The organism is Streptomyces sp. NBC_00224 (assembly GCF_041435195.1).
Classification (GTDB): Bacteria; Actinomycetota; Actinomycetes; order Streptomycetales; family Streptomycetaceae; genus Streptomyces.
In genome coordinates, this window is the sequence record NZ_CP108106.1 from 7,801,766 (window position 1) to 7,858,022 (window position 56,257).

The following is a 56,257-nucleotide window of genomic DNA, read 5'->3' on the forward strand; positions in this document are numbered from 1 at the left end:
CCGCCTCGGGATGATCGACCGCAAGCGGATGGAGGCGGACGCCGCCGTGCTCCTGGAGCGGGTCGGCGTCGACGTCCCTCCCCACGCGCGCGTACGTGAACTGGGCATCGCCCGGCTCCAGATGGTCGAGATCGCCAAGGCGCTCAGCCTGGACGCGCGCGTCCTCATCATGGACGAGCCGACCGCCGTCCTCACGTCCGAGGAGGTCGACAAGCTCTTCACGATCGTCCGCTCGCTGCGGGCGGACGGCGTGGGCGTCGTCTTCATCACCCACCACCTCGAAGAGATCGCCGCCCTCGGCGACCGGGTCACCGTGCTGCGCGACGGCAGGAGCATCGACCAGGTGCCGGCCTCCACCCCCGAGGACGAACTCGTCCGTCTCATGGTCGGGCGCGGCATCGACCAGCAGTATCCGCGCGAACGCCCGGACGTCGGCGCCCCGTTGCTCTCGGTGCGCGGGCTCACCCGCGACGGCGTCTTCCACGACGTCGGCTTCGAGGTGCGCGCCGGTGAGGTCGTCGGCCTCGCCGGGCTGGTCGGCGCGGGCCGCACCGAGGTCGCCCGCGCCGTCTTCGGCGCCGACCGCTACGACAGCGGAACCGTCGAGGTGCTGGGCGCGCCCCTTCCCCGGCACGACGTGAACGCCGCCATGGGCGCCGGGATCGGCCTCGTCCCCGAGGACCGCAAGGGCCAGGGGCTCCTCCTGGACGCCTCCGTACAGGAGAACCTGGGCCTGGTCACACTGCGCTCGGCCACCCGCGCCGGGCTCGTGGACCGCAAGGGACAGCGGGCGGCCGCCGCCCGGATCGCCGAGCAGCTGGGCGTACGGATGGCCGGGCTCGGCCAGCAGGTGCGCACCCTGTCCGGCGGCAACCAGCAGAAGGTCGTCATCGGCAAGTGGCTCCTCGCCGAGACCAAGGTGCTCATCCTCGACGAGCCGACCCGCGGCATCGACGTCGGCGCCAAGGTCGAGATCTACCAGCTCATCAACGAACTGACCGCCTCCGGGCACGCGGTGCTCATGATCTCCAGCGATCTGCCCGAGGTGCTCGGCATGAGCGACCGGGTGCTGGTCATGGCCCAGGGGCGGATCGCCGGCGAACTCCCGGCCCAGCAAGCGACCCAGGAAGCGGTCATGGAACTCGCCGTCGGCGCGGCCCCCGCGTCCGCCCCGGCAACGCACGAAGAGGAGGGCTCCCGTGGCCACTGACACGCTCCGGAGCACCACGGGCGCGAGCGGCGCCCTCGCGGTCCGCCGACTGCTGCTCGACAACGGCGCCCTCAGCGCCCTGGTGGTCCTGGCGGTGGCGATGTCGCTGCTCTCCGGCGACTTCCTGACCACACAGAACCTGCTCAACGTCGGCGTCCAGGCCGCCGTCACCGCGATCCTCGCGTTCGGCGTCACCTTCGTCATCGTCTCGGCCGGCATCGACCTCTCCGTCGGCTCCGTGGCCGCGCTCAGCGCGACCGTGCTCGCCTGGACGGCGACGAAGCAGGGCCTGCCGGTCTGGTTCGCGGTCCTCCTCGCCATCGGTACCGGCCTGGCCTGCGGCGTCGTCAACGGCGCCCTCGTCTCGTACGGCAAACTCCCGCCGTTCATCGCCACCCTGGCCATGCTCTCGGTCGGCCGCGGCCTCTCCCTGGTCATCTCGCAGGGCAGCCCGATCGCCTTCCCCGAGTCCGTCTCCCGAGTGGGCGACACCCTTGGCGGGCACCTGCCGGTCCCGGTGATCGTGATGGTCGTGATGGGGCTGCTCACCGCCCTGATCCTGTCCCGTACGTACATCGGGCGCTCCATGTACGCGATCGGCGGCAACGAGGAGGCGGCCCGGCTCTCCGGGCTGCGGGTCAAGCGGCAGAAGATCGCGATCTACGCGCTCTCCGGCCTCTTCGCCGCCGTCGCGGGCATCGTGCTCGCCTCCCGCCTTGTCTCCGCGCAGCCGCAGGCCGCCCAGGGGTACGAGCTCGACGCGATCGCGGCCGTCGTCATCGGCGGCGCCAGCCTGTCCGGCGGCGTCGGAAAGGCGTCCGGCACCCTCATCGGCGCGCTGATCCTCGCCGTGCTGCGCAACGGCCTCAACCTGCTGTCGGTGTCGGCCTTCTGGCAGCAGGTCGTCATCGGTGTCGTCATCGCGCTCGCGGTGCTGCTCGACACGGCGCGCCGCCGCGCCGGGGCCGCACCCGGGGCGGCCGCGACCGGTGCGGGAGGCGGCTTCGGCGGCAAGCGCGGCGCGGCGAAACTCGCGGTCGCGGCCGTCGCCCTGGCGGCGGTCCTGGGCGCCCTGTCGTTCGTGAACACCGGCTCGTCCGGCTCGTCCACCAAGATGGGCATGTCGCTCTCCACCCTCAACAACCCCTTCTTCGTCCAGATGGCGGCCGGGGCCAAGGCGGAGGCGAAGGCGGCCGGAGTCGACCTCACCGTCACCGACGCCCAGAACGACGCCTCCCAACAGGCCAACCAGATACAGAACTTCACCGGCTCCGGAGTGAAGTCGATCATCGTCAACCCGGTCGACTCGGACGCGGTCGGGCCGTCCGTGCGCGGCGCCAACAAGGCGGACATCCCGGTGGTCGCCGCCGACCGGGGCGTCAACAAGGCCGAGACCGCCACCCTCGTCGCCTCCGACAACATCGCGGGCGGCAGGCTCGCCGCCAAGACCCTCGCCGACAAGCTCGGCGGAAAGGGCAGGATCGTCGTCCTGCAGGGCACCGCGGGCACCTCCGCCAGCCGCGAGCGCGGCCAGGGCTTCGCCGAGGGCATCAAGGCGTACCCCGGCATCACGGTCGTCGCCCGCCAGCCCGCCGACTTCGACCGCACCAAGGGACTCGACGTCATGACCAACCTGCTGCAGTCCCACGCCGACGTCACCGGAGTCTTCGCCGAGAACGACGAGATGGCACTCGGCGCGGTCAAGGCGCTGGGTGCCAGGGCGGGCGACTCCGTCGCCGTGGTCGGCTTCGACGGCACTCCCGATGGCCTGAAGTCGGTCGCGGCGGGCACGCTGTACGCGTCGGTCGCGCAGCAGCCCGCCGAGCTCGGCCGCATCGCCGTCCGCAACGCGGTGCGGGCGGCGAAGGGCGACGCGGTCCAGAGCACTGTGAAGGTTCCGGTCAAGGTCGTCACCCGGCAGAACGTCGCCGACTTCTCATGACGGACGTCCACCCGCCACTCAGCGAAAGCAGGACAGGGATGTACGACTACGACCTTCTGGTCGTCGGGTCCGCCAACGCCGACCTCGTCGTCGGCGTCGACCGGCGCCCCGGTCCCGGCGAGACGGTGCTCGGCTCGGACCTGGTGGTTCACCCGGGCGGCAAGGGCGCCAACCAGGCCGTGGCCGCCGCCCGTCTGGGGGCGCGCGCCGCGCTGCTCGCCCGCGTCGGTGACGACGGGCACGGGCGGCTGCTGCTCGACTCCCAGCGCGCGGCCGGCGTCGACACCGTCGGCATGCTGGTCGGCGGGGCGCCCACCGGGGTCGCGCTGATCACGGTGGACCCGTCGGGGGACAACAGCATCGTGGTCTCGCCCGGCGCCAACGCCCGCCTCACCCCCCAGGACGTACGCGCCGCCGCCAGCCTCTTCCAGGCCTCGCGCGTGGTCTCCGCACAGCTGGAGATCCCGCTGGAGACGGTGGTCGAGACGGTCCGCAGCCTCGCCTTCGACAGCCGGTTCGTCCTCAACCCGTCGCCGCCGGGACCGCTGCCCGCCGAGGTGCTCGCGGCCTGCGACCCGCTGATCGTCAACGAGCACGAGGCCCGCTTCCTGCTGGGCGCCTCGGCGGGCCCGGCCCCCGAGGACTGGGCGCGGGCGCTGCTCCTGCGCGGCCCGCGCTCGGTGGTGATCACCCTGGGCGCGGCGGGAGCCCTGGTCGCGGCCGGGAGCACCAACTCGTTCGTACGCGTGGAGAGTCCGCGGGTCGACGCGGTGGACACGACGGGCGCGGGCGACGCCTTCACCGCCGCCCTGGCGTGGCGGCTGAGCCGGGGCGAGAGCCTCGCGGAGGCCGCCGCCTTCGCCGCGAGGGTCGGCGCGGCCGCCGTCACCCGGCAGGGGGCGCAGGAGTCCTTCCCCACCGCCGAGGAGGTCTTCGCCCGGTGAAGAAGACCGGCATCCTCAACCGCCATCTGTCCGGCGCGCTGGCCGAGTTGGGCCACGGGGACCAGGTCCTCGTGTGCGACGCGGGCATGCCCATCCCGCCCGGCCCGCGCGTGGTCGACCTGGCCTTCCGGGCCGGGGTGCCGTCGTTCGCGGAAGTGCTCGACGGGCTGCTGGCCGAGCTGGTGGTGGAGGGCGCGACCGCCGCACGGGAGGTGCACGGGGCGAACCAGTCGGCCGCGTGCCTGCTGGCCGCGCACTTCCCACGGCTCGAACTGGTCGCGCACGACGAGCTGAAGGCGCGGTCGGCGGGGGCGCGGCTGGTCGTACGGACGGGGGAGGCGCGGCCGTACGCGAATGTGCTGCTGAGGTGCGGAGTGTTCTTCTAGGGGTTCCTCGGGGGAGTGCCGGTCGTCTCCCGCCGCCCCTCTCCGACATCAATTATCGGCCATACGAGTACATATCCGGGAAGGCGCCCCCTCGCGCCCCCTACCGTGATCCCGATGCGTCGGTCGACGCAGCACCACACGGCCCACGGGGGCCTCGGGCCAGGGAGTTACCGGAATGAACCGACGGTTGGGCACCTTTGTGGCGGTCGGCGCGCTGACCCTCGGCGTGACCGGCGCGGGCACGGCGGCGGCCTCGGCCCCGCCCTCGGCCGGGTCGGGCCACACCAGCGCGACGGCCGAGATCTTCGCCACGAACAACACGGCGACCATCACCGACCCCGCCGACCCCCGCCTCAGGACGCGCCTGAGCCGCTTCGACCGCGAGGTCCGGAACATCATCGGCACCCACGGCGCGAAGGCCGGTCGCTCGACACTCCTGGACGGCGTCTTCTGGTCGTCCGACCTCAAGCAGGCGACGTACGAACGCTCACGCGAGTTCGACGTCAACCACGTCAGCGCGGCCGGACTGCACCACATCGCGGACATCATCCGCAAGCAGTACAAGCAGGAGTCCGTCCTGACGTTCCGCCACCTTCCGCGTACCTCACCCGAGACCAACGCGGTCGACATCGAGGCGCCCGGCGTGACCTCGCGCAAACTGCACGACGCCCTCCTCGCGGACCCCGCCGCCCGCGACGAACTCGGCGGCGGCTCGGTCACCGCCCAGGACGGCCGCCTCATCCTGATCGCCCCCCTCGCCGACCTCCCCCTCGCCAAGAAGTTCGTGGGCGAGCTGGGCGTGGATTGGAACAAGGCGGAGGTGCGGTACGGGGCGGAGGAGTTCGTCGGGGGATAGCGCGCGGCCGGGGCCCTCGTCGACCGGCGTCGACGAGGGCCCCGGCCCCGGTGTGCGCCGGGCGCGCATCCGCCCTTACGACACGTACAGCTTCCCGGGGTGCGGGTAAGTGGACCGGAAGCCCGCCAGGTCGCGGGCGTCGGACGGCTTGAGCTTTATGCAGCCGTTCGACTTGTAGTCGCTGTTGCCGTCCCAGCGGTACGGCTCGCTGCGGCCCGGCTTGCCGTTGGGGAGCATCTCGCTGTGGACGAAGAGCGCGTCGCGGTTCGTGCCGTGGGGCTTGCACGTGTGCTCGCCGACGTACCAGGCGAGGCCGTGGATGCCGTGCGGCCCGCCGTCCTTGTGGGCCTCGAACGAGCGGATCTTGTAGTCGCCGCTCGGCAGCACGCCCCTGTTCTTGAGGCATGAGTTGGTGCTGCCCGTCCCCGACCCGGCGCGCCAGGTCTTCACCGTGTACGTGCGGACCTTGTCCGGGTTGATCACCTGGACGTACACCAGGCTCAGCCGGGAGTTGGAGGTGTCCTTGCGGTTGATCTTGAAGGAGAGGTACGTGTAGCTGCGGGACGCGGCGGCCTTGGTGGTGGCGTTGGTGGTCGGCACGGCCGACTGCTGCTGTGGGGCCTTGGCGGGCGTCGGCGCGGCGTGCGCCGGCAGGACGCCGATCCCGGTGACGGCCATCGCGACGACGGCGCCGTACGCGAACTTGGACTTCCCCCGTACCGTGGTCATGGAATCGTTCCTTTCCTGAGTGATCCCCGGAGGACTCATGTCCTCGGTGTGCGGAACACCCTAGGAATCGCGGCTACCGTCTGGCATTCACCGTGGGATTGAACCCATATGAACTTCGGTGGCAGTCCCGGAAGGCGGCTCATACCTGGGCGGTAGGTCGCTCGCGGTAGACGGCGCGTGCCCGGCGGGCGGCGCCGTGGGGTCGGCGCCGGACAGGAACGCCCTGGCCTGTGCCTCGATGTGGACGGCGCCCAGCGCCCCCGCCCAGCGCGCGACTTCGCGGGCCAGCGCCTCGGCGCCCGCCGCATCGCCGGTGGTACGGGCGAGGACCGCCAGCAGCATCTGCTGCGAGAGCGTGCCCGGGACCAGACCGGCCCGCGCCCCCAACTCGGTCGCCCGCTCCCAGCGTTCGCGCGCCCGCACGGGGTCACCGGCGTCGTGGTCGTGGTCGCCGAGGTGGCGCAGGGCCTCCCGGGCGAGGCGGTCGTCACCGTGTTCGGCGGCGTGCAGAGCTGCCGCGTAATGGGCGGGCGCGACGTCGCGCTCGGCGTACAGGTTGTCCGCGATCAGGCCGAGGTACATCTCCGCCCAGCCCGCCCGTACGGCGTCCGGAGCCCGCTCGCGCAGCGATACGGCTCGGCGCCGGACGCCGGCGAGCTCCTGGGCGTCCTTGCCCTCCGGGCCGAGCCGGAAGCTCCCGCCGACGAAGATCTGGCCCGCGTAGTCGTGCCGCAGCCGCAGGAACGCGAGGTCCCAGCGGCCGTCGGAATCGAGGTCGGCGGCGACCTCCTCGGCGGACGCCAGCCGTTTCCCCGTCAGGCCGCTCCCGCCGAACCAGTCGCTCTCCAGGGCGACTTCGACCGCCGCCAGGGCGATCCGCGCCCGGCTCTCCTCGTCCCCCGGCGCCGTCGCGTCGAGGAGACCCGCCGCCCGCCGCCACCGCCCGCCCCGGGCCAGCTCCAGCGCGGCCGCGATCACCTCGTCGACCAGGACCCGACTGCTCTTGCCCATCTCGGTGTGCGTCATGGCGAGGAAGGTAGTTATCCGAAAAACTATCCACAAGAAAACTACCTTGGGCGCAAAGCCGTAAAGCAATGAGACGTGACGAGGGGGGTGCCATGTCCGAGGACTCGGTCGATCGGCATGTGGCGCGCTGGGCGCGGGAGTTGGGACCGTTCGACCCGGTGAAGGAGGCGATCGTGATACGCCTGGCGATCCTGGGGCGGCACCTCGCCCGGACCCGCCGGGAGACCCTGGACTGCGACGGGCTCAGACACGGGGAGTTCAAGATGCTCCTGATGCTCCGCCGCCAGGGCCCGCCGTACACCACCAGCCCGTCCCGGCTCGCCGAGCTGGTCGGCCTCACCCGGGGCGCGCTGTCGTCCCGGCTCGGGCCGCTGGAGCAGGCCGGGCTGCTCACCCGGACGACCGACGCGACCGACCGCCGCCGGGTCCACGTACAGCTGACCGAGGCCGGGCACGAGGCGCTGCGGGGGCATCTCGACTCCGAGGGCCGGGGCGAGGACGCCCTGCTGTCGGTCCTCGACGACGACGAGAGGCACGCCCTCGCCGGTCTGCTGCGCAAGCTGGTCGTGGGCGTCGAGACCGGGCCCGGGGCGGCTTGACGCGCCCGGTCACTCTGACCGGATCGGGCAGTCACGCCGTGTGACCACGTGGGCATCACCCGTCCCGCCGCCCACAGGGCGGCCCTGGCGCAGCCGGATTGGCCACTTTAAGTGGTCGCACAACCCGTGCATTTCACGGAAGTACGGCGCAAGCTGGAATCGGAGCCGGGCCGTCTATCCCCGAGCAGACGGCCCCGCTCCGTCCGGGGCGCCGCCAGGCCGCGGGAGGACGGCGCCCCGAAAACGCGCCCGCGTGCGGAGGTGCGCTCAGCCCGCGAGCTCCGGGTGGTGCAGCCGCGCCACCTGCGGGTGGGCCCGCAGCCAGCCCTTCAGCTCATTGCGGCCGTACTCGGCGTGCAGCGGATTGTCGGCGCTGGGCGCCACACCCGGCGCATGCGCCAGATAGCCGCCGGGGACCGTGTCGATACGGGCGTCCAGGCGCGGGTTGTAGAAGAACGGCACCGAGTACCGCTCCACCGCTCCGGGCGGCGAGACCACCCGGTGGTCGGTGGCGGAGAGATAGCCCTCCGTCGCGATCTCCAGGAGCTCACCGAGGTTGACGACGAAGGCGCCGGGCAGTGGCGGCACGTCCACGAAGCCGTCCCCGAGCCGGACTTGGAGCCCGCCCACCGAGTCCTGGAGCAGCAGCGTGAGGAAGCCGTAGTCCTTGTGGGCGCCGACGCCCTGGCCGTCGCCCTCCGGCGCGCTGCCGGGGTAGCGGATCAGCTTGGTGTGCAGATGCGGGCGCTCGGCGAAGGCGGCGTCGAAGAAGTCGGCCGGGGCGCCGATCGAGGCGAGCAGCTCCTGCAGCAGCCGGTGTGCGACGGCCGCGAGCCGGTCCTGCCAGTCGAGCACGACGGTGCGCAGCTCGGGCAGCGCGTCGGGCCACTGGTTCGGCCCCTCCAGCCAGCGGTACGCCGGGTCGTCGGGCCCCACCACGGGCGCGGGCCGCTCGGCCCCCACGTCCAGCTGGTCGCGCCAGTCGGAACGCCCGCCCGTCAGCTCGTGGCCGATGCGGGTGTAGCCCCGGAAGTGCGGCGAGCGCAGATTGCTCAGAGCCAGCCGGTCGGCCTCGGGCAGTGAGAAGAACTCCCTGGTCAGCCCCAGTATGCGGGTGACATCGGCGTCCTCGATGCCATGCCCCGTGAGATGGAAGAACCCGGTGTCGCGAGCCGCTCGGTGCAGCCCCTCGCGGAAGGCGTCACGCGTGGCCGGGTCGTCGGCCTGCGCGAGGTCGACCACGGGGAGGGAGGTGGGAAGCAGGGTGGTGCTGGACATGAGCGGGTTCCGTTTCCGTTCCGGGATGTACGGAGGCCCTGTTCCCGGGGTTGGCGGGAGGACGGCCGGGACGGATCGGCGTATGGGTGCGCCGGAACCGGGGGGACCGCGACAGGACCGTTGGCAGAAGGGCGAAGGGCCGGGGCGGGCGGAGAGCCGGGCCGGGGCCGTGGCCGCGAAGGCCGCGAGGGTCAGTCCTGCGGGCGACAGCTCATGCTGGTGACGCGCACGTAGTCCACGTGTCGGCGCATCACGAGAAGAGTCATGCCATGAGGGTACGCCCGCGGCGCCCGGTCGGGGAGGAGACCTTCCCCACACCCCTGCTTCATGCCCGGTTCAGGTGCCGGCCAGGTTGATCCCGGATCGGGCGAGCGTCGCGGCTGCCACCGGACAGCCCCTAGTGGGCCATCCCCTGCTTCCTCGCCTGGCGTCCCGCCGCCCCGTCGCGGCACCCCTCCACCCACAGCGCGGGGTTGTAGCCCGCCTTCTCCCCGCCCCGCCCGGCCGACCGCCACCGCTCGCAGCCGCCCTTGAGCAGCTTGCGGGCCTCGGCGCCCGTCCGGTCGTAGTGGCGCGCGCGGGAACCCGCGATGAACCCCGACTCGTACGCGATGTCATCGGCCCACGGCGGCCGGTCGTTGTACTCCCAGACGGCGTACGAGACAGCCGTCAACAGGAGGGTGACGGCGGCGGCGATCGCGCCGAGTGTCTTCAGGCGCGGGCGGCCGGGGGTGCGGTGCGCGCCGATGGTGTGATGCCCCAACAGAACCATGACCGCACCATGTCAGCCGGGACCTTTCCCGGATGTTTCGCGAAGGGCCACGAGGTTCCGCGAAGAGCCGCCGACGGGTTTCGCGTACGGCCGTCGACCTGCGGGGCAGGCCCGCTGATCCGATCGGGGCAACCCCCAGCCTGCCTACCGCGCCCGGCGTCCCGGGTTGGCGAGAGTCGTACGCGATCAGCCGCACACGCCGGCCCGCCCACCAGCCAAGGGACCCCCATGCTCCGTCGCCTCGCCGTCGTACTCGTCAGCCTCTCCGCCGCGGCCTGCCTCACCGCCGGAACGGCGGCGGCCGCCGTCTCCTCCGACGAACCCCGGGAACTGACGCCCCGTGAGCAGGCGGGCCTCCAGTTCGCGGGCCAGGTGCTCGGCAGCTTCCTCGGCGGTTCGCCGCTGCGCGGTGCGGGCCTCTGACACAGCGAGGCGGGCGCCCACCCCCGGGAGGGGTGGGCGCCCGCTTTCATGCGGTCCGCAGCCGGATCAGCTGACGCTGACCGCGGCCCAGGCCGCGTTCACCGCCTTGTACTCGGCGCTGGTCGCGCCGTAGAGCGCGCTCGCCGCGTTGAGCGTGGCGGTGCGGGCGCCCGCGTAGTTGGTCGTCGACGTCATGTACGTGGTGAGCGCCTTGTACCAGATCTGGACGGCCTTGTCCCGGCCGATGCCGGTGACGGTGGAGCCGTTCGACGTGGGCGAGTCGTAGCTGACGCCGTTGATGGTCTTGGCGCCGCTGCCCTCCGAGAGCAGATAGAAGAAGTGGTTGGCCGGGCCCGACGAGTAGTGCACGTCGAGGTTGCCGAGGCCGGAGTACCAGCTGTCCTTGGAGCCGCCGTCCTTGCTCGGCTTGTCCATGTAGCGCAGCGGCGTGCCGTCACCGTTGATGTCGATCTTCTCGCCGATGAGGTAGTCGCCGACGTCGGTGGAGTTGTTCGCGTAGAACTCCACCGAGGTGCCGAAGATGTCCGAGGTGGCCTCGTTGAGGCCGCCGGACTCACCGCTGTAGTTCAGGTTGGCGGTGGCCGCCGTCAGACCGTGCGACATCTCGTGTCCGGCCACGTCCAGCGAGGTCAGCGGGGCGGCGTTGCCGGACCCGTCGCCGTACGTCATGCAGAAGCAGCCGTCGTCCCAGAACGCGTTGACGTAGTTCTTGCCGTAGTGGACGCGGCTGTACGACGCGACGCCGTCGTTCTTGATGCCGTTGCGGCCCAGCACACTCTTGTAGAAGTCCCAGGTGACCGCCGCGCCGTAGTGCGCGTCGACCGCCGCGGTCTGGGTGTTGGAGGCCAGTCCGTTGCCCCACACGTCGTCCGCGTCGGTGAGGAGCGTGCCCTTGCCGGAGGTCTTGTGGGCGAGGTCGTACGTCTTGTGGGCGCCCCGGGCGGAGTCGCTGAGCTGGTAGGTCGAGCCGGAGAGCGTGGTGCCGAGGGTCACCTTGCCGCTGTACTCGCTGTTGCCCGTACCGGTCTTGACGGCCTGCCACTCGGAGAGCTTCTTGCCGGTGGTGGCGTCCGTGACGACATGCAGCTGGCTCGGGGTGCCGTCGTCCTGGAGCCCGCCGACGACCGTCTCGTAGGCGAGCACCGGGGTGCCGCTCGCCGCCCAGATCACCTTGCGCGGCGCCTGGTCGGCCGTGGCCTTCTGAGCGCCCGCGCCCTTGGCGGCGGTGAGCGCCTTCTGCTGGACGGTGGCCGCGCCGAGGGCGGGGGTGGTGGAGGCGACCTTGATGGCGGCTCTGGTCGCCCGGGTCACGCCCGCCGACTTGCCCGCCTTGGTCTCGTGCACGACGAGGTCGCCGCCGAGGACGGGCAGTCCGGCGTAGGTGCGCTCGTAACGGGTGTGGACGGTGCCGTCGGCGTCCTTGACGACGTCGCGGACGACCAGCTTCTCCTGGGCGCCGAGGCCCAGTTCACCGGCGGTCTTGGCGGTAGTGGCGTTCGCCTCGCGGATCAGCTCGGCCCGCTGGGAGGCGGAGAGGCGGAGCGTCTGCGAGGACGGGCCGTCGGCCGTGGGGGAGGCGCCGGCGGATCCGGAGGACAGACCGGTGAGGCCTGCGGCGAGCAGCGCGGCGGCGGCGACGGAGCCGGCGACGCGCGTAGAACGCGATATACGAGAAGTCACGCGAGCGTCCCTTTCTGAGGGGGGGGAGTTGTGGGGGGTGCGGGTGCCACGTGCGAGCACAGCGTTGCAGGAGGGACGCGTACATGTCATGGAGGTGTCGGCAGAATGACTGGAAAGCGTCAGCTGGGGAGCGGGCCGGGGCGGAAGAGGAAGTCGCTTTCCGGTCAAGGGATTTCGGGAGCCCCAGGTCGTCGGGGGTCAAGCTGTGAACCAGCTGTGACTTTCCGTGGTGGCTGGAAAGCGACCTTCGGTGTGAACGGAGGGGTGGTCGTGGGGGTGAGGCCTGGACGTGCGGCCGCAGACATGACTACTGTCTTCTGCACCTACTCAAAAAATTGAGTATGCGAGGGGAGAGGTGACTGATGGCGATGAGCGCCTTCCGCAAGGCCGTGGAGTCCGGCGACCACGCCGCGATCGAGGAACTGCTCGCGGAGAACGTGGTGTTCACCAGCCCGGTGGCGTTCAAGCCGTACCCGGGCAAGGCGATCACGGCAGCGATCCTGCGGGGCGTGGGCCGGGTCTTCACCGACTTCCGCTATGTACGGGAGATCGTCGGCGCCGACGGCCGTGACCAGGCACTGGTCTTCACGGCCACGGTCGACGGGCTGGAGGTCAACGGCTGTGACTTCCTTCACTTCGACGAGGACGGCCTCATCGACGACCTCACGGTGATGGTCCGCCCGCTGTCCGGCGCCCACGCCCTGGCCGAGGCCATGGGGGCCCAGTTCGACCGCATCCGCGCGGAGGCGGCCGCGGGCTAGGGCCTGTCCGGTGGATCTGGTCGCCTGCGGGGTGCCTTCGCCTTTCGGTCCTGGTGAGCGGGGTCCTGGTGCGTCCAGCTGCAAGGCGGAGGAGGGCGTCGACGCGGAGCGTCGGCAACCGACGACAACGCCGCAGATGGGCGTGCCAGGACCCCGCGTCCCAGACAAGATCCGCCGGACAGGCCCTAGCGCCCGCGCCGCGCACGACGAAGCCCGGGCCGACGAGGGTTGCCTCGTCGGCCCGGGCTTGTTCGTCGCGGGAGCCGTTACTCGACGACGAGCTCGACCTCGATGTTGCCGCGCGTCGCCTTGGAGTACGGGCAGTAGGCGTGGGTCGCCTCGACCAGCTGGCGGCCGGTCTCGCCCGCGAGCTCGTCCGGCAGCTCGACGCGCATGACGACCGCGAGGCCGAAGCCGGTGTCGTCCTTGCCTATGGAGACCTCGGCGGTGACGGAGACGTCCTTGGTGTCGACCTTCATCTGACGGCCGACCGCTCCCATGGCGCTGGCGAAGCAGGCCGCGTACCCGGCGGCGAAGAGCTGCTCGGGGTTGGTGCCCTCGCCGTTTCCGCCGAGCGCCGGGGGCATGGCCAGGGGGAGGTCGAGCCGGCCGTCCGAGCTCACGGCCCGGCCCTCGCGCCCGTTGGCGGTGGCGGCGGCGGTGTACAGCGCGTCCATGGGATGCCTCTTCTTCCGTCCGGTGGTGAGCGGCGGCCGCTCTCCTCTGCACTAAAGAGTTGCACACAACTAAATTGTGCACAACTCAATGATGGGCGACAAGCTACCCTTGGTGTCATGAGCTGCTCGTCGACCCCCGCCGCGTCGCACCCGCCCCTGGCGTCCGACGTCGATCTGCTCCGCCTCGACCACCAGGTCTGCTTCTCCCTGCACGCCGCCTCGCGCGCGTTCGGCGGCGTCTACCGGGACGCGCTCAAGGACCTCGGCCTCACCTATCCGCAGTACCTGGTGATGCTGGTGTTGTGGGAGCACGGCCCGCAGCCCGTCAAGGTGATCGGCGAGCGGTTGCGGCTCGACTCGGGCACGCTCTCGCCCCTCCTGAAGCGGTTGGAGGCGGCGGGCCTCGTGACCCGCGAGCGCAGCGCCGAGGATGAGCGCTCGGTGACCGTCCGGCTCACCGAAGAAGGCTCCGACCTGCGGGAACGGGCGCTGCCCGTGCCCCTGAAGATCCTTTCGGCCACGGGTCTCTCGGTGGCGGAGGTCCTCTCGCTCCAGCAGCTCCTGGGGCGGATCACGACCGCCCTGGACCAGGCGCAGTGAAAGCGCCGGGCCGCGCCGCCCGTACCGGCGGACGGGCCTCGGTCGCGTGGCGGGAGAGGTTCAGGGGCGTGGCGGCTACTTCAGGCCCATCGCGTCGCAGGCGTCCTTGACGTTGGGCGTGCAGATCTCGGAGGTCGAGTAGACGCCGTCGCGGATGACCGTCTCCTTGATGTTGGCCTTGGTGAGGGCCGCGATCGGGATGATCATGGAGGGGATGGCCTTCTTCGTGGGGGAGTCGACCGTGGTCTTGGTGATCATGGTCAGTGGCTGGCCCTTGGCGAGGGCGACGGCCATCTGCGCGGCGACGGGGCCCTCTTGGACGTAGGGCTTGTAGACGCTCATGAACTGCTCGCCCATGACGATGCGCTGGACTCCGGCGAGTTCGGCGTCCTGGCCGGTGACCGGGGGGAGCTTGGCGAGGCCGGCGGCCTTGAGGGCGGTGATGATGCCGCCGGCCATGCCGTCGTTGGCGGAGTAGACGCCGATGACCTTGTCCTTGCCCAGGGCGGAGATGGCGCCTTCCATGTTGGCGTTGGCGTTCTCCGGCTTCCACTCCTTGGTGTCGTACTCCTTGCCGATGTTCACCTTGCCGTCGAGCTCGGCGTGCGCGCCCTTCTTGAACAGGGCGGCGTTGGGGTCGGTGATCGCGCCGTTCATCATCACGATCTGGCCGTCCTTGGCCTTCGCGCCCAGCGCGTCGACCAGGGCCTTGCCCTGCACATGGCCGACCTGCTCGTTGTCGAACGACGTGTACGCGTCGATCGGGCCCTCGGCCAGACGGTCGAAGGCGACGACCGGGATGCCCTGGTCCTTGGCCTTCTTGACCGCGCCCGCGATCGCCTTCGAGTCCACCGCGTCCACGATCAGCGCGTCGACCTTGTTGGTGATCATCGTGTCGACCTGCTGCGTCTGCGTCGTCGCGTCCTGCTTGGCGTTCGCGTAGATCACCTGCCCCTTGCCCGCCGTGAGCTCCCTGACCATCTTCTCGATGAGCGGCTTGTCGAACTTCTCGTAACGCGCGGTCTGGTTCTCCGGGAGCAGCAGGCCGATCTTGATGGCTCCGCCCTTCTTCGCCCCCGAGACCTTGGCGGGGTCCCCGGATTCCTTGGCGCTTCCGCAGGCGGCGAGAGCGACGGCCATCGCGGTGGCGGTCACGGACACGGCGGCACGGCGCGTACGGGTGTTCATCGAGAGACCTCCCTGACATGGCCGCGTCCTCGCGGCCGAGGTGGCTGGAAGTCAACTTGGAGGTGAATGGGGCGTCAAGGAGTTGAGGGTGACCGAGACCGCAATGAGTCTTTTCATTGATTAGTCGAACAAGCAACAACTCTGAGCTGGGGCGCGGCGGTTGGACCGCCTGCCCGGAGCGGGTGGGCTTGCGCGATGCGTCCGACACCGAACGGCTCGCCCTTCACGCGAGCCGGAACGCGTCTGCCAGCGCGTCGGCTTGAGCCATGAGCAGGGTCCGGGCGCGGTGGCCGATCCCGCCGTACTGGCCCGACACCGCGAGGCTCACCGTGCCGTGCAGCTGCGACCAGGCGAGCACCGCGCCCGCCAGCGCCGTGCCGGCCCGGATGTCGTACGCGGGGCGCCCGGTGTGCTCCCCGACCCACGCGGCCAGCGAGTCGTCCTCGCGCACCCACCCGGCCATCTCCTCCACCGTCGGGCGGAACGCTTCGGTGGGATTCCCGGCGGCGAAGACCACGAGGAAGGGGCCGAGGGCGGCCCGCGCGCGCTCCAGAGTGTCCGGCGGCGCGGCATACCCCGGCACCGGGGTTCCCTGGATCAGCAGATAGCGGTGCGGCTGCGCGGTGGCCCAGTCGAGGTAGGCGTCGGCGAGGGCGTGCAGCCTGGTACGGGCGTCGGTCGCGCCCGTGCCCCCGGCGTGCGCGATCGCGTGCGCCAGATCGTCGTACGCGTCCCGCATCAGATCGCCGAGCAGCTCGTCGCGGCTGGCGAAGTAGCGGTAGAGCGCGGGCCCGGAGAGCCCCATGTCCTTGGCGATCCGGGTCAGCGCCACGGCCTGGGCGCCTCCCTCGGCGAGCTGTTCCAGCGCCGCCGCCTTGATCTCGGCGCGGGTCTGCTCCCGGTAGCGGGCCCGGGGAGTCCTCACCTCGGCGGTCATGGGTCCTCCTGCGTGCACCGGTGTTCCCGTGCGGCGCGGCGGCCGGACGCGGTGCCTTTGCGGCGGTCCCCTTCTCCAATGATCCTCTCGCGAGGGCGGCTCGCAATGGCTACGGGTCGTAACAGGGTCAACCGTGACGGCGCGGGAGGGCGCGGGCGGTCCGCCCGCTGGGTAATCATTCGGATGCGTACCGTCCGCATGGGGAAGCGCGTGAGAGATCGCGTGAGAGAGCGTGAGAAAGAAGGCCGCTGGTGGCTCCGCATTCCGAGGGCGGTCTCGACCGGAGGCCGGGCGGCGCCGGTACGGTCGCCGCCGAGCCCCTGTCCGACCGCGGCCGCTGGCGGGCGCTCGCGGTGTGTCTGGTGGCGGGGTTCATGACGCTGCTCGACGTGTCGATCGTCAATGTGGCCCTGCCGTCGATCCGGGTGGCGCTGGACGCCCCGGAGGCCGATCTGCAGTGGGTGCTCTCCGGATACGCGCTCGCCTTCGGACTGTTCCTGATCCCGGCCGGGCGGATCGGCGACGCCCGGGGCCGGCGTGCGGTGTTCATGACCGGCCTCGCCCTGTTCGTCCTCGCCTCCGCGGCCTGCGGGGCGGCGCAGTCCAGCCTGTGGCTGGTGGCGGCCCGCGCCGTCCAGGGCCTGGCCGGAGGACTGATCTCGCCGCAGATCTCGGCCCTGATCCAGCAGATGTTCTCCGGCCCCGAACGCGGCCGCGCCTTCGGGATGCTCGGCAGCGTCATCGGCATCTCCACGGCTGTGGGACCGCTCCTCGGCGGCCTGCTCATCCATGCGGCGGGCCCGCACGAGGGCTGGCGCTGGGTGTTCTACGTCAACGTGCCGATCGGCATCGCCTGTCTGGTGCTGGCCCGGCGGCTGCTCCCCGACACCCCGTCCGCCCGCCGCATCCCGCTGCGCGCTCTGGACCCGGTCGGTGTGCTGCTGCTCGGCGCCGGGATCCTGGCGCTGCTCCTGCCGTTCGTACAGGCCCAGCAGTGGCACGGCCCCGAGAAGTGGCTGCTCCTGGTCGTCTCCGGCGCGCTGCTCGCGGCGTTCGTGGGCTGGGAACGGCGCCAGAGCGCACGGGGTGCGTCCCCGGTCGTCGACCTCGCCCTGTTCCGCGAGCGCAGCTACTGGCTGGGCTGCGCCCTGATCCTGCTCTACTTCGGCGGGTTCACCTCGATCTTTTTCATCACCGCGCTCTACCTCCAGGCCGGGCTGCACCTGAGCGCGCTGCTCGCGGGCCTCGCCATGACACCGTTCGCGGTGGGCTCCGGTGTCGCCGCGACCATCGGCGGCCGACTGGTCGCCCGCTTCGGGCGCCGGCTGGTCGCGGTGGGCCTGGTCATGGTCGCCACCGGGCTCGGCGCCACGGCGCTCGCCGTCCATCTGGCCCCGGGCAGGTCGGCGGCGTGGGCGATGACGGCCCCGCTGCTGCTCGCCGGGCTCGGCAGCGGCCTGGTCATCGCCCCCAACCAGACGCTGACGCTCTCCCAGGTCCCGGTCCGCTCGGCGGGCAGCGCGGGCGGCACCCTCCAGACCGGCCAGCGCGTCGGGTCCGCCATCGGCATCGCCGCCGTCGGGGCGGTCTTCTTCGCCCAACTGACGCACCACGGCTGGGCCACGGCGTACGACCACGGGCTGCTGGTGTCACTCGCGTTCGTGCTGGGCGCGCTGCTGCTCGCGCTCGGCGACCTGAAGGCCGGTATCGGGGAGAGGTGACCGGCCGCGCCCGACCCCGCGCCGCCCGGTCAGGACGTTCCCTTCGCGGCCCGTACGGCCCCGCGCCAGGCCGAGTCGACCGAGAGCAGGGCCGCCGGGGTGAGGTCGGCCGGAACGTCGGGCAGGAAGCCGGTGCCGATGAGGGGGCCGGAGTCGTCGGCCGCGACGGACCGCGTGAAGCCGCGCGGCGCCGGACCCCGTCGGCCCGCCCAGTGCTCGCGGGCCTCGTCCCGTACGTCCACGAGGGCTTGGAGGCGGTCGACCGGGGGCGGGGCGAACCGGTCGCCCGCCGCGCGCGTCTGCTCCCGCCACCGGTCCTGCCAGAACTCGACCGTCCAGCCCGGCCAGCGGGACGCCATCTCGTACGCCCCGGCCTGCGCACCGAGCAGCCACCAGCCCACCCGGCGGCGCACCGGGTCGACATGCAGCCCGGCGAGCACGGCGAGCTCGCAACGGCCGTACTCCGGCGCCGAGTCGAGGCGTTCGAGGAGGGCGGGCCCCTCGGCCACCGGGTGGTCCCCGGTGGCGGCCACGAGGTGGCAGCGACCGGCACCCACGGTGACGACCGTGGCGAGCGGATCGTCCTCGGCCGACTCCTCGTCCCCGGGCGCGAGCGCGGCGCCCGCGTACACCTCGCCCCGCGGATCGCGCACCGCGCCCGGGTCCAGGCCCAGGTAGGCGCGCAGTTCCGCCGGGCCGTCGTAGGTCCAGCGCAGCTGCCAGCCGGGCCAGGCGTGGCGCAGCAGATCGAGGGCCGCGGCCCGGTGGCGCATACAGGTGGTCGGCCCGTCCGAGACGAAGGCGAGCAGCACCCGGCGGTACCGGTCGACCAGGACCGCGCCCTCGCAGTGGATGTCGTCGCGCCAGCCGTGGCGCGCCCGGTCGTGGGCGCGCAGCAACGACAGCACGACCTCGGGGCCGGCCAGGAGGTCGAGATCGAGCCCGACCGCCCCGAAACGGGACTCGTACAGCTCGTACCGCTCGTGGTCGCCGTCCTCGGGAACGACGGCGAAAGTTGCCCAGTCGGCCATGGCGAGAGGATCTCAACCCGGTGCGGCACCCCACCAGGGGATTCCGGGCGGTGCCCGGAGTGATCCACACCACGGTCCGCGCGGCCGCGACGGCCGTAGGGTGCGATCCTGTGAACAGACACATCGAGTTCGAGCGGCTGCACAACTTCCGTGACCTGGGCGGCTACCGCACCGAGGACGGCCTGACGGTGCGTTGGGGGCGGCTGTACCGCTCCGACTCGCTGGGCAAGCTCCAGGGCGAGGACTGGGACCGGTTCCTGAGTCTGGGCGTCCGTACCGTCATCGACCTGCGCTACCCGTGGGAGATCGAGGGCAAGGGCCGCGTCCCCGAGCACGCCTCGCTGGCGTACCACAACCTCAGCATCGAGCACCGCCCGTACGACCAGGCGAGCCTCGGCGCGGACGTGGAGACCGGCCGGTTCCTCGCCGACCGCTTCCTGGAAGTCGCCCACGACGGGGTCGAGGAGCTGCGCGAGGCGCTGCGGACGATCGCCGCGCCCGACGGCGGGCCGCTCGTCTTCCACTGCGCCTCCGGCAAGGACCGCACCGGTCTGCTGGCCGCGCTCGTGCTGGCCCTGCTCGGTGTCCCCGAGGACGTCATCGTCGAGGACTTCACCCTCACCGAGCTCGCCACGGACCGCCTGGCAGCCGACTGGCGGGCCGCCAACCCCGGCCGTGAGATCACCTGGCCGGGCTACGGCCGCGCCCCCGCCGCCATCATGCGGCTGTTCCTCGCCGATCTGAGTGCGCGGCACGGGTCGGTGCGCGGGTACGCGACCGAACTGCTCGGCGCCGACGAGGAGTTGGTGGCGGCCCTGCGAGCCGGGCTGCTGGAGCCTGCGGTCGAGCCCGCCACCGCCCCGTAACCGGGGCGCGGGTCCCAGGTCACTGAGGGCACTTCTGCCCGCAACGCACCACGCCTATGGTGGGTCGTCACTTGTGTCCGGCCAGAGGGGAACTGATGGTGCGTAGGACCAGGATCATCCGGCACACCGCCGCGTTCGCGGCCGCCCTGCTGTTCGGTGCGGGCTTCGCCCCGGCCACCGCCGCTGCCGAGGGCGGCCCGGCCGGGACGAACCCGGCCGCCGCCGCACTCGACGCCTACTGGAGCCCCGCCCGGATGGCGGCCGCGGTCCCGGGCGACGCGGGCAAGGGCGCCGTGGCCGGGCCGTCGGCGCGGGCCGCGTCCCCCACGGAGGACGGGCCCCGGCCCGGCGAGTACATCCCGCCCAGCAGGAGCTTCGACGGCATCCCCCAGGCGGGCACCTTCTTCTGGACCGACGCCAACGGCACCGGGCGCACCTGCAGCGGCTCGGTGGTGCGCAGCCCCGGCCACGACCTGACGCTGAGCGCCGGACACTGTCTGAAGGGCTACTCCGGCCCTTCGCCCCGGCGCCGTCTCGCCTTCGTGCCGCAGTACCACGACGGGCTCAAGCCGTTCGGTGTCTTCCCCGTCGCGGCCGACGGCGTCTACGTCCCGCAGGAGTACTACGACCTGGGCGAGCACGCCGGGGCCGCGTACGACTTCGGCTTCGCGGTCACCGAACCCAACCAGGACGGTACCCGGCTCCAGGACGCGGTGGGCGGCGTACACCTGCTCACCGGCACGGGCTACTACCACCTCCCGGTGCGGATGATCGGCTATCCGGGCAACGCGCAGAAGCCGCTGGAGTGCTGGAGCCGGACCACCAGGTGGGCCAGCGACGACCCGGCCGACCCCGGCACCTTCCCGCGCATCGCCTGCGACGCCTTCGTGGGCGGGACCAGCGGTGGCCCGATGCTGGTGCCGTGGCCGGACGGCTGGGCGGTGATCGGGGTCATCGGCGGCTACCACACCGGCGGCAACACCCCCCAGGTCTCCTACAGCGCCTACTTCGGCGCCGCCACCCGGGCCCTCTACCGCGCCGCGGTCAGCGGTGCTCCACCGGCGGCTCCGGCGTCCTGATTCCTGTCGGACACCTGACGGGTCAGCGCCCCAGGGCCGTCAGACCCTTGCGGAGGTCGTCCCCGTTCATGACCGGCGTGTAGGAAACCTTGGCGCCGAGTTCCAGGAAGAACGGCTCCGAGTACTTCGGCATGTTCGACGAGTCCGTCATGTCGAACACGATGAACGCGGTGCGACAGCCGTTCTGGGCCGTGAAGTAGGCGGCTTCGGGGCGGAGCGCCTCCAGGGCGGATTCCACCGTCTTCTGAAGCGTGCCGTTCCTGATGGCGTCGTTGGCCTTCTCCGTGTCCATTTCCACCTTCATCAGCGTGCGCACGAAGCTCACCCCTTCCCGACCGGGTGGGTGCTCGCTTCTCGGCGCACCGGACACTCCCGGCCGCATACACCTCCAGCGTCTCGCTTTCTGCCCGCCACCACAACGCGGGAGGTCCCACGCGACGGCCGCGAGGCACATTCGGACGTGCGCGTTCCGGGCCGTGCCGGGCGTCGTACAAAATGAGGGCCGAGTTCCTGTTATCCCCGTGTCCGCCAGGGGTCTCCGAACGACGGGAGCGTACGAACGACGCCAGCGGGTGAGGGAGCAGATGCACAGGGACAGCACGTCCATGCCGGAGCTGGTGGGCGCCGCGCGGACCGGCGACGCACAGGCCCAGGAGCGACTGGTCTGCGACTACCTCCCGCTCGTCTACAACGTCGTCGGCCGGGCCATGGACGGGCACGCCGACGTCGACGACGTCGTGCAGGAGACCATGTTCCACGCCCTGGAAGGGCTCGACGGGCTGCGTGAGCCGTCCCGCTTCCGGTCCTGGCTGATCGCCATAGCGATGAACCAGATACGCCACCGCTGGCGGGCCCAGCAGTACACGACCCCGGCCGGCCCCGAGCAGCTGGCCGAGGCGGCCGACCCGGAACCGGACTTCGTGGAGCTCACCATCCTGCGCCTCGGCCTGTCCGGGCAGCGCCGCGAAGTGGCCGAGGCGACCCGCTGGCTCGACGAGAGCGACCGCGAACTGCTCGCCCTGTGGTGGCAGGAGGCGGCGGGCGAGCTGACCCGCGCCGAACTCGCCGAGGCGATGGCCCTCACCCCGCCCCACGCCGCCGTGCGCGTCCAGCGCATGAAGGCCCAGCTGGAGGTGGGCCGGATCGTGGTGCGGTCGCTCGCCGCCCGGCCGCTCTGCGACGAGCTGGCCCGGACCGTCGCCGGGTGGGACGGCCGCCCCGCCCCGGTGTGGCGCAAGCGGATCGCCCGCCACACCCGCGACTGCCGCGCCTGTTCGGGGCGGGGCTCGGGCCTGGTGCCCGCCGAGGGTCTGCTCGCCGGTCTCGCCCTGCTCGTGCCGTTGTACGGGGCCGCCCACTTCGTCCCGGGCGCCCGCCTCGCCCCGGTCGCCTCCACGGCGCCGGCGCCGGGGAGCGCCGGACCGGGCCCGGCCACCCCGGCGAAGCCTCGCGCGTACGCGGTCGGGGGCGCCCTTGCCGTCGCCGTCGTCCTCGGGGTCCTGGCGCTCCTGCTGTGGCCCGATCCGCGTCCGGAGGCCAGTCCCGCCCCGCCCGCAGTGCCGCAGGCCACCGCGAGCGCCGCCCCGCCGTCCCCCTCCGCCACGCCCGTACCGCAGCCGACGAGGAAGAGCCCGTCGCCCAGGGCGACCCCGAAGCCCACCCGGCCCACGCCGGTCGCCGCCACCCCCGAGCAGCGGCTGCTGCGGCTGGTCAACAGCCGCCGTGGCGCGGCCGGTTGCGCACCGCTGCGCATGGACCCCCGGCTGACCACGGCGGCGGTCCGGCACGCCCGGGACATGGTGGCCCGCGACTACTACGACCACGCGAGCCCCGAGGGGCAGCACGCCGACGCCCGGATGCGGGCCGCCGGGTACCCCGTCGGGGCCTGGGCGGAGAACCTGGACCGGGGGACGGCGGACCCCGCCGCGATCGTCGACGACTGGACGGACGGCGCGATCCACCAGCGGAACATGCTCGACTGCGGGTACCGCGACACGGGCGTGGCCGCCGTGCCCGGCCCCGACGGCACGGTGTGGGTACAGGACTTCGCGGGTTCACCGTCCTGAGGCTGGTTCACCGTCCCGAGGCGGGATCGCCTCCTGAGGCCGGTTCGCCGCCTTGGCCCACACCGGTGCCGGGCGCCGGTCAGCTGCCGAAGTTCTGCACCCACCACGGCCCGTTGCCGCTCAGGTTCACGCCCACGCCGATGTCCTTGAAGCCGCAGTCCAGGAGGTTGGCGCGGTGGCCCGGGCTGTTCATCCAGTCGCGCATCGCGTCGGCCGGGCTCTTCGGGCCCCGGTGGATGTTCTCGCCCCACTTGTGCCAGTCGTATCCGGCGGCGCTCATACGGTCGCCCGCGTTCCGCCCCTCCGGGCTGTTGTGCTCGTAGTAGTTGCGGGCGGCCATGTCGTCGGCGTGCGCCTGGGCGGAGGTGTTGAGCCGGCGGTCGGCCTTGAAGGGCGAGCAACCCGCCTTGGCGCGCTCGGCGTTGGCGAGGTCCACGACCTGCTGGACGTACGAGGCTGCGGTGCCGGTCGGCGGGTGGTTGTCCGAACGCGGCGGTGTGGTCTTGCGGGGTGTCGGGGCGCCGCCCGTGTGGCCGGTGGTCGTCGTGGTGCCCGTGCCCGTACCCGCGTGCGTGGGGCCGGACGTGGGGGCGCTCCGGGTCGGACTCGGCTTGGGGGAGGCGGTCTTCGCGGGGGCGTCGGAGCGTTTCGGCGAGGGGGACGTGGACGGGGTGGCGGCGGCCGTGGTGGCGCCGGTGCCGAGGGGGTGCCCGGCGGGCGGGGCCGCCTGGGTCCGTACGGCATCCGCGTGGTCGTCGGAGTGCGGCCACAGAAGCGCTCCGGCGACGGCGGCGACCGCCACGGTCCCGGCCACCGCGGTGCCGACGGCCTGCCGGGACCGCTGCCGGTGCGCACGTCGGCGCCCGGCCCGGCCGTCGCTCGCCGCGGGCCGGACGTGGGGGTGGTCGTCGTGGTGCTGCATGGTGCTCCGCTCTCTGTCCGGTGCTGCCGGGGTGCCCGGCACATGGGAGAGCGGGGGGCACCGGAGCCATAACACTTTCTCCGGGCGTGACCTGGGCCACAACGGCGCGTCAGGCGCGCAGGATCGCGGGCTCCGGCCCGGCGATGTCGGCGGTCGACGCGTTGAGCAGGCCGATCCCGGCCGCGGTGGGGGTGTGCAGGACGGCGTTGCGGTCCCGGGCCGTGCTGACCAGGCCCGCCGACCGCAGCACCGTGGCGTGTTCGCTCGCGCTCGCCGGTGAGATGCCCGCGCGGGAGGCCAGCTGACTGGTGGTCAGGCCGGGGTGCTCGGCGATCGCGCACAGCACGGTCGCTCGGGTGCGGCCGAGAAGTGCCGCGAGGGAGCGCGGCGTCGCCGTCAGGGCGCCGGCGGTCACGGTCGCGGGCAGGGGGAACCACGGTGTGCGGTCGTGGCCGATGGGGAAGCTGATCCAGGGCTGCGGCCCGGTGTCGTCGAAGAGCGGATACGCCGAACCGAAGAGGGTCGGGATGAGCAGCAGGCCCCGCCCTTCGAGACGCAGATCGCCCTCGTGGCCGGAGGCCATGGTCAGTTCGAGCACCGGCGGGTTCCAGTGCACCCGGCGCGGGTTGAGCCCCTGGAGCAGCCGCTCCACCCCGCCCTCGGTGAGCTGGCGCATCCGCATCGCCCGGTCGGCGTCCGCGAGTTGCTCGATCCGGGGCCAGTACGGCGCGACGAGCTGCTCGTAGGTGTCCTCGAAGACGTCGACCAGCTCCCGCACGAAGAGCGGGTCCTCGGCGAGACGCCCCGTCCACGGGGGAATCCGCTGGACCCGGCCCGCCCACTCGTCGACTTGTTCGCGTACCTGCGGCGCCGGGGTGGCGCGTACCCTCTCCCACAACTCCTGGGCGCTGCCCGGCTCCGCCGGCAGGAGGAACTCCAGCGACCATCCTCTGACGGGCACCGCCTCGAAGGCGATCCGGGTCCGGGGCGCCAGCCGGGCGAACGACTCCCGCCGCCACGCGTCGAAGCGCGCCCGGTGCGCGGACTCCCGCAACACCCGCAGGGCGACGTCCAGTTCGAGCAGCGGACGCGGGCCCTCCGCCAGCCGGGTGCGGGCGAGGTCGTCGGCGGTGAAGTGTATGCGCAGCGTCACGCGCCCGAGCATTGCCGTCCGGCGTGTTTCGGACCAGCCCGAAACACGTCACCTCCGCGGCCCGGGGACTGTCACGGTGGAGATGCGCAACAACGGGGGAGTGCCGGCTGGTCCGCACCGGAAGCACGGGGGGCGGTGGACCAGCCGGCACTTGCGTGCGGGCAGGCGTGGCTGCGCACAGTCCTTGTGATACCGAACGGCTCGGTTTACTTTTAGCGCGTACCGGGCGGCCGTCCTTCTTCGGCCACCGTTCCCCGAAAGGATCGAGCCCATGCGCTACGCAGTCCTCGGCACCGGTGTCGTCGGCCGGACCATCGCCGCCAAGCTCGCCTCCCTCGGCCACGAAGTGGCCATCGGCACCCGCGATCCCAAGGCCACGCTCGCCCGCACCGAGCCGGACGGCATGGGCAATCCGCCGTTCTCCGTATGGCAGCGGGAACACCCGAGAGTGCGCCTCGAAACGTTCGCGGGCGCCGGGGAGTTCGGCGACACCGTGCTCAACACCACGGCGGGCCTGGCCAGTCTCGACGCGCTCGCCGCCGTCGGCGCCGAGAACATCGACGGCAAGGTGCTCATCGACATCGCCAACCCGCTGGACTTCTCGCAGGGCATGCCGCCCTCGCTCGACCCGGTGAACACCGACAGCCTCGGCGAGCGGATCCAGCGGGCCTTCCCCGAGGCGCGCGTCGTGAAGACCCTCAACACGATGACCACCAAGGTCATGGTCGAGCCGTCCCGGGTCCCCGGCGAGCACAACGTGTTCCTCTCCGGGGACGACGAGGACGCCAAGAAAGCCGTCGCCGCCCTGCTGATCTCCTTCGGCTGGCCCCAGCCGAGCATCATCGACCTGGGTGACATCACCACCGCTCGCGGGGCTGAAATGATGTTGCCGGTCTGGTTGCGGCTCATGGCGGCGCTGGGCCACACCGATTTCAACTTCCACATCCAGGGCGCCTGACCTCGGGCCGGCGTCCCCACGAGGCGGGCATGCACGACGACAAGACGACCAGGGGCGCCGGACGGCCCCGGTCCGCGGAGAAGAACGACGCGATCCTGCGAGCCGCCCTCGACCTGCTGGCGCGCCAGGGTTACGTACGGATGACCCTGGACCAGGTCGCCGCCGCGGCGGGCGTCAGCAAGTCCACCATCCATCTGCGGTGGAAGACCAAGGCCGACCTGCTCACCGCGGCGCTCGCCGCCGTACGGACGGCCGACGCCCCGCCCCCCTCCGGGGATGTGCGCACCGACCTCGTCGACATCCTGCGGGACTTCGCCGCCACCATCGCGCAGGTGAACGGAATGGCGCTGATAGGCACCTGCCTCGCGGAGGAGGACCACACCCCGGAACTCCTCGCCCTGCTGCGCGCCCGCTCGGTCCTGCCCCGCCGCGCCCTGCTCCGGGAGGTCCTGGAACGGGCGCGCGAGGAGGGGAGCATCCGCCCGGACACGGATCTGGAGGCGGCCGTCTCGGCGCTCATCGGGCCGTTCTACGCCGACTATCTGGCGGGCCGCGGCGACCACCCGGAGTGGGCCGAGCAGGCCGTCGACCTGACCCTGACGGCCCTGCGCCCCGAGGGAACCGGAAAGTAGCTCCGGGCGAGCGCCGTCAGCGGACCGCCGGTGCCGAAGGTGTACGGGACGGTTTGGCCGACGGGGGGATCGGGTCCTGCGGTGCGCTGCTCCGCGTGCCGTTGCCCGACTTGGGGGTGCCCGGCGTCGGAACCGACGGCTCGACCGCCCGCCCCTTCTCCGCCGGCTTCGCTGTCGGCGGCCGGGAAGGCTCCGGCCGGGGCGAGTCGACGCCGGACGGGCGGGGCGCGGGCGGCGGGGAGACCGGGCCAGGAGTGGACGCGGGCAGCGGGCGGCTCGGTGCGCCGCCGGGGGCGAGCGCCACGTAACCGATGGCCACGGCCGCCACGGTGGTCAGCGCGGCCAGCGGCAGGGCGAGGCGGCGCGCCGGCAGGGCGTGAAGCCGCAGCCCCGGCAGCCGGGTCCGGCGCAGATGCGGGCCCGGCGGGTCGGCCGGGCGCAGATCGCGGACCGTCACGGTCTGCGCCCGGGCCGCCAACGCGCGCCGCAGCCGCGCCTCGACGGGGCGCTCGGGGGTCTCCTGGCCGCTCATGTCCACTCCTCTCACGACCGCTCCTTCAGGATCTTCTCCAGTGCGTCCAGGCCCCGGCTGGCCAGTGACTTCACCGAGCCCCGGCTGATCCGGAGCGTCTGCGCGATCTCGGCCTCGGTGAGCTCGCCCCAGTACCGCAGCACCAGCACCTCACGGCGCCGCGCGCTCAACTGCCCCAGCGCGGCCAGGACTTCCCGGTGCTCCTCGCCGAGGACGACCCGTTCCTCGGCGGAGGGCGCGTCGGCCTCGTGGGGAGGGGTGTACGCGCGCGCCGTGCGGCGTCTGCGCAGCACCGAGCGGGAGGCGTTGACCACGGCCGTACGGAGATAGGCGAGCGCGTTGTCGACCTCGGCGATGTGTTCGCCGTGGCGCCGGTACAGCGCGGTGAACGCGTCCTGCACCACGTCCTCGGCCGTGGCCCGGTCGTCCACGAGCATCACCGCGAGGTGCACCATGCGCAGCCGGTGCGCGTGGTAGAGCTCGCTGACGGTCGGCCGCGAGGTGTCCCGGCCGTACCCGCCGAAGGCGGCGGGTCGCGCCGGGCCGGTGGCCAGCCGGTCCCGGCGCAGCAGCCAGTGCAGAAAGACGCGCGGGCCGAAGCGCCCTGGCGGCGCCGGGTACCGGACGGCGGTGTACTCCATCACTTCCTCGGGTGGAACGGCGCGGCCCCGCGCGGCGGGGCCGTCGTGCGCCTCAGTGGTTCTGTCGCCGCCGGACGGCGTAGACGGTCCCGGCGCCCGCGGCGATCAGCGCGCCCGCCCCGGCACCCAGCACCGTGTTGGTCTTGGACGAGCCAGTATGGGCCAGTTCGTCCTGGGGGGTCGAAGGGGAGGGCACGGCGCTGGGCGCGGCATCCGCCGGAGCCTTCGTCGGGGGCGCGCTCGGGGCCGGCTCGGAACGGCTGCCCGGTGCGCTCGGCATGGCGGAGGGCCGCTGGTCCGGGGAGGCGGGGGTCTTGGCGGGCGCGGGCCGCTTGGGCTCGGCGGAGGGCGGCGCGCTCGGCTCGGCGGGCGGGGTGGCGGGCCCGTCTGCGGTCAGGTGCCGCGGCTGCGCCCCGCCGTCGGCGTGGGCCGTCCCGGCCAGGGCGGGCACGGCGAGTGCGGCCAGCAGTCCGGCGGCGGCGGCGCCGCGGGCGAAGGCGCGGCGGTGGTGCTTCGTGGTGTTCACGTAGTACGTCTCCAAGTCGGCCGAACGGCGCCGGACGACGCCCTTCACCCCTGACGACGTGCGGCCAAGGCCGGGGTTGCCGACGATCCGAAGAAAGTTTCCGTACGCCCGGGGAGGGAGTACAGAAGGACGTGGCGGCCTGCGCACGTCACCGCGCCCGCGCCCGCGAGAGGGGTGCCGCCGGCGCGGTGCCCCGCATCCTCACCGCCCCACCAGCAGGCTCCCCACCGCCGCCACCCCCGCCCGGATCGCCCGCTCGCCCACGTTGCCGAATCCCAGCACCAGGCGCGGCGGGGCCGTCGCGCCCGTCGAGCGGCACGGGCTCATGCCGTACAGGCCGACGGACCGCGTCCGCGCGGCGGCGATCACGGCGCCCTCGTCGGCCGCGCCGTCGAGGTGCGCGACCGCGTGGAAGCCCGCCGCCAGGCCGCTCACCTCGACGCCGGGCGCGTACTCGGCGAGCGCTTCGAGCAGGGCGGTGCGGCGCGCCGCGTACATGGTGCGCATCCGGCGCAGATGCCGGTCGAAGCGGCCGGACTCGATCAGCCGCGCCAGGGCGAGCTGGTCCAGGGTGGGGGAGCCGCGGTCGCTCAGCCGCTTGTGCTCGACGACGTCCTCGGCGAGCGCGGGCGGGCAGAGCAGCCACCCGATGCGCAGCGCGGGCGCCAGGGACTTGCTGACCGTGCCGATGGAGACGACCCGGTCCGCGGCGAGCCCCTGCACCGCCCCCACCGGCTCGCGGTCGTAGCGGAACTCCGCGTCGTAGTCGTCCTCGACGACGTACGCGTCCCACCGCACCGCCCACTCGATGAGCTCGCGCCGCCGCCCGGGGGAGAGCACCACCCCGGTCGGCCACTGGTGCGCGGGGGTCAGCACGACGGCGCGGGCGTCCGTCGCGGCCAGTGCCCGCACGTCGACGCCGTGCGCGTCGACCGGCACCGGGACCGCCGAGAGCCCGGCCGAGGCCGCCGCCGCGGACACCGTGGCGGGCGAGCCGGGATCCTCGTACGCCACGGTGCGCACACCCGCGCGGGCGAGGGCCCGCAGCGCCAGGCCCAGGCCCTGCGCATAGCCCGAGCAGACGACCATCCGCTCCGGGTCGGCCGCCGCCGCCCGCACCCGGCGCGCGTATCCGGCCAGCACCTCGCGCAGGACGGAACTGCCGCGCGGGTCCCCGTAGTCGAGCGCCGCCGTCGGCATGGCGCGCCCGGCCTCCCGCAGCGCCCACAGCCAGTCGTCGAGAGGGAAGGAGCCGAGGTCGGGAACGCCCCAGCGGAAGTCGGCCAGCAGGCCGGGACCGGTCCCGGGCGGCGGCGCGGGCGCCGGCGGTATGTGCGCACCGGCCGCGACCCGGGTCGCGGCACCGACGCGGGTCACCAGGTATCCCTCGGCCCGGAGCTGTGCGTAGCACTCCTGCACCAGGCCCCGCGACACCCCCAGGCCCAGGGCGAGTTCACGCGAGGACGGCAGCCGCTCGCCGACCTGGAGCCGCCCCGAGCGGATCGCCTCGCGCACCTGCCGCTCCAGCTGCGCACGCAGCTGCTCGCCGCTCTCGCGGTCGAGCGGGAGCAGCAGGCCGGGAGTACGACCGGACCACTGGACAGCCATGGAATTGGAGCTTACCGGTGGTCCGGTCGGCCCCTAGCGTCGCTCCCATGACGACCTCGCTGCCCTCCCGCACCCCGGCCGGCGCCCCCGCTCGACCGCCGCTCCTGACACGGGCGTTGATGCTCCGTTTCGTCAGCATGGTCGGCGCCTCGGCCAGCTTCTTCCTGCTGCTGTCCGCCGTACCGCTGTACGCGCGCGAGTCCGGCGCGGGCGGCGACACGGCGGGTCTCGCCACCGGCGCGCTGATGCTGGCCACGGTCCTCGGCGAACTGGGCGCGCCCCGGCTCATCGCCCGCTACGGCTATCGGCCGGCGCTGGCGACGGGGTTGTTCCTGCTGGGTGCGCCCGCCCTGGTACTGACCGTCTCCGGGACCATGGCGTGGATCGTCGCGGTGTGCTTCCTGCGCGGCCTCGGCTTCGCGCTCACCCTGGTCGCGGGCGGGGCGCTGACCGCGACGCTGATCCCGGCCGAGCGCCGGGGCGAGGGGCTCGCCCTGGTCGGCGTGGTGGGCGGGGTGCCGAATCTGGTGGCCCTGCCGCTGGGCGTCTGGCTGGGCGCGCACGTCGGATACGGGACGGTCTCGGTCGCCGCGGCGGCCGTCGCGCTGGTCGCGATCGCCTCCGTACCGGGGCTGCCCGACCGGGAGTTGATGCACGGCGAGTCGGTGGGCGTGCTCGCGGGGCTGCGCACCGGTGCCCTGGTGCGGCCGGGGGTGGTCTTCGCCGCCACCGCCGTGGCGGCGGGCATCGTCGTCACCTTCATCCCGCTCGCCGTTCCGTCGTCCATGAGCGCGGTGGCGACGGCGGCCCTGTTCGTCCAGCCCGCAGTCGCCACGGCGGGCCGCTGGTGGGCGGGCCGCCTCGGCGACCGGCACGGCGCCGCCCGGCTCGTCCTGCCCGGTCTGCTCCTGTCGGCCGCCGGGGTGCTGCTGACCGCGCTGATCCGCACGCCCGTCGCCGTGGTGGGCGGGGTGGCCCTGTTCGGCGCGGGCTTCGGCATCGCCCAGAACGCGACCCTGACGCTGATGTACGCACGTGTCTCCACGGCGAGTTACGGCACGGTCAGCGCGCTGTGGAACCTGGCGTACGACGGCGGGATGGGCGTCGGCGCGGTGGGGTTCGGGGTGCTCGCCGACCGCACCGGCTACTCCTCGGCGTTCGTGCTCACCGCCGCGCTGATGCTGGTCGCGGCCGTCCCCGCGGTGCGCGACCGCCGTACCGGCCCTGCTACACCGTGCCCGTGAGGCTGTCCGCGACCGTGCCCGCGAACTCCTGGGCGAGCGGGCCGAGCGCGTCCCACTGGCGCACCGCCCAGCCGGCCGCCAGCGGCGGCAGCATCGGCAGCGGCACGAAGCGCAGGGCGCCCTGGCCGGAAGTGGTCCACCCGGGCAGCGCCGGCACGACGGCGTGGCCGAGCCCGAGCTCTGCCAGCAGGATGGCGGTGTCCCAGTCCGCGACGCTGGTGGTCGACGCCAACTGGATGCCCTGCGAGGCGAGTTGCTCCTCCAGGTGATGACGGGACGTCGAGTTCGCGGGCAGCTGGATGTGGCGAATCTCGGCCAGGTCCGCCGCCTCGATGCTGCTCCTGCGGGCGAGGGGGTCGTCCGCGTGCACGGCGAGGACCCAGGGCAGCTCGATGACCGGGCGCTGCTCGATGCCGCGCGCGGGGGTGCCGATGGTGATCCAGGCCAGGTCCGAATCGCCCGCGGCGAGGGCGTCGAAGCAGCCCCGGCTGGAGTTCTCGGTACGGAACTCCAGCTTGACGTGGGGATGCGCACGCCGGAAGCGCACGACCCCGTCGGACATGAAGTGGCGCACGGTGGTCGCGCCGGTGGTGATCCGGACGGTGCCGCCGTCGCCCTCCCGGAGCTCGCGGAGCCGGCGCAGCGCCAGCTCTATCTGGCCGATGCCCTGGGCGGCGGCCTGTTGCAGGATGCGCCCGGCCTGGGTGGGGGCGACACCCCGGGGGCGCCGCTCCAGGAGGGGCAGGCCGAGCTCGGCCTCCAGCCGTTTGACGTGCTGGCTGACCGCCGACTGCGTACGGGACAGATCGCGCGCCACGGCGCTCAGGTTGCCGCTCTCGCAGGCGGCGACGAAGACGCGGAGGTCGTCGAGAGTCATGAACCCCAAGGTATTACTTGGATCTTTGAAAGAAAACCAGAGGATTGACTTGGGTAGCTGTCGACCACAAGGATTTGGGTGTGGGGCGGCAACCCGTCCGTGGACGCCGTCGGGGATCCGGACCCGGACGGCGCGGTCCACGGAGGGTGCCGACCCCCTTCTGGGCCGGCTGACTGAACCCAGCTGAACTGACGTCCCGCCAGATCACGTCACACCAGGCCTGTTTCGCGCCTGGTGTTACTCATGAGAAATGTGTGACGCTCTGACACGGCGCAGACGGTGCAGGTGACGAAGGGACAGTTGATGGCAGCCTCGGGTCGTCCGGAGCAGGAGGACGGGTCCGTCGTACCCGAGGTGGGGCGGCGGCGGTTTCTGGGATATGTGCTCGCGGCCTCGACGCTGACGGTGGCCGCACAGCTCGGCGAGGCGGCCGTCGCACCCGCCCGGGCCGAGGCGGCGGTCCCGTCGCTGCCCGGCCCGTCCGAGATCTACGACCTCAACGACATGCTCACGGACGCCGCCCTGCCGACGGCCGGCCTGATCAGGATCGAGGTCCACGACGACGGCACCGCCTCCTTCGTGCTGCCCCGCGCCGAGGTGGGCCAGGGCGTGACCACCTCCTCCGCGATGCTGATCGCGGAGGAGCTGGACCTGCCCCTCGACCGGATCCGGGTGACCCTGGCCGACGCGCGGCCGGAGCTGCTCTTCAACCAGATGACCGGCGCGTCGAACACCACCATCGCCACCTACACCCCGATCCGGGTGGCCGCCGCGACCGCCCGGGCGCGGCTCGTGGAGGCCGCGGCGGCCGAGTTCGGCGAAGCCGCCTCGACGCTGACCACCCGGGCCGGGGTCGTCACCTCCCCGCGCGGGAAGAGCGCCACGTACGGTGAGTTGGCGGTGAAGGCCGCGAGCCGCACCACCGTCCGGATCCCCGTCACCCTGAAGAAGCCGGCCCAGTTCGGCGTCATCGGCACCCCGCGCGGCCGCATCGACGCGCTCGCGGCGGTCACCGGGCGCAAGCAGTTCGCCATGGACGTCAGCGTGCCGGGCGCGCTGCCCACGATGGTGTGCAGGCCGCCGACGATCAACGGAACGGTGCGGTCGGTGGAGAACCGGGCGGACGTCCTCGGGATGCCCGGCATCACCGACGTCGTCACCGTCCCCACCGGAGTCGCCGTGCGCGGGCGGACGTTCGGCCAGTGCATCGACGCCGTACGGGCGCTGCGCGTGTCCTGGGGCCCCGGCACCGAGGAGGGCGCGTCCGACGCCACCGTCCTCAAGGAGCTGCGCGCCGCCGAACTGCCTTTGGTGATCCCAGCGTTGGACCCGCTGGTCCACTCCGTGGACGCGCGCTTCACCTTCCACTTCGCCAGCAACAGCGCCCTTGAGCCCAACTGCGCTGTGGCGGACGTCAGAAGCGACCGGGCCGAGATCTGGGCGTCGCTGAAGACCCCGATCACCGCGCAGGAGACCATCGCGCTCAAGCTCGGCCTGCCGCTGTCCGCCGTCAAGGTGCACGTCACCGAGGGTGGCGGCTCCTTCGGCCGCAAGCTCTTCTTCGACGCGGCACTGGAGGCCGCCCAGATATCGAAGGCGATGGGCAAGCCCGTCAAACTGATGTGGCACCGCACGGACGACTTCCGCCAGGGCCGCACCCACCCCATGTCCACCTCCCGGGTCCGGGCGACGTACGCGCTGGGCGAGGTCCTCTCGTACGAGCAGCGGCACACCTCGGTGGCCACCGACTTCGGACACGGGCTCGGCGAGATCATCACGTCCATGGCGGCCAAACTCCCCGTGGGCGATCTCGCCTTCTCCGAGACGATCTTCGAGCTCACCCAGCAGAGCCCGTACCACTTCGGCGTCACCACCCAGCTGCTCAGCGAGGTCGACAAGGGCTTCCACACCGGCAGCATGCGCAACATCTACTCGCCCAACGTCCGCTGCGCCCAGGAGCTCGTCGTCGACCAGCTCGCGGCGCGGATGGGCAAGGACGCCTACCGGTTCCGCCGCCAGTTCCTCAAGGAGGACCGGGCCCGGGCCGTCCTGGACAAGGTCGCGCAGGCCGGCGAGTGGGGGCGGGCCATGCCTCAGGGCACCGCGCAGGGCATCGCCCTCCACCCCGAGTACCACGGGTTCGTCGCCGTCCTCGCGGAGATCGACTGCCGCCCGGAGACGACCGGGCGCCACATCCCCGACGCGTACACCGGCCCGAGGGTCACCCGGGTCGTGTGCGCCGTCGACGTGGGGCTCGCCGTCAACCCGCGCGGTCTTCAGGCCCAGATGATGGGCGGCATCATGGACGGCATCGCCGTCACCCTCAGCTCCGGCCTCCATCTGAAGGACGGCCACTTCCTCGAAGGCAGCTGGGACAACTACTTCTACACCCGGCAGTGGAACACCCCGCCCGAGCTGGAGATCATCGTGATGCCGCCCACCGGCGACAAGCCGGGCGGGGCGGGGGAGTTGGCCGTCGCGGGCGCGATGGCGGCGGTCGCCTGCGCCTACGGCCGGGCCACCGGCACCATGCCGACCACCTTCCCGATCAACCACGACGGCCCGCTCGGCTTCGAACCGCTGCCGACCGTCCCGCCGATCCCCGCGTCCCCCACCGACGGCCTCAGCCGCGCCTACTAGGAGCATCCGTGCCTCTGCACACCTTCATCCTCAACGGCAAACCGGTGTCGGTGGACGTCGAGGACGACGTCCGGCTGCTCTGGGTGCTGCGCGACGTCCTCGGCGTGACCGGGCCGAAGTACGGCTGCGGCCTCGGCGTCTGCCAGGCCTGTACCAGCCACATCAACGGCAAGGCCTTCAACCCCTGTTCCGTGCGGGTCAAGGACGTCCGGCCGACCGACGAGGTCACCACCATCGAGGGCCTGCCCGCCACCGTCGGCAAGGACCTGCACCCCATGCAGGAGGCCTGGCTGGAGTACGACGTGGCCCAGTGCGGCTACTGCCAGCCCGGCCAGATCATGGCCGCCGTCGCCAAGGTCCGCCAGGCCCGCGCCGCCGGTCACGAGATCGGCGACGCGGACTTCGACGAGATCCGCAACATCTGCCGCTGCGGCACGTATCACCGCATCCGCGAGGCGATCAGGGCAGGTGCGAAGAACTTCTGACCTGGGGGCGGGCGCGAAGCGTCTGACATGTTCAGCGCAGGTGGCGCGCTACGATGCACGCCACGGGGGCCCGGTAAGGCCCGGAATGCGCGGGAGAACACGTGAAGTTCGGGCTGCTCGGTCCGCTGTCCGTCCATGACGACCAAGGAGTCGAGCGGACACCCGCGTCGCCCAAGGGCCGGGCGCTGCTGACCGCACTGCTGCTCACGCCCGGCCGTGCGGTACCGCTGGCCCGGCTGGAGACGGCGCTGTGGGGCGAGCGCCCACCGGCCACCGCCCGCGCCTCGCTCCACAACCACCTGCTGCGGCTGCGCCGTTCGCTGGGCGAGGAGACCCGGATCCGGGCGGTGCCCGGAGGCATGCTCCTGGACGTCGAGGACGGCGAGCTGGACACTCGCGTCTTCGGCGAGCGCCTCGACGCGGCGCGGGCCGCGCGTCCGGCGGGGGACTGGGACACCGTCGTACGGGAGGTGGACACCGCGCTGGCGCTGTGGCGCGGCACCCCGCTGGACGAGTTCCCGGCGCTCGCCGAGGACGAGCGCGCCCGGCTCGGGCAGTGGCAGGAGGCCCGGATACAGGCGCTGGAGTGGCGCTGCGACGCGGAGCTGCGGCGCGGTCGGCACGACGGGCTGCTGCCCCAGCTGTCCCGTCTGGTCGTCGAGTTCCCGCTGCGCGAGGCCTTCCACATCCAGCTCATGCGGGTGCTGCACCGCAGCGGACGGCGGGCCGAGGCGCTGGCCGCCTACCACCGGCTGCGCCGCACACTGATCGACGAACTGGGCGTCGAGCCGGGCCCCGACGCGGCCACCGCGTACCTGGACATCCTGACCGACGACGCCCCGCCGCCCGCACAGGCCCCGGACGCCGACGCCGCCGTACCGACGTCCCTGCCCCGCGACGTCGCCGCCTTCACCGGCCGTGAGCACGAGGTCGAGGCCCTGGTCTCGGCGGTACGCGACGGATCCGCCGGAGCCTCCGGCGTGGTCGGCATCCATGCCGTCGACGGCATGCCGGGAGTGGGCAAGACCGCGTTCGCCGTCCACGTCGCCCACCGACTCGCGGCCGACTTCCCCGACGGCAGTCTGTTCCTCTCCCTGCACGCGCACACGCACGGAACGCCGCCCGTCGACCTCGGCACCGCGCTGACCAGCCTGCTGCTCGCCCTGGGGACCGACCCCCAGCGCATCCCGGCCGACCTGTCCGCGCGCGCCGGACTGTGGCGCGGCAAACTCGCGGGCGGGCGCTACCTCGTCCTCCTCGACGACGCCCGCGGCAGCGAACAGGTGGAGCCGCTGCTGCCCGGGACGCCGGGGTCCCTGGTCCTGATCACCAGCCGCCGACGGCTGGTCGCGCTCGCGGACGCGGTGCCGGTCACGCTGGACGTACTGACCGAGGACCGGGCGGTACGGCTCCTGGTGGCCAAGGCCGGACGCGCGGACCTGACGGCCCAGGACCCCGGCTGCGCCGAACTCGCCCGGCTCTGCGGACACCTGCCGCTGGCCCTGCACCTCACCGCCGCCCGGCTGCGCCACCACCGCGCGTGGAGCGCCGAGGACGTGATCGCCGACCTGGCCGCCGCGAGCGGCCGCCTGGCGGCGCTCAGCTCCGAGAACATCTCCGTACGGGCCGCCTTCGAGCTCTCCTACCGCGACCTCTCCCCGGACCAGCAGCTGCTCTTCCGCCGCCTCGGGCGGCAGCCGGGGCTCGACTTCGACGCGTACGCGGTCGCCGCGCTCCACGGCACGGACCTGCCGACGGCCCGCCGCCTCCTGGAGGAGCTGGAGGACCACCATCTCGTCGAGGAACCCTCGCGCGGCCGCTACCGGATGCACGACCTGGTGCGCGACTACGCACGCGCCCTCACCGACGCCGAGGACGGCGCCGGACACCGCGCCGACGCGGCGCGGGCCGTGGAACGCCAGGTCGGCTACTACCTGCACGCGGCGCTGGGAGCCAGTCGTTCCTTCGCCCGCTACGACGCCCCGGCCCTCACTCCCCGCACCCCTGCCCCACCGGCCCTGCCGCCGGTCGCGGAGGACGGGCGGGCGCTCGCCTGGATGCGGGCGGAACACGCCAACCTGAGCGCGGCGGTCGCCCACGCGGCCCGCCACGGCCACGGCGAGCACGCCGTGCAACTCCCCGCCGCCATGGCGGAGTTCATGCGCGCCCACGGCTACTGGGGCGACGCCCTCGCGCTGCACCGGACGGCGCTCGGCGCGGCGCTCCTGACCGAGGACCCGCTCGGCCGCGCCGTCGCGCTGCGCAACACCGCGGTCATCGAGACGCTCCAGGCCGAGTTCGAACCGGCCGAGAGCAACCTGCTGGCCGCCCTCGACATCTTCCGCGGCCTGCGGGACCCCGGCCGCGAGGCCATCGCGCTCCACGACCTCTCCTCCATCCTGCGCCGCACCGGACGCTACGAGGAGGCGCAGAGCTCGCTGCGTCACTGCCTGCGCCTGTTCGGGGAGACCCGGGACGCGCGCGGCCAGGCCCAGGTGCTCGTCGAGCTGGGCCACGTCCAGCAGCTCACCGGGCGCTTCGCGGAGGCGGCCGACAGCATGGGGCGCGCGCTGGAACTGCATCGCGCCCTGGACAACCGCCTCGGCCAGGCCAACGCGCTCACCGCACTCGGTGACGTACGCAAGTCGACCGGCGCGTACGCGGAGTCCGTCTCCTGCCATCGCCGGGCCCTGGTGCTCTTCCGTGATCTGGGCAACGAGCTGGGCGAGGCGAACGTGCTGAGCGACCTCGGTGACGTACTGCGCCTGACCGGGGCGTACGAAGAGGCGCTGGAGAGTGTCGGGCAGGCGTCGCGCCTCTACCAGTGCCTCGGCGCCCGCCTGGGTGCGGCCAACGCGCTCGCGAACCTCGGCAGGATCAAGCAGCGCACCGGCCGCCTGACGGAGGCGGAGAAGGACCTCCGGGAGGCGCTCGACGCCGCCCGCTCCCTCAACAGCCGCATGGGGCAGGCCTATGTGCTGATGTATCTGGCCGAGGTGCAGGTCCTGAGCGGCTGCCACACGTACGCCCTGGAGAACGCCACCGCGAGCGTGGCGCTGTGCCGCGAGATCGGGGACCCCGGCGGCGAGGCCGAGGCGCTCAACACCCTCGGCACGGTCCAGCGGGCGGACGCGGCCCCGGCCGACGCCCTCGACTCCCACCGGCGGGCCCTCGAACTGGCCCGTGAGGTCAGGTCGCCGTACGAGGAGGCCCGCGCCCTCGAAGGCCTCGGCGAGAGCCTGGACGCACTGGACCGGCCGGACGAGGCCGTCGCGCACCTGACCCACGCCCTTGAACTCACCCGCGCACTCCAGGTCCCGGACGCCCAGCGCATCGAGGCCCGCATCGCGCGGGGGCGGCGGCCGCTCCGGTAGCCGTCGCGCTGTCGGCAGGCCGCCGCCGAGTGCGGTGAACCCGGCGGTGATCTTGTGCGTCCGTTCCCGTTCGTACCGGTCCGCTCCTCGTCAAGCGTTGATCACGATTTGGCAAATTTGGAACCCTTGCATCTGCTTTGTCCATCCCCGGAGGCGGAACACGACCGTCGTGCCCCGAGGGGCCGAAGCAAGCCGGAGCCACTGATGTCGCACGCGTCCACCAAGACCAGGGACGGGGCCGAGACCTATGAGTCCCGTGGCCACCGCCGCGCTTCCAAGGCCCGGCGATGGCTTGTCGCCGTGGTCTGCGTGGGGCTGCTCGGGGCGATCGCCTGGCCGGTCATGAGCTATTTCGAGATACCGCCCTTCACGGACAAGGGCGACCCCATCTCGTACGGCAAGATCGACAACAAGGGCGACGGCACCCCGCAGAAGCCGGCGGACTCCAAGACCCTGATGCCGACCGGACCGGCCGCCGACTTCAAGATCGCCAGCACGCTGGGCAACGGGACGCACGTCGGCGTCGTGAAGATCACCGGAAAGAAGTCCGGCTTCACGGGCAAGGTGTGGGTCTGGGCGCCGAAGGAGTACGACGACCCGAAGTACGACAAGAGCGGCTTCCCCGTCCTGATCGCGCTCCCGGGCGGCCCCGGCTTCCCCAACAACTACTGGATGGACAACAACCTCAAGCTGGAGTCGTCCATCTCCAAGTGGGCCGAGGAAGGCAAGGGCAAACCGTTCCTGCTGGCCATGCCGGTGCTGAACCCCAAGCCCGACGACGGCGGGCTCTACTGGGACGGCAGCGACATCCCCGGCCAGCCCAAGATGGGCACCTGGCTGACCGAGGACGTGCCCGACCTCATGCGGCAGAACTTCCGCACGATCAAGTCGCGCGACGGCTGGGCCTTCATGGGCTCCTCCTCCGGCGGCTTCGCCGGCCTCAAGGCCGTGCTGAAGCACCCCGACAAGTTCAAGGCCGTCATCGCCTCCGGCCCCGACATCGTCCCCGACTCGCGCTTGTGGAACGGCCACCCCAAGGAGAAGGCCGAGAACAACCCCGAGGTGCTCTCCAAGCAGCTGATCGCCGCCAAGGGGCCGGACGTCTACCTCGCCTTCCAGTACGGCACGAAGGAGTCGTCCGTCATCCCCAAGGTGAACAAGTACATCGCCACCTACGGGAACAAGGGCCCGATCCACACCCACCTCGAAGTCATCCAGGGCGGCCGGCACAACGCCGTGACGTATGTGAAGGGGATGGACGCGAGCAGCATGCAGTGGATCAGTGAACAGATCGAGGGACCCACGCCGTCGTCCTGAGGCGGGAGCGGCGGCCCGGCGGCCTCACGCCAGGATCTTGGCCTTGGCGCGCTCGAACTCCTCCGGAGTGATGTCGCCCTTGTCCTTGAGCGCGGAGAGCTTGCTCAGCTCCTCCACCGAACCGCCCCCGCCGGTCCCGGCCGCCTTGCGGACGTACTGCTGGAACGCGTCCTCCTGCTGCTTGAACTGCTTCGCGTCGCGCTGTCCCATGCCCTGTCCGCGGGCGATGAGATAGACGAAGACACCGAGGTAGGGCAGGACGAGCACGAAGACCAGCCAGCCCGCCTTGGCCCAGCCGCTGAGGCTGTGGTCCCGGAAGATGTCGGTGGCGACCTTGAAGAGCAGGAAGAACCACATCACCCACAGGAACAGCCACAGCATCGTCCAAAAGAGGTTGAGGAGTGGGTAGTCGTCCATGCCGGACTCCGATCACGGGGGGTTGATACCTTCTTACAGCCGGTTGAAGATGGCCGCATGCCGGAGGGCGTCCCGCAGCGGGGTCCTCCCGTCCGGCTCTGTCGGGCGGGACGGGCACCCCCGCCTCGCCTGACGCGGAGGGCGGCTCGCCCCCTCCGGGACGCCGGTGCCCGCAGGACCACGCACACACCGGAGTGGCCCATGGAACGCGCAGGTCCCGGAGACCGCCGCCGCGCCCTCGCCGGCCATCTGCTGCGCTCGGTCGCCTCGGTGACCGTGCAGACGGCGCTGTACTGCTCGGCCCCGCTGGATCGCGGGGTCGGCGTCGGCACCGCCGTCCTGCTCGTACTGGGACTGGTGGTCTTCGGCTGTCTCACGGCCTGGCAGATCGCCGCCATCACCCACGCGGAGTATCCGCGGCTGCGGGCGATCGAGGCGTTGGCCACCGCCGTGCCGCTGTTCCTCATGCTGTTCTCCGTGGCGTACTTCCTGCTAGCCGAGAACCGGCCGTCGTCGTTCTCGGAGCCGCTGAGCCGGACCGACGCCCTGTACTTCACGGTCACGGTGTTCGCGACCGTCGGCTTCGGCGACATCGCGCCCACCACCGGCACCAGCCGTGCGCTGACCACCGTGCAGATGCTCGCGGATCTGATCGTGGTGGGCGTGATCGCCAAGGTCCTCTTCGGCGCGGTCCGCGTCGGGCTGCGCCGCCGGGGCGAGGCCCCCGAGCACCCGGAGGAGGAGCCGTGACCGCCGACGGGACGCAGCCGCGGGAGGCGGACCTGCTGAGGGACATGCTCCGGACGCCCGGCTATCTCGGGGCGCTCGTCCTGTGCGCGCTCATCGGTATCCCGGTGTCCCTCGCCGCGTTCTGGTTCATGGTCGGGCTGCACGAACTGGAACACGTGCTGTGGGCCGGGCTTCCGCACACCCTGGGCCGGGACGTTCCGCCGTGGTGGTGGCCGCTGCCCCTGCTCCTCTTCGCCGGGGCGGTGGTGGGTCTGGTAGCCACCCGGCTGCCGGGCGCGGGTGGTCACGTCCCGGCGGCGGGACTGCACGTCGGCGGCGCCTCCTCGGCCGTGCTGCCCGGTGTGCTGCTCGCCGCCGCGGCCTGTCTGCCGTTCGGCGCGGTGCTGGGGCCCGAGGCACCACTGATCGCCCTCGGCGGCGGGCTCGCCCTCTGGTTCAGGGACCTCGCCCGGGCTCCCGCGACCCCGCAGAGCACGACGCTCCTGGGGGCGGCCGGAGCCGCCGCGGCCATCGCGGCGATCTTCGGCAACCCCTTGGTCGCCGCGGTCCTCCTGATCGAGGTCGCGGGGGTCGGCGGGCCGCAGCTCTTCGCGGTCATGCTCCCGGCCCTGCTGTCCAGCGGGGTGGGGTCCCTGGTGTTCACCGGCTTCGGGCGCTGGACAGGTCTGGAGACGGGCAGCCTGGCCCTGAAGCTGCCCACGCCCTTCCCCCGCGTGGACGCCGGTGACGTGGTCTGGGCACTGGTCATGGCCGTGGCCCTCACGGTCGCCCTGCACCTGGTGCTCGCGGCCGGCCGGTCGGTCGCGGCGTACGTCGCCGGTCGCACCCTGGTCCGTACGATCGGCTGCGCCCTGGGCGCCGCGGCGTGCGCCGCGCTCTATGCGCTGATCACCGGCCGCTCGCCGGCGGACGTCGCCTCGTCCGGGCAGGCCACGCTGGGCGGCCTGGCCGCCGACCCGCACGCCTGGGGTATCGGTGCGCTGCTGGCGGTCCTCCTGTTCAAGAGCGCCGCCTACGCGCTCTGCCTGGGCAGTCTGCGCGGTGGACCGGTGTTCCCGGCGCTCTTCCTGGGAGCCGCGGCGGGGGTGCTGCTCGCGCCCCTGCCGGGTCTGGGAGTCGTCCCGGGCATGGCGGCGGGCATGGCGGCCGCCACGACAGGTGTCCTGCGGCTGCCCGTGAGCAGTGTGGTCCTCGTGGTGCTCCTGCTGGGCAGCTCCGCCATGATGCCGGTCGTGATCCTGGCGGCCGTGGTCGCCTTCGTCACCGTGGAGCTGCTGCCGGCGCGCTGACGGCCCGTGGTGGGGCCGTGCGCCACGCAAGATGACGCTCGTCGAGCGCCTCTGCCGCACCGGTTGGAGAGCCGGGCCGCCTACCGCTCTGGTTGGAGGAGGGATCTCAACCCTCTGTGTGACGCCGCGCGGCAACCCCGCTCCCTATGTTTGGCGTCCCGGCGGCGGCGAACCGACACGCAGCCGGAGTACGGCGACACGCGTCGTGCCGCACGCGGTCGCCCCCAACTCGCCACTCCGCAGGTCAGCGCCGCCCGGTCCATCCCAGGGTGTACATCCATGGGCCCACCGCCCGGCGTGAAGTTTGGCCGACGGGTTGATGTGGTGAGGGGCGGGCTTGCGGCACCCTTACGGACATGCCGAGCAACCGACGATATCTGATGGTGCGTCAAAAGACGCGAAGCATACGGAGACTGGGGTCCCTGGTGGCCGCCCTCTGTCTGGCCTCCGGCACCGCCGCGCTGTTACCGGCGCCCGCGTCCGCCGCGGCGGAACCGGACGGCAAGCGGGTGGGCGACCACGAATACACCTCCCAGATCCGCCGTACCGAGTACGGCATCCCGCACGTGCTGGCCCACGACTACGGCGGCTTGGGGTACGGATACGGGTACGCGTTCGCGCAGGACAACCTGTGCCAACTCGCCGACCAGGTCATGACGTTGCGGGGCGAGCGCTCCAGATACCTGGGCCCGACGGAGACGACCGCCGACGACACCCCCAACCTGGCGAGCGACACCTACCACCAGGGCCTGCGGCAGGCCGGTACGGTCCGGCGGCTGCTCGACCGCCCGGCGCCGCTCGGCCCGACGCCGGAGCTGCGCCGGATGGTCGAGGGGTACGCCGCCGGGTACAACCGGTATCTGCGCGACACCGGCGCCGCCCACCTTCCGGACCCGACGTGCAAGGGCAAGCCCTGGGTCGGCCCGATCGACGCCATGGACATCTGGAACCTCACCTACGACCTCAACGGCGCCTTCGGCGCGACGGCGCTCAAGCAGGCCATCACCACCGCGACCCCGCCTACAGGGGCCTCGGGCAAGGCCGCCACGAAGCCACCGCGGGCGGCGACGGCAGCGCACGCCGCCGGTGCGAGCGGTGCGGCCTCGGTGGCCGCGTCGGAAACCCCCTCGACTCCGTCAAGGAGCAAGGGCCCCCGCCGCGCCGACCTCGGCAGCAACGGCTGGGCGCTCGGCCGTGACGTGACCCGAGGGCATGACGGCATGCTACTGGCCAACCCGCACTTGGGATGGATTGGCGGCTACCGCTTCTACCAGGTGCAGTTGACGATCCCGGGCGTCCTCGACGTCGCGGGCGCGAGCATCTACGGCACCCCGCTCGTCGAGATCGGCCACACCCGCAGCCTGGCCTGGACGCACACCACGAGCTACGCCGACCACGCCTCGCTCTACCGCCTCACCATCGCACCCGGCGACCCGACGAGCTACCTCGTCGACGGCAAGGCGGTGCCGATGACCCGCCGGACCGTGCCGGTCACGGTCCGGGGCGCCGACGGCAAGCTCTCCACCGTGTCCAGCACCCTCTACACCTCCCGGTACGGGCCGGTCCTCGCCGAGGGCTGGACGCGGACCGAGGCGTACGCCCTGAGGGACGCCAACGCCGACAACCTGCGCTCGATGAACGAGTGGCTGGCGCTCGGCAAGGCGGGGTCCGTGGACCAGCTCAAGCAGGCGCACCAGAAGTACCAGGGCATCCCTTGGACGTACACGATCGCCTCGGACACCACTGGCACCGCGTACTTCAACGACTCCTCCGCAGTGCCGCACGTCGCCGACGACCAGCTCAAGCGGTGCGGCCTGCGGGGCAGCGGCGACGATTTCGTCGGTGCGCTCGACGGTTCGACCTCGGCCTGCGACTGGGGCAGCGACCCCGACGCGGTGGTGCCGGGCCTCTTCGGCCCCGGTCACCAGCCCCGGCTGACCCGGACCGACTACGTGGCCAACTCCAACAACGACTCGACGCTGACCAACCCCGCGGCGCCGCTCACCGGTTACCCGCGGATGTACCGCGCCGGGGCGCCCCTCGGGCCGCGCGCCCAGCTCGGGCTCCAGATGATCGCGGGCCGGCGCGACGGCACCGACGGACTGGGCGCTCCGGGCTTCAGCCTGTCCACGCTGCAGGCGAGCATGCTCGGCGACCGCAACTACACGGCGGAGCTGGGCCGCGACGACGCGGTCGCGATGTGCCGCGCGCACCCCGTCCTGACGGCCACCGACGGCACCGAGGTGGATGTGCGCGCCGCCTGTGACGTCCTCGCGGCCTGGGACACCCGCGACGACGCCGACAGCCGGGGCGCCGTACTGTGGCAGGCGTTCCGCACCCAGGTGGGCGGCCCGAACCCCTGGTGGCGTGTTCCGTACGACCCGGCCCAGCCGCTCACCACCCCGCGCGGGCTCAACGGCGACGAACCGCAGGTGCGGCGCGCACTGGCCGACGCCGTGCGCGGGCTGGCCGCCGACAAGGTGCCGCTGGACGCGCCGATGGGCAGCGTGCAGCGCTGGGCGGGGATTCCGCTGCCCGGTTGCTCCGGCGACGAGGGCTGCTTCAACGTCGTGAACGCGTCACCGACGTCGGGCAGCGGCGGCGCCACACGCCCGAACTCCCCGGAGGACTACGCGTCGGGCTCCAGCTTCATCATGGCCACGGAGCTGACGGCCCAGGGCCCGCGCACCCGCACGATCCTCACCTACGGGCAGTCCGCCAACCCCGAATCGCCCCACTACACCGACCAGACCGTCCTCTTCTCGCACAAGCGCTGGGTCACGGAACGGTTCACCGAGGCGGAGATCGGGACCGATCCCCAGCTCCGGGTCACGACCCTGCACGGCTGACCGGGGCGACCCGAACGGTCCGCGCCATCCCCAGAGTTGGGGATACCGCGCCCGGGCGGCGCCTCCTAGTCTGAGCGAGGCCGGAACGTCCTCCGCCACCGCACGGGGGACGTTCCGGCATCGAGGCCGCGAGCGGACACGGGGAGCATGCGATGGAGCGCGCGAACAACGTTGCCGATGGTCCACAGTCCGTCATCTGGGACATCACCTACGCCTGTCCGCTGCGCTGCACCCACTGCTACTCGGAGTCCGGCAGGCGCCCGACGCGGCAGGTGAGCCATGACGACATGCTCCGGATCGCCGATGCCATCATCTCCCTGGGCCCGGTCCAGGTCACCCTCGCCGGGGGTGAACCGCTCCTGGTCAAGGGGGTGTTCGAGGTAGCGGAGCGGCTCACGCGGGCGGGCATCTCGGTGCTCGTGTACACCGGCGGCTGGAACTTCCAGCCGTGGATGGCCGACGAGCTGGCGCGGGTGTGCGGGCGGGTCGTGGTGAGCGTCGACGGCCCCGCGCCCGAGGTGCACGACCGGATCCGCGGCAGGGCGGGTTCGTTCGAGCGGGCGATGAGGGCGTTGGCGCTGCTCGAAGCCGGAGCGCGGGGGCGGGCCGAGCGCGGCGAGCGCCCGCTCCCGTTCGCCGTCGACTGTGCGGTCGTACGGAGCAACGTCGACCGGTTGGAGGAGTTCTGCACGGACATCGTGCCGCGGTTCCCGCACCTGAGCTCCCTGGACTTCGGCGCCGCCGTGCCGTCCGGGCTCGGCAGCCGCACCGGATACGCCGAGCACGAACTGCTCTCGGACGAACAGCTCGCCCGGCTGGGCAGTGAGGAGCAGCGCGCGCGGCTTCAGGCGCTCGCCCCGGCCACCGTCCGGGTCGGCACGTCGACCAACTTCTCCTTGCAGATGAACCCCGAACAGGTCGCGCGCGGGCTCGACTTCCAGTCGGTCCAGATCGAGCCCGACGGGCAGGTCCGGGCCATGCTCATCTACGAGGGAACGGTCGGCAGTCTGCTGGAGGAGCCGCCCGCGGAGCTGTGGCGGCGTGCGGTGCGGCGGTGGACCGACCCGTTCGTGACCGAGGCGCTCTCCGGTGCGGGCACCATGCGCGGCTGGGCCGAGGCCGTGAGGCGCATCGACTACCACTTCGGCTCCGACGAGGTCCGCGCCCGCATCGACCGCCGCCCGGCGTTCCCCGCGGCGGCCGTGGACGTCATCTGAAGGCGACGACGTTGTCCGCCGCCCAGGTCGTGAACGTACGCGGTGCCCGGCCCAGGATCCGCTCCACGTCCGGGCTCACCCGCCGCTCCTCGGGCGTGGGTTCGCCGAGGATGCCGAGTGTGCCCTCGACCACCGGCTCCGGCATGAACCGCATCAGCAGCTCGCGCGCCTCGGCCCGGCTCTGCTCGACGAACCGCACCGCCGCCCCCAGCGCGTCACCGATCGCCCGGGCCTGCTCGCGCGGTGAGACCGTGGCCGGTCCGGTGAGTTCGTACGTCCGGCCCGCGTGACTCCCGTCGCGCAGGACCACGGCGGCGACCGCGGCGATGTCGGCCGGATCGATGACGGGCAGGCCGACGTCGCCGAAGGGTGCCGTGACGGTCCGCTCGGAGCGGACCGAGGGCGACCACATGTAGGCGTTGGAGGCGAATCCGCTGGGCCGCAGGACCGTCCACTGGAGGTGTGACTCCCGTACGGCGTCCTCGAAGGCGCGCAGCCGGGCGTGCGCGGGGGAGTGCGGGCGGGTCGCGGTGGCCTGCGACGACTGGAGGACGACCCGCTGGACCCCGGCGGCCCGCGCCGTGTCGAGGATGGCGTGCGGGTCGAGGCCCTCGCCGTCACCGGGGACGAGGAGGTACAGCGCGTCGGCCCCGTCGAGGCTGCGCTTGAGGCTCTCGGGCCGGGCCGGATCGGCCTGCTGGAACTCCACGTTGCCCGGCATCTGTGCGGCCGGGATGCGGCGGGACACCGCCGTAACCCACTCGCCCGCCGAGGCCAGGGTCCGTACAAGGTGCCGTCCGACGTTCCCGGTTGCTCCGGTCACCACAATCATGATCTCTCCCTGAAGGCGTGTACGGCGCGGCCTTTGATCAGTCCGCTGATCTTTCCGCGCTCGATCTGCACTCATCCTGGAAGCCAAACTGGCCATCTCCTGGCCAGTTTTCCCAAGAGAATGATCGCTATGAGAGCTGACCGGCTGGTGGCGACCCTGCTGTTCCTGCAAACACGCGGACGCGTGACCGCGCGCGAGGTGGCGGCGGAGCTGGAGGTGTCCGAGCGCACCGCGCGCCGCGACCTGGAGGCGCTGGCCGCCGCCGGTATCCCCGTGTACTCCCAGCACGGGCGGGGCGGCGGCTGGTCCCTGGTCGGCGGGGCGCGTACCGATCTCACCGGCCTCACCGCCGCCGAGATCCGTGCGATGTTCCTGGTCGCGGGGCCGTCGGCGGCCTCGCCCGAACTGCGCACCGCGCTGCGGAAGTTGGTGCGGGCCCTGCCCGCGACGCTCCGGTCCGGCGCCGAGGCCGCGTCGAAGGCAGGTGTCACGGACGGCACGGACTGGTCGCGCATGCCCGTCACGGCGGGCACGCCCCTGCTGGACGCGCTGCAACGGGCGGTGGTGGACGGCCTGCGGATCCGGCTCGGATACGCCCGCCCCGGCAGCCCGGCCGGTACGCGCACGGTCGACCCGCTGGGCCTGGTCACCAAGGCGGGAGTCCCGTATCTCGTGGCCGGTACGGAGAAGGGGGCGCGGGCAGGTGACGAGGCGGCCGCCGGATCCGTCCACGACGGTCTGCGCATCTTCCGGCTCGACCGGATCACCTCGGTCGAGGTGACCGCGGACCCCGTCGTCCGGCCGGAGGGCTTCGACCTGGCCACGGCCTGGCGCGCGCTGGCCGCCCCGATGGAGGAGCGGATGCTGGGGGCGACCGTACGCGGGCGGGCCGAGCCCACGGCCGGGCGCGTCCTGGGCGTCCTGTTCGGCGGCCGCCTGCGCCTGGGCGGCGAACGGGCTGACGGATGGCTGGAGATGGAGATCGACGGCCCGTCCCCGGAGGTCGTGGCCGCGCAACTGGCCGGTCTCGGGGCGAGCGTGGAGATCCTCGAACCCCCGCAGGCCCGCGAGCGGCTCGCGCAGCTCGCGGCCGAACTCGCCGCGCTCTACGGCCCGGTGTAGCCGTCACACCGGTACACCGGGGGCCGGAACGGGGATCCGTCCCGGCCCCCACCGCTCGTCACCCGGCCAGCACGGCCTTGCGGTGGCTGAACGTCTCGATGGAGTAGCGGCCGTGGTAGTTGCCCATGCCGCTCTCGCCGACGCCGCCGAAGGGCAGGTCGGAGACGGTGAGATGGGCCAGCGGCAGGCCGAGGCCGAGGCCGCCCGAGGAGGTCTCGGAGGCCAGGCGCTCGCGGGTGGTCCCGGACTCGGTGAAGGCGTACAGGGCCAGCGGCTTGTCGCGGTCGTTGATGAAGTCGATGGCCTCGTCCAGGCCCGGCACCGTGACGATGGGCAGGATCGGGCCGAAGATCTCCTCCCGCATCACCGGCGCCTTGGGGTCGACATCGGCGAGGACGGTCGGCGCGAGGTACTTGGTGGCGCGGTCGCCCCGGCCACCGGTGACGACGCGGCCCGAGTCGAGCAGCGCGCTCAGGCGGTCGAAGTGGCGCTCGTTGACGATGCGGCCGTACTCGGCCGAGGCCTGCGGGTCGGCTCCGTACAGGGCCTCGACGGCCCGGGCCAGCGCCGGTTCGAGGGCGCGGGCGGTCTCCGGGTCGGTGAGGACGTAGTCGGGTGCGACACAGGTCTGGCCCGCGTTGAGGAACTTGCCCGCGGCGAGCCGGGCCGCGACCGTGGCGATGTCGGCGTCCCGGTCGACGAACACCGGGGACTTGCCGCCCAGTTCGAGGGTGACCGGGGTGAGGTGCTGGACGGCGGCGGCCATGACGATGCGGCCGACGGTGCCGTTGCCGGTGTAGAAGATGTGGTCGAACCGCTCGGCCAGCAGCGCCGTGGTCTCCGGAATGCCGCCTTCCACCACGGCCACCGCGTCCGGGTCGAGATACTCGGGCAGCAGCCGCGCCAGCACGGCGGAGGTGGCCGGAGCCAGCTCGCTCGGCTTGACCACGACCGCGTTCCCGGCGGCCAGGGCGCCGATCATCGGGGTGAGCAGCAGCTGCGCGGGATAGTTCCAGGGCGCGATCACCAGGACGACGCCCAGCGGGTCGTACTGCGTCCACGCCGTCGCCCCGCCCAGGTGCTCCGGGACGGGCGCGGGCTCGGGTCGCAGCCACTGAGCGAGGTGGTCCAGGGTGTGGTCGATCTCCCGGACGGTGAAGCCGATCTCGGTGCGGTGGACCTCGGCGGGGCTCTTGCCGAGGTCCGCGTGGAGCGACTCCACCAGGTCCGCACCGCGCTCGGTGAGCATCTCGCGCAGTCGTCGCAGCTGCGTGGTGCGCCACTCGACGGGCTTGGTGCGACCGGTGCGGAAGGTGGCGCGCAGCCGGGCCACGGTGTCGGCGGGCTGCTCCGGGGTGGTGTTCATGGTGCCTCGCTGCTGAGGGGGCGGACCCGTCGGTCCGCGCTGTCGTCGGGGTCGAGCCGAGATCGGCTCGATGTATATGCCAACAGTTGAGGTTGGAAAATAAATTCCCGGCGCGCCCATACGGCTCCGCCGACCGACGCGGAGGCCGCGCTCGCCCCGCCCATCCGGCGGCTCGCCTTCCGTATGGGGCGGGTTCGTGCGGCACTCCCGTGGATTCACCCCACGTATGCGAGAAGTTTCCTACCGACCAGTAGACATTGCGCCACCGGCTGATCATTGTTGGCCGTGCGCATGCCAATTCCGTGCCGCCCGTGCCGTTCGCCGAGGCCCGGCGGGTCCCCCACGGCCTCCCACCATCGCGACAGAGGAGCACCAACCCCCCATGCACCGCACTGCTTGGACGACGCGCACGGCCGTCACGGTGGCCGCAGCGGCGACCGCCCTCATAGCCGCGCCGACCGCCTCCCAGGCGGCCCCCGCCGCGGCCCCGCACTCCGTCGTGGCCCAGGCCTCCGCCTCCGGCGGGATCGCCGCGCTCAAGGATGTCGACTACGCGACCTGGCTGCGCGACGTCCAGGGCGTCGTGGACACCGCCCGCCCGTACCTCAAGGACCGCATCGCCGCCTCGCCCGCGGGCGAGAAGCCGGCGATCGTCCTGGACATCGACAACACCTCGCTGGAGACGGACTTCCACCATTTCTGGACGTTCCCGACCCCCGCCATCCAGTCGATGCGGGACATGGTGCGCGAGGCGAGCTCCCAGGGCGTCGCCGTCTTCTTTGTGACGGCCCGCCCCGGCATCATCGAGTCCCTCACCTCGTACAACCTCAAGGCCGTCGGCTACCCCGTCACCGGTCTCTACGTACGCGATATGCCGGACCTGTTCCACGAGGTCAGCACGTACAAGACGGAGAAGCGGGCCGAGATCGAGGCGCGCGGCTACACGATCATCGCCAACTTCGGCAACAACACGACCGACCTGGTCGGCGGGCACGCCGAGCGTGCCTTCAAGCTCCCGGACTACGACGGCAAGCTGTCCTGACCCGCTCGTGACGGACGACGGCGCCCCGTGGCCACTGCCGCGGGGCGCCGTCGTCCGTATCGGGACCGTCAGCCGTCAGCCGAGGACCGGGAAGTTGCTGCGGAAGACCCCGCGCGGGTCGCGGTCGCGCTTGACCTGCTGGAGCCTGGCCAGCGCCTCGGGCGTGAAGGCCGCCGCGGCGGTGTCACCGGGGGAGAGGTACGTGTAGGGCTTGCGGCCGCTGATGTACGGGGCGACCGACTGGACCAGCGCCTCCTGGCGGGCGACGATCTCGGCCCTGCGCTCCGGCGAGGACGGCACACCGAACATGGACAGGGTGTACGGCTCGGTCAGCGGGCCCTGGGGGTTCTCCGTCGGCCGGGCGAGGGCGCCGCCCAGGTGCCGGATGTTCATACCGAGGAGAGGGGCGATCGGCTCCGCGAGCAGCGCGGCGACGACCTTGTCGTCCAGGTCCGTCAGAAGCTCGGCGCGGGCCGCGGAGGGCCCGGGCTCCGTCGGCTCGTGGGCGATCTCCCCCAGCTCGGCCATCGGCCACACGCCCCTGGTGTCCGCGTTCGCGCCCTCGATCTCGTCGAGCGCACTGAGCAGCGCCCGGCCCTCGGCCTCCTCGCCCAGGAAGGTGCTGTCCAGGGTGACCAGCCAGGGGCCGTTCGGGATGTCGAGCATGTTGAACCACACGGTCAGCTCGTCCGGCGCAGCGGAGGTGATCTTGCGGAAGGCATCCAGGACGCGGGGCGCCTGGCTGCCGTGCCAGACCATCCGGCCGCCGAAGAGGGTGGGCGCGGGGTGCAGGTCGTACTCGATGGCCGTGACCACGGCGTAGTCGCCGCCGCCGCCGCGCAGCGCCCAGAAGAGCTCGGCGTCGGAGTCGGCGGTCACCCGCGCCTGGGTGCCGTCGGCGGTGACCACGTCGAAGGCGGTGACGCTGTCGGCGGCCCAGCCGTACTTGCGACCGAACCAGCTGAGCCCGCCGCCGAGCGTGTAGCCGACCACGCTGACCAGCGGGGAGCTGCCCGGCAGCCCGGTCAGGCCGAGCGGCCCGGCCGCCGCCTGGACCTGCCCGCCCTGGACGCCCGCGCCGACGCGCGCGCTACGGGCGGCGGCGTCGACGTGCAGCTCGTCGAGCTTGCCCGTGCGGAGCAGGATCACTCCCTCCACGTCGCCGCTGGCGCCCCGGCCGCCGGGCTGGGGCGCGACGGCGAGTCCGGCGGCGGCCGCATACCGCACCACGGCCGCCACGTCGTCGGCGTCGGCGGCCTCGACGACCGCCGAGACGGGCTGCTGGACTGCGAGGTTCCACGGCTTTCGTGCCTGGTCGAAGTCGTCGTCACCGGTCAGGAGGACACGGCCGCGCACCTGTGAACGCAGTTCGGCGAGAGCGCTCGTGGTCATGGTTGTTTCCTACTTCCTCGTTCTGCGTGTGCCCCCGGAACCGCACCGGCCGGCTTTCGCGATCACTTATTTGACGGAATCGAACGGGGAAACGTGACAAGAAGGAGGAGGAAGGTGGGAAGGGGAAGCGCGGGGAGGGGCCCGCGGGACCTGATAGCACGGTCCCGCGCGGCCGGCCTAGGGCCTGTCCGGCGGATCTGGTCGCCCGCGGGGTGCCTTCGCCTTTCGGTCCTGGTGAGCGGGGGTCTGGTGCGTCCAGCTGCAAGGCGGAGGAGGGCGTCGACGCGGAGCGTCGGCAACCGACGACAACGCGGCAGATGGGCGTGCCAGACCCCCGCGTCCCAGACAAGATCCGCCGGACAGGCCCTAGACCCCTTCCGGCCCGGCTTCGCCGTCCTCCGGGGTGGGCGGGGAGAGGGGGCGCAGCCAGAGCCAGACCAGGAAGAACAGTCCCAGGGCCAGCATCCCGAGCCCCGTCCAGAGGTTGATGTTGACGCCCTCGGCCTTCTTCAGGTCGGCGTCGGAGGCCGTGAGCCCGGCTATGGTGACGATCACTCCGTACAGGGTGAACAGGCTGCCGATGATCCGGCGGATGTCGAAGAGCCGGGCCGCGGTGGCGGACTTCTTCTCCAGCTCGGAGACTTCGCGTTGCAGTTCAGACATGGTCCGGGCCTCCGATCAGAGCGAGTAGGGCAGGTAGCAGAGCGCGGCGAGGACCACCGCTCCCCAGCCGAGCAGCGCGGGCCTGCGGTACCAGGCGCCGTCGCCCTCGGCGGGCTGCTCCTCCGGACCGGGCGAGACCGTCCCGTACACCAGACCGGCGAGCTCGGCCTCGGGCTTGGGGGCGGTGAAGAGCGTCACCACGACCATGACGATCGCGCCGGCGGCGAAGCCGACGATCGCGGAGACGAAGTTGGCGCCCTGGTCGGTGGGGATGGACACGACGCCCTGCTTGTAGATCCAGAAGTAGTTGACCATCGCGGCCGTGGTGCCCGCGAACAGCCCCCAGACACCGGACTTCTTGGAGGCCCGCTTCCAGAACATCCCGATGACGAAGACCACGAACATCGGCACGTTGAAGAAGGAGAACAGCGTCTGGAGGTACCCCATGATGTTGGAGAAGCTGGACGCGATGAACGCGGTGCCGATCGAGGCGAGCACACCGATCGCCGTGATCAGCCGCCCGAAGCGCAGGTAGTACGCGTCCGGCTGCCCCTTCCTCACGTACTTGGACCAGATGTCGTACGTGAAAACGGTGTTGAACGACGACACATTGGCCGCCATGCCCGCCATGAACGCGGCGAGCAGCCCGGTGACGGCGATGCCGAGCACCCCGTTGGGCAGCAGCTCCTGCATCAGGTACGGGATGGCGTCGTTGTACGTGAGGCCGGAGCCCGGGGTGCCGATGTCGGGCACCAGGGCGGCGGCGACCAGTCCCGGGATCATCACCAGGAAGACGATGAACATCTTCGGGAAGGCGGCGATCAGCGGGGTGCGCCGCGCCGCGCTGAGGTTCTTGGCGGAGAGGGCGCGCTGGACCTCGGCGAAGTTGGTGGTCCAGTAGCCGAAGGAGAGCACGAAGCCGAGCCCGAGGATGATCGTCAGCCAGTTGGCGCCGAGCGGGTTGCTCTGCCCGATGCCGGTGCCGCCCCAGGCGGTGAGGTAGTTGTGGCCGTGCGCCGACTCCAGGTCGTCGCTGAGCGCGCCCCAGCCGCCGACCCGCTTGAGGCCGAGGACGACCAGCGGGATGAGCGCGGCGAGGATCACGAAGAACTGGAGCACTTCGTTGTAGATCGCCGAGGAGAGTCCGCCGACGGTGATGTACGCGAGCACGAAGAGCCCGGCGACGACGATGGCCACCCACTGCGGCCAGCCGAGCAGCGCCTCGACCACGATCGACAGGGCGTAGAGGTTGACGCCCGCGATCAGGATCGCGGCGAAGGCGAACAGCGCCGAGCTGAGCAGGTGCGCGGACGCGTCGAACCGCTGGAGCAGGAACTCCGGCACCGAGCGGACCTTCGAGCGGTAGTAGAAGGGCATCATCACCAGGCCGAGGAAGACCATGGCCGGGATGGCGCCGATCCAGTACCAGTGGACGACCGCGACGCCGTACTGGGCGCCGGTGGCGGCCATCCCGAGGATCTCGGTCGCGCCCAGATTGGCGGCGACGAAGGCGAGCCCGGTCACCCAGGCGGGCAGCGAGCGCCCGGAGAGGAAGAAGTCGAGGCTGGTCTTCACGCTCGCGCGGGCGGCGAAGCCGATGCCCAGAACGACGACGAAGTAGATCGCCAGAATCGTGTAGTCGAGCCCATTGGTGGGGAGCCGGAGCCCTTCGGCCAGAGATTGCATACGTACTCGCTTCGTCGCGCGAACTGATCCGAACCGGAACCTACGCCTCGACGGCCAGAAACTGAACAGTTTTGTTGGAAGTTTTTGTTGGATTGTGGTGGAGGGTGAGGGATCCGTGGGTGGCGGCCCGGTGGCCGCTCGTCCGCTTGTCCGGAATGCGCCCGTGGAGCGGTGCGGTCCGCGCCGCTGCGGTGACAGGCAGGGGATGCGGTGCCAGAGTGTCCGCCACGGAACTGCGCGGGACTCGGACCCCGTCCCTGCGTCCTGGCGCGCGCCCACGGCGGCGCCGGACCCCTTCGAGCACATCTCGCCTCGGCATGCCCCGCCCGCATCGCGCCGGGACGTGGGCCGGAGAGGGAACACGATGGGTTCATGGCAGTGGAACGACCAGCAGAAACCCACCGCCGCGGTCGGTGTACGGGCCACCGCGGGCGCCGTCACCATGAAGGACGACCCGCAGGCGGCCCAGCGGCCGTACGTCTTCGTCCGCGGCTACGACTCGCGGCTGCACGTCAACTGGTGGGACGGCAAGGCCTGGCACTGGAGCGACCAGGGCACACCGGCCGGGCGCACCGTCATCGAGAAGGTCGGCGCCGTCACGGTCAAGGACAGCGCGAACGCGGTCCAGCGGCCGTACGCCTTCGTGATCGGTGACGACTCGAAGCTGTATGTGAACTGGTGGGACGGCAGCAAGTGGAACTGGAGCGACCAGGGCGCGCCCGGCGGGCGCCGCGTCCGCGAGGGCGTCGGGGTCGTCAGCGTCCAGGACAACCCGAGCGCGCCGCAGCGGCCGTACGTCTTCGTCCTCACCGACGACTTCCGCCTCTGGGTCAACTGGTGGGACGGCAAGGCGTGGAACTGGAGCGACCAGGGCACCCCGCCGAGCCGCACCATCTCGCGCCCCCTCGGCGTCACCACCATGCGCGACAACCCGAACGCCTTCACCCGGCCGTACGCCTTCGTCATCACCGACGACTCCCGCGTCTGGGTCAACTGGTGGGACGGGAGCAAGTGGAACTGGCACGACCAGGGCGCGCCCAGCGGGCAACCGGTGAAGAAGGGCGCGGGCGTCATCACCTGCCAGGACACCCCGCAGGCGGTCGAGCGGCCCTACGCCTTCGTCCAGGGCTACGACTCGAAGCTGTATGTGAACTGGTGGGACGGCAGCAAGTGGAACTGGAGCGACCAGGGCGCACCCGGCGGGCGGCTCATCCTCGACTCCGTCGGCGTGGTCACGATGAGGGACAACCCCACCGCGTTCACCCGCCCGTACGCCTTCGTGATCGGTGACGACTCGAAGCTGTACGTGAACTGGTGGGACGGCAGCAAGTGGAACTGGGCCGCGCAGGGCACGCCGCCCGGGCGCGTCATCGAGCGCCCCGGCGAGGCCCTCACGGTTCAGGACAATGCGAGCGCGACCGAGCGCCCGTATGCCTTCGTCCTCACCGACGACTCCGACGTGTGGGTCAACTGGTGGTCACTGCCGTAGGCGGTACGCGGACGGCGAACGGGCCGTCCAGGGCGGCCCATTGGAGCAGCATGACGGTCTTGGCGTCGGCGATCTCCCCGCTGCGGACCCTGTCCAGGGCCTCGGTGAAGGGGAGTTCCACGACGGCGATGTCCTCGCCTTCGGCCGCGACCCCGCCTCCTTCACCGGTGGCGGTGGCCGGGCCGTAGGGGGCCGCGAAGAAGTGCAGCCGCTCGGTGACCGAGCCGGGGCTCATATAGACCGCGAACACCGGCTCGGGCACACCGACGGTGTGGCCCGTCTCCTCGGCCGCTTCCCGCCGGATGGCCTCCTCGGGGCTGTCCCCGTCGAGCAGCCCGGCGGCGGTCTCGACGAGCATGCCGTCGGGGTGGCCGTTGACGTACGCGGGCAACCGGAACTGGCGCGTCAGCAGCACGGTCCGGCGGTCGGCGTCGTACAGGAG

Annotated in this window: 51 protein-coding genes (2 of these 51 cut by a window edge); 27 read left to right on the forward strand and 24 right to left on the reverse strand. The window is 72.2% G+C overall.

Going from position 1 to position 56,257, the window contains the following annotated elements; translation table 11 throughout:
* The 5 genes from OG965_RS34895 to OG965_RS34915 form a co-directional block, all read left to right on the forward strand.
* Positions 1-1,210, forward strand: partial view of a sugar ABC transporter ATP-binding protein gene (locus tag OG965_RS34895; RefSeq protein ID WP_371656055.1) — the 3' portion only. Its footprint begins 329 nt before the window's first position; the window shows 1,210 of its 1,539 coding nt (coding positions 330-1,539); its start codon lies beyond the left edge, outside the window; its stop codon occupies positions 1,208-1,210.
* Entirely contained in the window at positions 1,200-3,152 is a 1,953-nt protein-coding gene (locus tag OG965_RS34900; protein WP_371656056.1) for a substrate-binding domain-containing protein, read from the forward strand. The genes OG965_RS34895 and OG965_RS34900 overlap by 11 nt, the downstream gene beginning before the upstream one ends.
* Positions 3,153-3,190: 38 nt before the next feature.
* Entirely contained in the window at positions 3,191-4,096 is a 906-nt protein-coding gene (locus OG965_RS34905; protein ID WP_371656057.1) for a ribokinase, read from the forward strand.
* The gene (gene rbsD, locus OG965_RS34910) at positions 4,093-4,482 is read left to right on the forward strand and encodes a D-ribose pyranase (protein WP_371656058.1); all 390 of its coding nucleotides are present in this window, start codon (positions 4,093-4,095) and stop codon (positions 4,480-4,482) included. Before OG965_RS34905 ends, rbsD begins: the two co-directional genes overlap by 4 nt.
* Before the next feature lie 175 nt (positions 4,483-4,657).
* Positions 4,658-5,338, forward strand: coding sequence for a hypothetical protein (locus tag OG965_RS34915; protein ID WP_371656059.1), 681 nt, complete (start codon positions 4,658-4,660; stop codon positions 5,336-5,338).
* 75 nt (positions 5,339-5,413) lie between these two features.
* Here OG965_RS34915 and OG965_RS34920 read toward each other — a convergent pair whose 3' ends face one another.
* A complete protein-coding gene (locus tag OG965_RS34920) occupies positions 5,414-6,067 on the reverse strand; it encodes a L,D-transpeptidase family protein (protein WP_371656060.1) in 654 nt (217 codons plus the stop codon).
* An 87-nt stretch (positions 6,068-6,154) separates the two neighbouring features.
* Positions 6,155-7,093, reverse strand: a complete 939-nt coding sequence (locus OG965_RS34925) for a hypothetical protein (RefSeq protein WP_371656061.1) — start codon at positions 7,091-7,093, stop codon at positions 6,155-6,157.
* 92 nt (positions 7,094-7,185) lie between these two features.
* On the opposite strand from OG965_RS34925, the gene OG965_RS34930 reads away from it, so the two are divergent.
* The gene (locus OG965_RS34930) at positions 7,186-7,692 is read left to right on the forward strand and encodes a MarR family winged helix-turn-helix transcriptional regulator (RefSeq protein WP_371656062.1); all 507 of its coding nucleotides are present in this window, start codon (positions 7,186-7,188) and stop codon (positions 7,690-7,692) included.
* A gap of 267 nt (positions 7,693-7,959) precedes the next feature.
* On the opposite strand, the gene OG965_RS34935 is transcribed toward OG965_RS34930, so the two are convergent.
* Positions 7,960-8,970, reverse strand: coding sequence for an isopenicillin N synthase family dioxygenase (locus OG965_RS34935; protein ID WP_371656063.1), 1,011 nt, complete (start codon positions 8,968-8,970; stop codon positions 7,960-7,962).
* 397 nt (positions 8,971-9,367) lie between these two features.
* Positions 9,368-9,742, reverse strand: coding sequence for a hypothetical protein (locus tag OG965_RS34940; RefSeq protein ID WP_371656064.1), 375 nt, complete (start codon positions 9,740-9,742; stop codon positions 9,368-9,370).
* 228 nt (positions 9,743-9,970) lie between these two features.
* Between OG965_RS34940 and OG965_RS34945 the strand changes: the two genes are divergently transcribed.
* A complete protein-coding gene (locus tag OG965_RS34945; RefSeq protein ID WP_371656065.1) occupies positions 9,971-10,165 on the forward strand; it encodes a hypothetical protein in 195 nt (64 codons plus the stop codon).
* 66 nt (positions 10,166-10,231) lie between these two features.
* Here OG965_RS34945 and OG965_RS34950 read toward each other — a convergent pair whose 3' ends face one another.
* Positions 10,232-11,866: a M4 family metallopeptidase gene (locus OG965_RS34950; protein WP_371656066.1), complete on the reverse strand. Its 1,635-nt coding sequence runs from the start codon at positions 11,864-11,866 to the stop codon at positions 10,232-10,234.
* A 368-nt stretch (positions 11,867-12,234) separates the two neighbouring features.
* On the opposite strand from OG965_RS34950, the gene OG965_RS34955 reads away from it, so the two are divergent.
* The gene (locus tag OG965_RS34955; protein WP_371656067.1) at positions 12,235-12,627 is read left to right on the forward strand and encodes a nuclear transport factor 2 family protein; all 393 of its coding nucleotides are present in this window, start codon (positions 12,235-12,237) and stop codon (positions 12,625-12,627) included.
* Between the two features lie 266 nt (positions 12,628-12,893).
* Here OG965_RS34955 and OG965_RS34960 read toward each other — a convergent pair whose 3' ends face one another.
* The gene (locus tag OG965_RS34960) at positions 12,894-13,304 is read right to left on the reverse strand and encodes an organic hydroperoxide resistance protein (protein ID WP_371656068.1); all 411 of its coding nucleotides are present in this window, start codon (positions 13,302-13,304) and stop codon (positions 12,894-12,896) included.
* Between the two features lie 117 nt (positions 13,305-13,421).
* On the opposite strand from OG965_RS34960, the gene OG965_RS34965 reads away from it, so the two are divergent.
* Positions 13,422-13,904 (forward strand): MarR family winged helix-turn-helix transcriptional regulator, encoded by a 483-nt coding sequence (locus tag OG965_RS34965; RefSeq protein ID WP_371656069.1) that lies wholly within the window; start codon positions 13,422-13,424, stop codon positions 13,902-13,904.
* Between the two features lie 75 nt (positions 13,905-13,979).
* On the opposite strand, the gene OG965_RS34970 is transcribed toward OG965_RS34965, so the two are convergent.
* Together OG965_RS34970 and OG965_RS34975 are read right to left on the reverse strand one after the other, a co-directional pair.
* Complete coding sequence (locus OG965_RS34970) at positions 13,980-15,092, reverse strand: sugar ABC transporter substrate-binding protein (protein WP_371656070.1); 1,113 nt, start codon at positions 15,090-15,092, stop codon at positions 13,980-13,982.
* Positions 15,093-15,315: 223 nt separating this feature from the next.
* Positions 15,316-16,029, reverse strand: a complete 714-nt coding sequence (locus OG965_RS34975; RefSeq protein ID WP_371656071.1) for a TetR/AcrR family transcriptional regulator — start codon at positions 16,027-16,029, stop codon at positions 15,316-15,318.
* Between the two features lie 251 nt (positions 16,030-16,280).
* On the opposite strand from OG965_RS34975, the gene OG965_RS34980 reads away from it, so the two are divergent.
* A complete protein-coding gene (locus tag OG965_RS34980) occupies positions 16,281-17,750 on the forward strand; it encodes an MFS transporter (RefSeq protein ID WP_371656072.1) in 1,470 nt (489 codons plus the stop codon).
* Positions 17,751-17,779: 29 nt separating this feature from the next.
* Here the strand turns inward: OG965_RS34980 and OG965_RS34985 are convergent, their stop codons facing one another.
* Positions 17,780-18,781 (reverse strand): hypothetical protein, encoded by a 1,002-nt coding sequence (locus OG965_RS34985; RefSeq protein WP_371656073.1) that lies wholly within the window; start codon positions 18,779-18,781, stop codon positions 17,780-17,782.
* Positions 18,782-18,891: 110 nt separating this feature from the next.
* Here OG965_RS34985 and OG965_RS34990 point away from each other — a divergent pair, with 110 nt between their 5' ends.
* Both OG965_RS34990 and OG965_RS34995 read left to right on the forward strand, forming a co-directional pair.
* Positions 18,892-19,647, forward strand: a complete 756-nt coding sequence (locus OG965_RS34990) for a tyrosine-protein phosphatase (protein ID WP_371656074.1) — start codon at positions 18,892-18,894, stop codon at positions 19,645-19,647.
* A 95-nt stretch (positions 19,648-19,742) separates the two neighbouring features.
* On the forward strand, positions 19,743-20,726 hold the full coding sequence (locus OG965_RS34995) for a serine protease (protein ID WP_371656075.1): 984 nt from the start codon (positions 19,743-19,745) through the stop codon (positions 20,724-20,726).
* Between the two features lie 22 nt (positions 20,727-20,748).
* Here OG965_RS34995 and OG965_RS35000 read toward each other — a convergent pair whose 3' ends face one another.
* Entirely contained in the window at positions 20,749-21,042 is a 294-nt protein-coding gene (locus OG965_RS35000; protein WP_371656076.1) for a hypothetical protein, read from the reverse strand.
* A 268-nt stretch (positions 21,043-21,310) separates the two neighbouring features.
* On the opposite strand from OG965_RS35000, the gene OG965_RS35005 reads away from it, so the two are divergent.
* Positions 21,311-22,792 (forward strand): sigma-70 family RNA polymerase sigma factor, encoded by a 1,482-nt coding sequence (locus OG965_RS35005; RefSeq protein ID WP_371656077.1) that lies wholly within the window; start codon positions 21,311-21,313, stop codon positions 22,790-22,792.
* A 79-nt stretch (positions 22,793-22,871) separates the two neighbouring features.
* Here the strand turns inward: OG965_RS35005 and OG965_RS35010 are convergent, their stop codons facing one another.
* Both OG965_RS35010 and OG965_RS35015 read right to left on the reverse strand, forming a co-directional pair.
* Entirely contained in the window at positions 22,872-23,714 is an 843-nt protein-coding gene (locus tag OG965_RS35010; protein WP_371656078.1) for a CAP domain-containing protein, read from the reverse strand.
* A gap of 109 nt (positions 23,715-23,823) precedes the next feature.
* A complete protein-coding gene (locus tag OG965_RS35015) occupies positions 23,824-24,867 on the reverse strand; it encodes a winged helix-turn-helix domain-containing protein (protein WP_371656079.1) in 1,044 nt (347 codons plus the stop codon).
* A 271-nt stretch (positions 24,868-25,138) separates the two neighbouring features.
* Between OG965_RS35015 and OG965_RS35020 the strand changes: the two genes are divergently transcribed.
* Together OG965_RS35020 and OG965_RS35025 are read left to right on the forward strand one after the other, a co-directional pair.
* Positions 25,139-25,825, forward strand: a complete 687-nt coding sequence (locus OG965_RS35020; RefSeq protein ID WP_371656080.1) for an NADPH-dependent F420 reductase — start codon at positions 25,139-25,141, stop codon at positions 25,823-25,825.
* 29 nt (positions 25,826-25,854) lie between these two features.
* Positions 25,855-26,457 carry a TetR/AcrR family transcriptional regulator gene (locus OG965_RS35025; RefSeq protein WP_371656081.1) on the forward strand — a complete coding sequence of 201 codons (603 nt, stop codon included), beginning with the start codon at positions 25,855-25,857 and terminating at the stop codon, positions 26,455-26,457.
* Between the two features lie 16 nt (positions 26,458-26,473).
* Here OG965_RS35025 and OG965_RS35030 read toward each other — a convergent pair whose 3' ends face one another.
* The 4 genes from OG965_RS35030 to OG965_RS35045 all read right to left on the reverse strand — a co-directional run bounded on the left by OG965_RS35030 (position 26,474) and on the right by OG965_RS35045 (position 29,764).
* Positions 26,474-26,989, reverse strand: coding sequence for a hypothetical protein (locus tag OG965_RS35030; RefSeq protein ID WP_371656082.1), 516 nt, complete (start codon positions 26,987-26,989; stop codon positions 26,474-26,476).
* An 11-nt stretch (positions 26,990-27,000) separates the two neighbouring features.
* Positions 27,001-27,630, reverse strand: a complete 630-nt coding sequence (locus tag OG965_RS35035; RefSeq protein ID WP_371656083.1) for an RNA polymerase sigma factor — start codon at positions 27,628-27,630, stop codon at positions 27,001-27,003.
* A 52-nt stretch (positions 27,631-27,682) separates the two neighbouring features.
* The gene (locus OG965_RS35040) at positions 27,683-28,156 is read right to left on the reverse strand and encodes an LPXTG cell wall anchor domain-containing protein (RefSeq protein WP_371656084.1); all 474 of its coding nucleotides are present in this window, start codon (positions 28,154-28,156) and stop codon (positions 27,683-27,685) included.
* A 201-nt stretch (positions 28,157-28,357) separates the two neighbouring features.
* Complete coding sequence (locus OG965_RS35045; RefSeq protein WP_371656085.1) at positions 28,358-29,764, reverse strand: PLP-dependent aminotransferase family protein; 1,407 nt, start codon at positions 29,762-29,764, stop codon at positions 28,358-28,360.
* Between the two features lie 47 nt (positions 29,765-29,811).
* Between OG965_RS35045 and OG965_RS35050 the strand changes: the two genes are divergently transcribed.
* Positions 29,812-31,008, forward strand: coding sequence for an MFS transporter (locus OG965_RS35050; RefSeq protein WP_371656086.1), 1,197 nt, complete (start codon positions 29,812-29,814; stop codon positions 31,006-31,008).
* Here OG965_RS35050 and OG965_RS35055 read toward each other — a convergent pair.
* A complete protein-coding gene (locus tag OG965_RS35055) occupies positions 30,992-31,885 on the reverse strand; it encodes a LysR family transcriptional regulator (RefSeq protein WP_371656087.1) in 894 nt (297 codons plus the stop codon). The genes OG965_RS35050 and OG965_RS35055 overlap by 17 nt on opposite strands.
* A 303-nt stretch (positions 31,886-32,188) precedes the next feature.
* Between OG965_RS35055 and OG965_RS35060 the strand changes: the two genes are divergently transcribed.
* From OG965_RS35060 to OG965_RS35075, 4 genes are all read left to right on the forward strand, one after another.
* Positions 32,189-34,525, forward strand: coding sequence for a molybdopterin cofactor-binding domain-containing protein (locus OG965_RS35060; RefSeq protein WP_371656088.1), 2,337 nt, complete (start codon positions 32,189-32,191; stop codon positions 34,523-34,525).
* 8 nt (positions 34,526-34,533) lie between these two features.
* Positions 34,534-35,010 (forward strand): (2Fe-2S)-binding protein, encoded by a 477-nt coding sequence (locus tag OG965_RS35065; protein ID WP_371656089.1) that lies wholly within the window; start codon positions 34,534-34,536, stop codon positions 35,008-35,010.
* A 101-nt stretch (positions 35,011-35,111) separates the two neighbouring features.
* Complete coding sequence (locus tag OG965_RS35070; RefSeq protein WP_371656090.1) at positions 35,112-38,384, forward strand: tetratricopeptide repeat protein; 3,273 nt, start codon at positions 35,112-35,114, stop codon at positions 38,382-38,384.
* 204 nt (positions 38,385-38,588) lie between these two features.
* Complete coding sequence (locus tag OG965_RS35075) at positions 38,589-39,701, forward strand: alpha/beta hydrolase (RefSeq protein WP_371656091.1); 1,113 nt, start codon at positions 38,589-38,591, stop codon at positions 39,699-39,701.
* A 24-nt stretch (positions 39,702-39,725) separates the two neighbouring features.
* Here OG965_RS35075 and OG965_RS35080 read toward each other — a convergent pair whose 3' ends face one another.
* A complete protein-coding gene (locus tag OG965_RS35080; protein WP_371656092.1) occupies positions 39,726-40,118 on the reverse strand; it encodes an SHOCT domain-containing protein in 393 nt (130 codons plus the stop codon).
* A 201-nt stretch (positions 40,119-40,319) separates the two neighbouring features.
* Here OG965_RS35080 and OG965_RS35085 point away from each other — a divergent pair, with 201 nt between their 5' ends.
* The 4 genes from OG965_RS35085 (at position 40,320) to OG965_RS35100 (ending at position 46,223) form a co-directional block, all read left to right on the forward strand.
* A complete protein-coding gene (locus tag OG965_RS35085) occupies positions 40,320-40,868 on the forward strand; it encodes a potassium channel family protein (protein ID WP_371656093.1) in 549 nt (182 codons plus the stop codon).
* 44 nt (positions 40,869-40,912) lie between these two features.
* The gene (locus OG965_RS35090; RefSeq protein ID WP_371657146.1) at positions 40,913-42,157 is read left to right on the forward strand and encodes a chloride channel protein; all 1,245 of its coding nucleotides are present in this window, start codon (positions 40,913-40,915) and stop codon (positions 42,155-42,157) included.
* Between the two features lie 425 nt (positions 42,158-42,582).
* Complete coding sequence (locus OG965_RS35095) at positions 42,583-45,006, forward strand: penicillin acylase family protein (RefSeq protein WP_371656094.1); 2,424 nt, start codon at positions 42,583-42,585, stop codon at positions 45,004-45,006.
* A 152-nt stretch (positions 45,007-45,158) separates the two neighbouring features.
* Positions 45,159-46,223 (forward strand): radical SAM protein, encoded by a 1,065-nt coding sequence (locus OG965_RS35100; protein ID WP_371656095.1) that lies wholly within the window; start codon positions 45,159-45,161, stop codon positions 46,221-46,223.
* Here OG965_RS35100 and OG965_RS35105 read toward each other — a convergent pair.
* Positions 46,216-47,055 carry an NAD(P)H-binding protein gene (locus OG965_RS35105; protein ID WP_371656096.1) on the reverse strand — a complete coding sequence of 280 codons (840 nt, stop codon included), beginning with the start codon at positions 47,053-47,055 and terminating at the stop codon, positions 46,216-46,218. The genes OG965_RS35100 and OG965_RS35105 overlap by 8 nt on opposite strands.
* Before the next feature lie 129 nt (positions 47,056-47,184).
* On the opposite strand from OG965_RS35105, the gene OG965_RS35110 reads away from it, so the two are divergent.
* Positions 47,185-48,177 carry a helix-turn-helix transcriptional regulator gene (locus tag OG965_RS35110; protein WP_371656097.1) on the forward strand — a complete coding sequence of 331 codons (993 nt, stop codon included), beginning with the start codon at positions 47,185-47,187 and terminating at the stop codon, positions 48,175-48,177.
* Between the two features lie 58 nt (positions 48,178-48,235).
* Here the strand turns inward: OG965_RS35110 and OG965_RS35115 are convergent, their stop codons facing one another.
* Positions 48,236-49,543, reverse strand: a complete 1,308-nt coding sequence (locus OG965_RS35115; protein ID WP_371656098.1) for an aldehyde dehydrogenase family protein — start codon at positions 49,541-49,543, stop codon at positions 48,236-48,238.
* Positions 49,544-49,925: 382 nt separating this feature from the next.
* Here OG965_RS35115 and OG965_RS35120 point away from each other — a divergent pair, with 382 nt between their 5' ends.
* Positions 49,926-50,585 carry an HAD family acid phosphatase gene (locus tag OG965_RS35120; protein WP_371656099.1) on the forward strand — a complete coding sequence of 220 codons (660 nt, stop codon included), beginning with the start codon at positions 49,926-49,928 and terminating at the stop codon, positions 50,583-50,585.
* A 75-nt stretch (positions 50,586-50,660) separates the two neighbouring features.
* Here the strand turns inward: OG965_RS35120 and OG965_RS35125 are convergent, their stop codons facing one another.
* The 3 genes from OG965_RS35125 to OG965_RS35135 form a co-directional block, all read right to left on the reverse strand.
* Positions 50,661-51,977: an FAD-binding oxidoreductase gene (locus tag OG965_RS35125; protein ID WP_371656100.1), complete on the reverse strand. Its 1,317-nt coding sequence runs from the start codon at positions 51,975-51,977 to the stop codon at positions 50,661-50,663.
* A gap of 366 nt (positions 51,978-52,343) precedes the next feature.
* On the reverse strand, positions 52,344-52,640 hold the full coding sequence (locus OG965_RS35130; RefSeq protein ID WP_371656101.1) for a hypothetical protein: 297 nt from the start codon (positions 52,638-52,640) through the stop codon (positions 52,344-52,346).
* A gap of 15 nt (positions 52,641-52,655) precedes the next feature.
* Positions 52,656-54,326 carry a sodium:solute symporter family protein gene (locus tag OG965_RS35135; RefSeq protein ID WP_371656102.1) on the reverse strand — a complete coding sequence of 557 codons (1,671 nt, stop codon included), beginning with the start codon at positions 54,324-54,326 and terminating at the stop codon, positions 52,656-52,658.
* 364 nt (positions 54,327-54,690) lie between these two features.
* Between OG965_RS35135 and OG965_RS35140 the strand changes: the two genes are divergently transcribed.
* Positions 54,691-55,815: a hypothetical protein gene (locus tag OG965_RS35140; protein WP_371656103.1), complete on the forward strand. Its 1,125-nt coding sequence runs from the start codon at positions 54,691-54,693 to the stop codon at positions 55,813-55,815.
* Here the strand turns inward: OG965_RS35140 and OG965_RS35145 are convergent.
* Positions 55,793-56,257, reverse strand: the 3' portion of a protein-coding gene (locus OG965_RS35145) for an NUDIX domain-containing protein (protein WP_371656104.1). It continues 222 nt past the right edge of the window; only the last 465 of its 687 coding nucleotides appear in the window; its start codon lies off the right edge, out of view; it ends in the stop codon at positions 55,793-55,795. The genes OG965_RS35140 and OG965_RS35145 overlap by 23 nt on opposite strands.

Excerpts from the sequence above, each read along its gene's own strand:
- OG965_RS35075 (WP_371656091.1), top strand. The coding sequence starts at position 38,589 with ATGTCGCACGCGTCCACCAAGACCAGGGACGGGGCCGAGACCTATGAG.
- OG965_RS35055 (WP_371656087.1), bottom strand. The coding sequence starts at position 31,885 with ATGACTCTCGACGACCTCCGCGTCTTCGTCGCCGCCTGCGAGAGCGGC.
- OG965_RS35130 (WP_371656101.1), bottom strand. The coding sequence starts at position 52,640 with ATGTCTGAACTGCAACGCGAAGTCTCCGAGCTGGAGAAGAAGTCCGCC.
- OG965_RS34955 (WP_371656067.1), top strand. The coding sequence starts at position 12,235 with ATGAGCGCCTTCCGCAAGGCCGTGGAGTCCGGCGACCACGCCGCGATC.
- OG965_RS35125 (WP_371656100.1), bottom strand. The coding sequence starts at position 51,977 with ATGACCACGAGCGCTCTCGCCGAACTGCGTTCACAGGTGCGCGGCCGT.
- OG965_RS35010 (WP_371656078.1), bottom strand. The coding sequence starts at position 23,714 with ATGCAGCACCACGACGACCACCCCCACGTCCGGCCCGCGGCGAGCGAC.
- OG965_RS35030 (WP_371656082.1), bottom strand. The coding sequence starts at position 26,989 with ATGAGCGGCCAGGAGACCCCCGAGCGCCCCGTCGAGGCGCGGCTGCGG.
- OG965_RS34940 (WP_371656064.1), bottom strand. The coding sequence starts at position 9,742 with ATGGTTCTGTTGGGGCATCACACCATCGGCGCGCACCGCACCCCCGGC.
- OG965_RS34915 (WP_371656059.1), top strand. The coding sequence starts at position 4,658 with ATGAACCGACGGTTGGGCACCTTTGTGGCGGTCGGCGCGCTGACCCTC.
- OG965_RS34925 (WP_371656061.1), bottom strand. The coding sequence starts at position 7,093 with ATGACGCACACCGAGATGGGCAAGAGCAGTCGGGTCCTGGTCGACGAG.
- OG965_RS34975 (WP_371656071.1), bottom strand. The coding sequence starts at position 16,029 with ATGACCGCCGAGGTGAGGACTCCCCGGGCCCGCTACCGGGAGCAGACC.
- OG965_RS34935 (WP_371656063.1), bottom strand. The coding sequence starts at position 8,970 with ATGTCCAGCACCACCCTGCTTCCCACCTCCCTCCCCGTGGTCGACCTC.
- OG965_RS34960 (WP_371656068.1), bottom strand. The coding sequence starts at position 13,304 with ATGGACGCGCTGTACACCGCCGCCGCCACCGCCAACGGGCGCGAGGGC.
- OG965_RS35060 (WP_371656088.1), top strand. The coding sequence starts at position 32,189 with ATGGCAGCCTCGGGTCGTCCGGAGCAGGAGGACGGGTCCGTCGTACCC.
- OG965_RS35135 (WP_371656102.1), bottom strand. The coding sequence starts at position 54,326 with ATGCAATCTCTGGCCGAAGGGCTCCGGCTCCCCACCAATGGGCTCGAC.
- OG965_RS34995 (WP_371656075.1), top strand. The coding sequence starts at position 19,743 with ATGGTGCGTAGGACCAGGATCATCCGGCACACCGCCGCGTTCGCGGCC.
- OG965_RS34945 (WP_371656065.1), top strand. The coding sequence starts at position 9,971 with ATGCTCCGTCGCCTCGCCGTCGTACTCGTCAGCCTCTCCGCCGCGGCC.
- OG965_RS35115 (WP_371656098.1), bottom strand. The coding sequence starts at position 49,543 with ATGAACACCACCCCGGAGCAGCCCGCCGACACCGTGGCCCGGCTGCGC.
- OG965_RS35120 (WP_371656099.1), top strand. The coding sequence starts at position 49,926 with ATGCACCGCACTGCTTGGACGACGCGCACGGCCGTCACGGTGGCCGCA.
- OG965_RS34985 (WP_371656073.1), bottom strand. The coding sequence starts at position 18,781 with ATGGCCGACTGGGCAACTTTCGCCGTCGTTCCCGAGGACGGCGACCAC.
- OG965_RS35090 (WP_371657146.1), top strand. The coding sequence starts at position 40,913 with ATGCTCCGGACGCCCGGCTATCTCGGGGCGCTCGTCCTGTGCGCGCTC.
- OG965_RS35045 (WP_371656085.1), bottom strand. The coding sequence starts at position 29,764 with ATGGCTGTCCAGTGGTCCGGTCGTACTCCCGGCCTGCTGCTCCCGCTC.
- OG965_RS34970 (WP_371656070.1), bottom strand. The coding sequence starts at position 15,092 with ATGAACACCCGTACGCGCCGTGCCGCCGTGTCCGTGACCGCCACCGCG.
- OG965_RS35005 (WP_371656077.1), top strand. The coding sequence starts at position 21,311 with ATGCACAGGGACAGCACGTCCATGCCGGAGCTGGTGGGCGCCGCGCGG.
- OG965_RS35080 (WP_371656092.1), bottom strand. The coding sequence starts at position 40,118 with ATGGACGACTACCCACTCCTCAACCTCTTTTGGACGATGCTGTGGCTG.
- OG965_RS35035 (WP_371656083.1), bottom strand. The coding sequence starts at position 27,630 with ATGGAGTACACCGCCGTCCGGTACCCGGCGCCGCCAGGGCGCTTCGGC.
- OG965_RS34930 (WP_371656062.1), top strand. The coding sequence starts at position 7,186 with ATGTCCGAGGACTCGGTCGATCGGCATGTGGCGCGCTGGGCGCGGGAG.
- OG965_RS34920 (WP_371656060.1), bottom strand. The coding sequence starts at position 6,067 with ATGACCACGGTACGGGGGAAGTCCAAGTTCGCGTACGGCGCCGTCGTC.
- OG965_RS34965 (WP_371656069.1), top strand. The coding sequence starts at position 13,422 with ATGAGCTGCTCGTCGACCCCCGCCGCGTCGCACCCGCCCCTGGCGTCC.
- OG965_RS35100 (WP_371656095.1), top strand. The coding sequence starts at position 45,159 with ATGGAGCGCGCGAACAACGTTGCCGATGGTCCACAGTCCGTCATCTGG.
- OG965_RS35025 (WP_371656081.1), top strand. The coding sequence starts at position 25,855 with ATGCACGACGACAAGACGACCAGGGGCGCCGGACGGCCCCGGTCCGCG.
- OG965_RS34905 (WP_371656057.1), top strand. The coding sequence starts at position 3,191 with ATGTACGACTACGACCTTCTGGTCGTCGGGTCCGCCAACGCCGACCTC.
- OG965_RS35110 (WP_371656097.1), top strand. The coding sequence starts at position 47,185 with ATGAGAGCTGACCGGCTGGTGGCGACCCTGCTGTTCCTGCAAACACGC.
- OG965_RS35020 (WP_371656080.1), top strand. The coding sequence starts at position 25,139 with ATGCGCTACGCAGTCCTCGGCACCGGTGTCGTCGGCCGGACCATCGCC.
- OG965_RS35140 (WP_371656103.1), top strand. The coding sequence starts at position 54,691 with ATGGGTTCATGGCAGTGGAACGACCAGCAGAAACCCACCGCCGCGGTC.
- OG965_RS35085 (WP_371656093.1), top strand. The coding sequence starts at position 40,320 with ATGGAACGCGCAGGTCCCGGAGACCGCCGCCGCGCCCTCGCCGGCCAT.
- OG965_RS35050 (WP_371656086.1), top strand. The coding sequence starts at position 29,812 with ATGACGACCTCGCTGCCCTCCCGCACCCCGGCCGGCGCCCCCGCTCGA.
- OG965_RS35105 (WP_371656096.1), bottom strand. The coding sequence starts at position 47,055 with ATGATTGTGGTGACCGGAGCAACCGGGAACGTCGGACGGCACCTTGTA.